We start from the raw sequence: 56875 nt of genomic DNA on the forward strand, positions 1-56875 counted from the left end.
AGGTGGCACTGCGGGTCGTCAGTGCCTCCAACTCGTCGATGGTCAATTCCGATGAGCAGGCCAATCGCACCAACAGCGTTGCGGCGGCCATCAATGAGCTGGGCGCTGCGGCCCAGGAAATCGCGCGCAATGCGGCGCAAGCCTCCCATCAGGCCAGCGATGCACGTCACCTGGCTGAGGATGGCCAACAAGTGGTGGAACGCAACATCAAGGCGATGAACCAGTTGTCTTCGATGATCAGCGCTTCCAGCAGCAACATCGAAGCGCTCAATAGCAAAACGGTGAACATCGGGCAGATCCTCGAAGTGATCACCAGCATTTCCCAGCAAACCAACCTGCTGGCATTGAACGCTGCCATCGAAGCAGCCCGTGCCGGGGAAGCCGGGCGTGGGTTTGCGGTGGTCGCAGATGAGGTGCGCAACCTGGCACATCGCACTCAGGAATCGGCGCAACAAGTGCAGAAGATGATTGAAGAACTGCAAGTCGGCGCGCGGGACTCGGTCAGCACCATGGGCGATAGCCAGCGCCATAGTCTTGAAAGCGTCGACATCGCCAACCTGGCCGGCGAACGCCTGAATAGCGTGACCCAGCGCATCGGCGAAATTGATGGCATGAACCAGTCAGTCGCCACCGCCACTGAAGAACAGACCTCGGTGGTGGAGTCGATCAACATGGACATTACCGAGATCAACACCCTCAATCAGGAAGGTGTGGAAAACCTGCAATCGACGCTGCGTGCTTGTGCCGATCTGGAACAACAGGCGGCACGGTTGAAACAATTGGTTGGCAGTTTCCGGATCTGATCAGGCGTCCTTGGGCTCGGACTTGGCCTGCTCCTGCTCCCACAGTTCGGCGGCACCGGGAAATTCGGTGCCGTCCTCGCTGCTCAGGTCATCCGGGTCGTATCGACTCAAACACCCCTCCCCTAATGTGGCGGGGGCTTTTGAGGTGGCTTTGTCCAGCGGATCACTCATGACTCAATCCTCGGCAGCATAAAGAAAAAGGGCCTGGGACGATTTAACGCCCAGGCCCTTCATTCTTCAATCACAACCGTTCGATCAGAACACGACGGTCTTGTTGCCGTGCACCAGCACGCGGTCTTCCAAGTGGTAACGCAGGCCACGGGCCAGCACCATCTTCTCGACGTCACGGCCGAAACGCACCATGTCTTCAATACTGTCGCTGTGGCTGACACGCACCACGTCTTGCTCGATGATCGGGCCGGCGTCCAGTTCTTCGGTGACGTAGTGGCAAGTAGCACCGATCAACTTCACGCCACGCAGGGACGCCTGGTGGTAAGGCTTGGCGCCGACGAACGACGGCAGGAAGCTGTGGTGAATGTTGATCACCTTGCCAGCATATTCGCGGCACAGTTCCGGCGGCAGGATCTGCATGTAGCGCGCCAGCACCACCACGTCGGCTTCGTGCTGCTTGACCAGGCGCGAGACCTCAGCGAACGCCGGCTCCTTGTCCTGCGGGTTGACCGGCACGTGGTAATACGGGATGCCATGCCACTCGACCATGCTGCGCAGGTCGTCATGGTTGGAGATCACACACGCAATCTCGCAGTCCAACTCATCGCTGTGCCAGCGATGCAGCAAGTCGGCCAGGCAATGGGACTCACGGCTGGCCATCAACACCACGCGCTTTTTCTGCTCGGTGTCGGTGATATGCCAGGTCATCGAAAACTCTTCGGCGATCGGCGCAAATGCGTCGCGGAAGGCATCAAGACCAAAAGGCAGCGAATCGGCACGAATCTCGTGACGCATGAAGAACCAACCGCTGAGATTGTCCGAGTGATGACTCGCCTCGGTGATCCAACCGTTGTGGGAGGCCAGAAAGTTACTGACCTTGGCAACGATGCCAACCCGGTCCGGGCAAGCAATCACCAGCCGAAAAGTGCGCATTAGGGGGAAACTCCAGAACTTCGCAAAGGCCGCCATTCTAGCGATTGCGCAGGAAAACTGCAGTATTCGTTGACGCTTATTCTGATCGCCGGCCGACGGTTTGCCCCTTAATAGCCTATGGTTTTACCACCTTTATATGAATTTAGTACGTCACCCTATGGCTGTTTCACGTATTTCAGGGGAATTATCTTAAGGCCTACGCCCTAGTAATTAACTCGAATGCATAGCAATGCTACAAACATTCAAAGTAATTCACATAAATGCGAGCTTAAATGTTTACTTGGGCAAACTGCCTGACTATTATTGGGCCACTGTCCCTGTCAATCAGCGCTCTACATAAGGTAGTCCACATGTCTCTGATCAACGAATACCGTGCCACCGAAGAAGCTATCAAAGAGCTGCAAGCCCGTTTGAAGAACCTGTCCCAAGACGACAAACTGCAAACCGAGCTGGAATTCGAAGGCAAACTGCGCACCCTGATGGGTGAATACTCCAAATCCCTGCGTGACATCATCGCGCTGCTGGATCCAGAGTCGAAAGTTAAAGCACCGCGTGGCGCCGTGAAAACTACCGGTACCAAACGTGCTCGCAAAGTCAAACAGTACAAAAACCCGCACAACGGCGAAGTGATTGAAACCAAAGGTGGCAACCACAAAACCTTGAAAGAGTGGAAAGCCAAGTGGGGCGGTGACGTGGTTGAAGGCTGGGCTACCCTGCTGGGCTAAGCCTCGCCAGGCTTACGCCTGATACGCGACACATTAAAAACGCCAGCCTGCTGGCGTTTTTTATTGCCGGTGCATTGTGTGACGATCGACTACAGATTTATCTTATGGGCCAGCAAGTCGGCATATTCCTGCCACCGCTCAAGCACCTCCGCCTGAAAAGGTGTCGCACTAACTGCAAATTCTTGTTTAGCCTGCTTAAATGCCGCAAGGGTATTCGGCGCGCCCCACTCCGGGTCCGTCAAACGTTGCTGACAGAAAAGCTGCCAACGTTGTTGCTCCTCACTGTTCAAGGTATCGGGGAAGTTACGCGCTCGGTAGCGAAAGAGTAATTCAGGCAACCGATGATCATCGAAAGGCCATTGCTGGCGAGCTAATTGTGCAGGCTCGGCCATCCTGACTTGTTCACATAAACGTCGATCACGATCTCCGATAAAGCCATCGTATAGCTGTTGCTCTGGGTCTGAACTCGGGGCGAAATCTTCCTCGGCATAAATAGCCGCCAACTTATCGCGCCAACACTCCTGTGCGTCAGTTAGCCGCAGGGCACGCTCCTGATAAAGATTCATATCCAAGTGCAGACGCTCACGATCTTCTGCCCGAAGCACATTCAAGGGCGCAACCACGGGGCAGCGATTGATGTGCACCAGCTTGAGCGGGACCGGTAACTCCCCCTCGGCAAGATCGTCACGACGGGTGTAGAGGCGCTGGCGCAAGGTATCTGCATCCAGGTCCAGCAACCCTTGAGGATCGAGTCCGAGGTCGCAGACGATCAGTGCATTTCGGTTGCGTGGGTGCCACGCCAGTGGCACTACGACGCCCAGATAATGACGCTCGGCGGAAAAACGCCCGGAGATGTGCACCATGGGTTGCAGTAAGCGCACCTGGTCCATCACCGACTGCTTGCTGCGCAGTTGAAACAGCCACTTGAACAGCTTGGGCTGTTTCTCACGAACCAATCGGGCCAGGGCAATAGTGGCTCGCACGTCGGACAGAGCATCGTGCGCCTGGCCATGGTCGATACCGTTGGCTTCGGTCAGGCGCTCCAGCTTGAGCGTGACGCGCCCATCCTGTTGCGGCCATTCAATGCCTTCCGGGCGTAGGGCGTAGGCCGTGCGAATCACGTCGATCAGATCCCAGCGGCTGTTACCGCCCTGCCACTCACGTGCGTAAGGATCGAAGAAATTGCGGTACAGGCTGTAGCGCGTCATTTCATCGTCAAATCGCAAGGTGTTGTACCCAGCGCCACACGTACCCGGGGCGGCCAGCTCAGCATGCACCCGAGTCATGAAATCGGCCTCGGCCAAGCCTTTTTCCTCGAGGGTTGCGGGAGTAATGCCAGTAATCGCGCAGGCGATGGGATGGGGCAGGATATCGTCGCTGGGCAGGCAATAAAGATTGACCGGCTCGCCGATCTCATTGAGTTCGTGGTCTGTCCGAATGCCGGCTACTTGAAGCGGGCGGTCATTGCGCGGATTGATGCCGGTGGTTTCATAGTCGTACCAGAAAATGGAGGTCACGGGCTTTTCCTGTACTGAAGATCGACAAAGTCTAGGCGCTGGACGACGTCCACGGCCAGTACCAAATCAACTGTACAAACATCCAGCAAAACCTTGAATGGTTGCTTCCACCGCCGACACTGCTAGCATCCGTGTCTCCTAGCCATTCTGCACTGCCAAGGATCGCGATGCCGTCAGCTCCATTGGATACCCGCTACCAGATCGAGACCCCGGAGGGCATCGAGCTGCCCCTACGCCCGGCCGGCCTGATGTCACGTGTGTTGGCCTTTGCCTTCGACCTGGGTGTGCGCGCAGTGGTCATGGGCGTTCTGCTGGTGCCATTGGCCATGCTTGGCAACGTCGGCATCGGCCTGGGTTCGCTGCTGCTGTTCCTGATCAGTTGGTGGTACATGGTGCTGTTCGAAGTACTCAACCAGGGATGCTCACCTGGGAAACAGGTCATGGGGTTGCGGGTGGTACACGATGACGGCACACCGATCGGCTGGTCCGCGTCACTGATCCGCAATTTGCTGCGGTTTGTCGACATGCTGCCATTCGGTTACTTCCTCGGCGCGATCAGTTGCCTGCAGCATCCTCACTTCAAGCGACTGGGCGACCTGGCCGCCGGCACACTGGTGATCTACCGGGAACAACCGCTTCTGCGCCCCCAGATTCCTCAAGCTGCCGCCCTACGCTTGCCCTTCGCTCTGGATCTGAGTGAACAACGGGCCATCCTTGGCCTTGCGGAACGCCAGGGTGAACTTTCCACGGAGCGCGTTCACGAGTTGGCTTCGATTCTCGCCGCCCCCTTGCAGGTATCCCCGGCCCGCGCCGTGGAGCAACTCAACGGCGTGGCCCGTGGCCTGTTGGGGCCGACATGAAGCAGAGTCTTTTCGAAAGCCGTCACCAGCCTCAATGGCAGGCCTTTGCCCAATACCTGCAACAATTGGAGCAAGGCAAGGTTAAAGCCAGTGACATGGCCGACTTCCCCCATCAGTACCGGCGTCTGTGCCAGCACCTGGCCCTGGCCCAGGAACGCGGCTACAGCAGCTACTTGGTAGACCCCTTGCAACAACTGGCCTTGCGCGGCCATCAACAGCTCTACCGTCATCGCAGCCAACTGACCGCAAATGTGCTGGGGTTCGTGCTTGCCGATTTTCCCCGGTTGGTGCGGGAACAGTGGCGTTTCGTACTGATAGCCAGCCTGCTGTTCTTTGGCAGCCTGATAGGTATCGCGTTGCTGGTCTACCTGTTTCCCGACCTGATCTACAGCATCGTCAGCCCTCAGCAGGTTGCAGAAATGCAGGGCATGTATGACCCCGATGCCAGCCGCCTGGGCCGCACCGCTGAACGCGCATCGAGCGAAGACTGGATGATGTTCGGCTACTACGTGATGCACAACATCGGTATCGCTTTCCAGACGTTTGCCGCCGGTTTGCTGTTCGGCCTGGGCAGTGTGTTCTTTCTGATTTTCAACGGCCTGGTCATCGGTGCGGTCTCCGGGCACCTGACCGAAATCGGCTCCGGCCAGACCTTCTGGTCATTCGTCATCGGGCATGGCGCGTTCGAGCTGACGGCCATCGCCCTCGCCGGTGCCGCTGGTTTGCAACTGGGCTGGGCGCTGATCGCTCCCGGGCAGTTGACCCGCGGCGAGTCATTACGGCTGGCGGCGCGCAAGAGCGTGCAAATGTTGTGCGGAGTAATGATCTTCCTGTTGATCGCTGCCTTCATCGAAGCGTATTGGTCATCCACCACCCTGATAGCGCCCTGGATCAAGTACCTGGTTGGCGCGGCACTATGGCTTCTGGTAGCCGCTTACCTGAGCCTTGCCGGAAGGACTCCCCATGCGCCTGAGTGATGCCAGCGTGGTCATCCGCCCGCGTACTGCCTGGGAGGCGATGGATCTTGGCGTGTTGATGGCCCGTGAGCACCGCCTGCTCTTGATGAGCAGTTGGGCGTTGGTGACTCTGCCAGTGTTCGCCGTGCTCACGGCACTGCTGTGGAAGTACCCGTCCACCGCGATTTTCCTGTTCTGGTGGCTCAAGCCAGCCTTTGATCGCTTGCCACTGTATATCCTGTCCAAGGCGTTGTTTGGCGAAACGCCCAGCATAAAGCAGGCCGTTCGCCAGTGGCCGCGACTGCTCAAGGGTCAACTCTTGACCAGCCTGACCTGGCGGCGACTCAGCCTGAGCCGCAGCTTTGTGATGCCGGTGAGCCAACTTGAAGGCCTGGATGGCCCCGCTCGCCAAAAACGCCTGGGCGTGCTGCAGCAACGTAACGCTGGCGCCGCACGCTGGTTGACCACCATCGGGGTGCATCTGGAGATCGGACTGTGGTTCGGTTGTATGACTCTGTTCTATCTGTTCATTCCCCAGAACCTCGAGTTGGACTGGGATTGGCAACGCCTGATACTGGCGACAAGCTCGGAAGGCTTGTGGCTGGAACATCTGAGCAATGCCTTCTACGCCGTGATACTGGTGTTTTGGGAACCTATCTATGTAGCCTGCGGTTTCAGCCTCTACCTGAATCGCCGCACGGTATTAGAGGCCTGGGACCTGGAGTTGGTCTTCCGCCGTCTTCGTCAGCGCCTGAGCAACGTGGTGCCGTTGTTATTACTGATGATGGGCCTGTCGCTGCTGCCATTCAGCCCGCCTGCCATGGCAGAGTCATCCCCCTCAAAAAAACCGCTAGCCACCCAGGACGCAAGCCAATCCATCAAGTCCTTGATGGAAAAGCCCCCCTTCAAAAATCCGGAAACCGTCACGCGCTATCGCTTTGGCGAAGACAAGCCGCCTGTTAAAAACAAGGCTCACCGCGACGGTAAGCTTCCGGACTGGCTGAAGGCATTGCTGGACAACCTCAACAGCAATACCTTCAAGCACATCGCCCAAGGTTTGGAGGTGCTGCTGTGGGGACTTATTGTCGGTGCATTGATCACGCTGGTGTGGCGCTATCGTGAGTGGTTGCGCACGTTTGTCGGCCGACGCAGGCTACGCAAGCCACAAGATGCCAAAGTGGCCCCCGCGCAATTGTTCGGCCTTGAGCTAGGCCTCGAGACGTTGCCCTACGATATTGCCAGTGCCGCCGAACACCTGTGGCCCACCCAGCCAAGGGAAGCCCTTGGCCTGTTATATCGCGGCCTGCTCAGCCGGCTGCTGCATGACTTCAACATGCCGCTGAAAAGCGCTGACACCGAAGGCCAGATCCTGGAACGGGTCAACCAGTTGCAACAACCACAACTGCTGGCGTTCAGCGATGACTTGACCCGGCATTGGCAAAACCTCGCCTACGGCCACCGCCTTCCTCCCCCTTCAGTCCAGCAACAGCTATGCAGTGATTGGCGCACCCTGTTCAGCCGGGGGAGCAACCCATGAACCGGCCTTTACTATGGGCGGGACTCTTGCTGGCGTGCCTGCTTGGAGCGGGGGGTTACTACGCATGGAGCAAGGCAATTCCCTACGATGAGGTGGTGGATCGCGGCCCTTCTCCAGAAGCCCTGGCCAACCCCTACCTGGCAGCCGAACACTTTCTACGCCAACAAGGCCTGACCGTTGAGCGCGCCAATAGCCTGGAGCGGCTGGCTACCCTGCCAGCCAAGGGCAACAGCCTGTTGCTGCTCGGCGAGCGCAGCAACATGTCACCCCGCCAGGTAGAGCAACTGCTGGGTTGGGCCAAATCCGGCGGCCATTTGTTGCTGGTGGCCGAGGCGTTGTGGGATGAAGAGACTGGCAAAAGCGGCGACCTGTTGCTCGATCGTTTGCATATCCACCAGACCTTGAGTGACGAGCCTGAGGAACCTGCACCGTCCAGCAACAAAGCGCTTAAAAAGAAAGCCCCGGACCTCACCAAACTTTACATCGACAATGAAAACCCATCGGCTTACTTCAGTTTCGACACAGACTTCAATCTCACCGACCCCAGCCACCTGGCCCAATTCTCTGCCAACAGCGCAAGATCGAGCCACCTGATGCAACTCGACCTCGGGGAAGGCAGCGTCACGGTAATCACCGACAGCGACCTGTGGAAAACCCCGAGCATCGCCAAGTACGACAATGCCTGGTTGCTGTGGTACCTGAACCAGGGCAAGGCCGTAACCTTGCTGTTCAACACCGACTTCGACGACCTGTTCACCTTGCTGATGCGGTACTTCCCCCAGGCTCTGGTAGCACTCGCTACCTTGATCATCCTGGGTCTTTGGCGGGCGGGCCAACGTCAAGGCCCGGTCCGTAAACCCGCAGACTATGCACGTCGTCAATTGCAGGAACACCTCAAAGCCAGCGCTGACTTCCTGTTACGCCGCAGCGGCCAGGGCACACTACTGCACGCCTTGCAGCGCGATATCCTGCGCGCGGCCCGGCACCGTCACCCCGGCTTTGAACACCTCGACAATGCAGAACAGTGCCGGGCGCTTGAACACCTGACGCGCCAACCCTTTCACATCATCAGCCAGGCCCTTGGCCCACTCCCGGAGAAACGGCTTTCCAGCGCCGATTTCAGCCGTCAGGTGGCGTGCCTGCAAACCCTCAGGAATGCCCTATGAGTGAATTTCCAAGCGCCACTGCCTTGACCCGCGAGACCGTGCAACGTGCCAGCGGGCAAGCACAAGCCCTGCGCAATGAGTTGCGCAAAGCGGTGATTGGCCAGGACCCGGTGATCGACGATGTCCTGACCGCGCTGATCGCCGGCGGGCATGTGCTGCTCGAAGGTGTACCGGGGCTGGGTAAAACCCTGCTGGTGCGTGCCCTGGCACGCTGCTTTGAGGGAGATTTCGCGCGCATCCAGTTCACCCCGGACCTGATGCCCAGCGATGTCACCGGCCACGCCGTGTATGACCTGCACACCGAACAATTCAAGCTGCGCAAAGGGCCGGTGTTCACCCATTTGTTGCTGGCCGACGAAATCAACCGTGCCCCGGCCAAGACCCAGGCCGCGTTGCTCGAAGCGATGCAGGAACGGCAAGTCACCCTCGAAGGCGAGGCGCTGCCCATCGGCCAACCGTTCATGGTGCTGGCGACCCAGAACCCTATTGAACAGGAAGGTACTTACCCCCTGCCGGAAGCGGAGCTGGATCGCTTCATGCTCAAGGTGCGCATGGATTACCCCGATGCGCAGCAAGAACTGGACATGGTGCGTGAAGTCACGCGCTCGTCTCGGGCCGACATGCTGGATGTACAACCCTTGCGCACGGTACTGCAGGCCGAAGATGTGCTGCAGCTTCAGCAGATAGCCAGTGAGCTGGCACTCGACGAACAAGTGCTCGACTATGCCGTACGGCTGGCGCGCGCCACCCGCAGTTGGCCGGGGCTGGCCATCGGTGCCGGTCCTCGGGCGTCCATCGATCTGGTGCGCGGCGCGCGCGCCCGTGCCTTGTTGCGCGGCGGCGAATTCGTCACGCCGGACGACATCAAGGATTGTGCCCTGGCAGTACTGCGCCATCGGGTACGTATCGCGCCAGAGCTGGATATCGATGGGTTGGAAGTCGACCAGGTGCTCAAGCAACTGCTCGATCAGATCCCGGCGCCTCGGCAATGACTCGCCCATGAAACCGACCCGTCTGCTGTTGAACTGGCTTGGCGTATTGCTGGGCTTGGGCATCGTGCTGGGCACTGCGGCAGCGTTGCAGTTCAAGTTGCCCGACACCTTGTACGCCATCGCATGGGGGCTGCTACTGGCACTGTTACTGCTCGCGCTGCTGGATGCGATGCGTCTGCGTAACCGCCCTTCGCCCCGCGTGCAACGGCAAATGCCCGGAAGCCTGGCACTGGGCCGCTGGGGAGAAATCCGCCTGGTTCTAGAGCATGACTTTGCGCAGGCACTGAGCGTGCAGGTGTTCGATCATGTCCCTGACGGGTTGTCCGTCGAGCACATGCCCCAATCTATAGACCTGCGCCCCGGTGAACGCAGTGAACTGGGTTATCGCCTTCGCCCCTTGCGACGCGGGCATTTCAATTTCGGCCGCTGTGAAATTCACCTGCCCAGCCCCATGGGCCTGTGGGCAGCACGACGACTGATCGAAGTGAGCGATACCACCCGCGTCTACCCGGACTTCGCCCGTCTGTACGGCGCCCAACTGCAGGGCGTGGACAACTGGCTGAGCCAACTGGGTGTACGCCAACGCCAGCGGCGCGGCTTGGGACTGGAATTTCACCAGTTGCGCGAGTTTCGCGAAGGGGACAGCCTACGGCAGATCGACTGGAAGGCCACCGCCCGGCAACGCACACCCATCGCTCGTGAATACCAGGATGAGCGCGACCAACAGATCGTGTTCATGCTCGATTGCGGCCGCCGCATGCGTAGCCAGGATGACGAACTGTCTCACTTTGACCATGCCCTGAATGCCTGCCTGCTGCTCAGCTACGTCGCGTTGCGCCAGGGGGATGCGGTAGGACTGTGCACCTTTGCCGGTGACCAGCCACGCTACCTGGCGCCGGTCAAAGGCAGTGGCCAATTGAACCTGTTGCTCAACGCGGTATACGACCTGGATACCACTCGACGGACTGCTGACTATCAGGCTGCAGCAAGCGAGTTACTGGCTCGGCAGAAACGGCGCGCATTGGTGATCGTGATAACCAACCTGCGGGATGAGGATGATGAAACACTGCTGGCCGCCGTCAAGCGTATCAGTCGTCAACACAGGGTGCTGGTGGTCAGCCTTCGCGAGGAAGCGCTCGATCGACTGCGCCAAGCCCCCGTACAAACCTTGCCCGAAGCCTTGGCCTACAGCGGCACCATCGACTACCTGAATACCCGCAACGAACTGCACGACCGACTCAGCGCCCAAGGCCTGTCACTATTGGACAGTTTGCCGTCTGAACTGGGACCGGCGTTGGTCACGCGATACCTGGGGTGGAAGAAAGCTGGCGTGCTCTGAAAAGTGCCCGCCAACTCTTTATCTAAGCCGAAGCCTGCAAAGGATCAAAGCTGAAGTAATGCAACAAGACGTTGATCAACTGCTCATATTCCTCAGGTGCCTGCAGCACCCTGAACCCGGAATCATAGTGCTGGGGGTTTACATCCTCATGACTCCATAGGCAGCTCGCCGTGAGATCAATGGGATGAAAGGTGCCGTCAGCCGCCGGAATTTTCAAACGCAGCTCAAAATCCACATCGACCATCATGGGCAGTTGGCTGATTAACATCAGTCCATCTTCAGAGACATTTCCCAAGAAGCCGATGGGCTTGTCGGTCAGACGATTAAACACTTGCAAAAAACAAGGAAGCTGATGCCGCTCGATCCGTCGGTCGGTAAACATGGTGAGATCGCCATCCAATGGCCATGACTGCGGCCGTGCCAGTGATTCGGAACGGGTAATACGCCCGCTCTCTCTGGATCTCGGTGCGACAACAGGCAATTGCCTGCCGCTAGACAGCCACCCAGTCCGGGCCCCACATCCATTTGCATAGAACTTATACAAATGAACATTCAAAGAATAGCCCAAGACTGGCAACGGGCCAGTTATTGAATGACAAATATCATCACAAAGAAGCTGGTCGCGGTTGCGCGACGCTTGCACCAGGGTAATGCCCCAGTTGTTGCAGGGTGTCGAGCCTCGCGCGGGCGCGGTAGGCGTACTCGCTCGATGGGTATTGATTGATAATGAATTGGTAGGTTTGCACCGCGTCGACAAACAGCTTTTGCCGTTCCAGGCACTGACCGCGCAACATCGAGACCTCCGGCTGCACATAACGTCGGGTGCGACTTTCACGGTCGACCTGGGACAATTCCAGGGTAACGCGCTCGCAGTCACCGACCTTGTAGGCGCGGTAGGCATTGTTCAGATGGTGATCCATCGACCAACGGGTGCAGCCGACAACACTGACGGCCAGGGCAGCAATGAGCAAAATTCGCATGAGGGTTCTCCTGTCTTGTGCAGTGTATCGACCCCTCGTCGAAAATCTTCAAGGATGTTCGTATTCAGCCGCAGCGAAAACAAGTCAATCATCGATAAGTAGTGCAAACGAACAATGACTACAACGAAAGAGCATAGTAGCCTTCTCCAGCGCTTGAACTCAGGAGTCTGTGCATGTCCGTCCGTCGTACCAAAATCGTCGCCACACTTGGCCCGGCCAGCAACTCGCCGGAAGTCCTCGAACAGCTGATTCTGGCTGGTTTGGACGTTGCCCGTCTGAACTTCTCCCACGGCACCCCGGACGAGCACAAGGCTCGCGCCAAGCTGGTGCGTGACCTGGCCGCCAAGCACGGCCGCTTCGTCGCTCTGCTGGGTGACCTGCAAGGCCCGAAAATCCGTATCGCCAAATTCACCAACAAGCGGATCGAGCTGAAGATCGGTGATCAATTCACCTTCTCCACCAGCCACCCGCTGACCGAAGGCAACCAGCAGGTCGTGGGTATCGACTATCCGGATCTGGTCAAGGACTGCGGCGTCGGCGACGAGCTTCTGCTGGATGATGGCCGCGTAGTAATGCGCGTTGAAACCGCGACCCCGACCGAACTGCACTGCGTCGTGCTGATCGGTGGTCCGCTGTCCGACCACAAAGGCATCAACCGTCGTGGGGGTGGCTTGACCGCACCGGCCCTGACGGAAAAAGACAAGGCCGACATCAAGCTCGCCGCCGAAATGGAAGTGGACTACCTCGCCGTGTCCTTCCCGCGCGACGCCGCCGACATGGAATACGCCCGTAAGCTGCGCGACGAAGCCGGTGGTACTGCCTGGCTGGTGGCTAAGATCGAACGCGCCGAAGCCGTGGCCGATGACGAAACCCTCGACGGCCTGATCAAGGCTTCCGACGCGGTGATGGTTGCCCGTGGCGACCTGGGCGTGGAAATCGGTGACGCCGAGCTGATCGGTATCCAGAAGAAGATCATCCTGCACGCTCGCCGCCACAACAAGGCAGTGATCGTGGCGACCCAGATGATGGAGTCGATGATCCAGAACCCGATGCCGACCCGCGCCGAAGTGTCCGACGTGGCCAACGCCGTGCTCGACTACACCGACGCCGTGATGCTCTCGGCCGAAAGCGCCGCCGGCCCTTACCCGCTGGAAGCCGTGCAAGCCATGGCGCGTATCTGCCTCGGCGCTGAAAAGCACCCGACCAGCAAGACCTCCAGCCACCGCATTGGCAAAGAGTTCGAAAGCTGCGACCAGAGCATCGCCCTGGCTGCCATGTACACCGCGAACCACTTCCCCGGTGTGAAGGCGATCATCGCGCTGACCGAAAGTGGCTACACGCCGTTGATCATGTCGCGCATCCGTTCCTCGGTGCCGATCTACGCGTTCACCCCGCACCGTGAAGCCCAGGCGCGCACCGCGCTGTTCCGTGGCGTGTACACCGTTCCGTTCGATCCGGCTTCGCTGGCACCAAACGAAGTCAGCCAGAAAGCTATCGACGAGCTGGTCAAGCGTGGCGTCGTAGAGAAAGGCGACTGGGTCATCCTGACCAAGGGCGACAGCTACCACACCACCGGTGGCACCAATGGCATGAAGATCCTGCACGTGGGCGACCCGCAGGTCTGAGTGACACGCTGAAAAACAAAAGCCCCGCCATGTGAATGGCGGGGCTTTTTGCTTTCTCAGGACCGGTTGATAAATCCCGACAACGCCGCAATCGCTTCTGGCGACTTCAACCGCTGGACAAACAACGCACCCTCTTCCTCAATCACCTGACGCAATTGCTCACGATCCACACTCTTCATGAGTTGCTTGGTCACCTGCACCGCCCCTGGTGCCAAGGTTTCGAAGCGCTCGGCCATTTCCCGCGCCTTGGCCAACGCCGCCTCGCCGCTGCCCAGCGCCTCGGTGGCAATCCCCCAGGCTGCCGCCTGTTCGCCGGTGAAGCCCTCGCCCAGCAACAATAATTCCGCAGCCTTTGCGTGCCCCAACAACCTCGGCAGGATCAGGCTCGACCCAAACTCCGGGCACAGCCCCAGGTTGACAAACGGCATGCGCAACCGCGCATCCCGGCTGATGTATACCAGATCGCAATGCAGCAACAGGGTTGTCCCGATACCCACCGCAACGCCCGCCACGGCGGCAATCACCGGTTTGCGGCAGTTGAGCAGGCTTTTCATGAAATAAAACGGTGGGCTGTCGAGGTCGCTGGGCGGCTGTTCGAGAAAATCGCCGATGTCGTTGCCGGCAGTGAAGCATTCACTGCTGCCCTGGATCAGTACGCAGCGGATGCCCTCATCCGCATCGGCCTGCTCCAGTGCCCCGGCCAGCTGCGTGTACATGGCGCGGGTCAGGGCGTTTTTCTTGTCGGGGCGATTGAGCTGCAAGGTCAGCAACCCGCGTTCGCGGTGTTGCAGGATGGCATCGGTCATGGCGAATCTCGCGGCTGTAGAGTTCAGCGCTCAACCACGGGGCAGGAACACATCGGCCAGCAGTTGATTACGCGGCAGTCCCGCCAGGAACAGACGCTTGGAAAACGCCTCGACACTGGCCGGGTGCCCGCAGAGTAAAGCCAGAGTTTGCCGCGAAACAAGCCGCAGTTGCGCCAACGCCTGGGTCGCCTGCGCCGCCGTCCACAGTTCCACCGTCACGTTGGGATGCTGTGCAGCCAGCTGCGCCAGGGGTTCGGCCAGGTAATGCCCCTCAGCATCATGGGCCAGGTGAATCACGCGGATGTCGCCCTGATGATCCTGGCGCAAGGCCTCACGCAACACGCCCCAAAGAGGGCCAAGGCCGGTGCCGGACGCCAGCAGCCACAGCGGTCGGCTTTGCCAGTCAGGATCGTATTGCAGCGCGCCGCCGCGCAGTTCGCCCAGCCGCAAACGGTCGCCCAGCTGCAACTGGCGGGCGAGATCACTGAATTCGCCAGGCAGACGGCAATCGAGGTGAAACTCCAGGAATGGGTCATCCTGAGGCAAGCTCGCCAGGGAATAGGGCCGCGCCACTTGTCCCGCCCACAACACCAGATGCTGCCCAGCCCGGTAGCGCAGGCCTCGCTCGGGTTGCAGGCGCAGGCGCAGCACACTCGGGCTCAACCAATCGATACCCACCACCTGGGCCGGCAACCCATCACGCGTAGGATCAAAGGTTTCGACGCGCAGGTCCCCGCTCACCTGGCACTGGCACGCCAAGCGCCAGCCGTCCTGACGTTGCGCCGGGCTCAAGGCCTCGGGCTGCTTGTCCTCGACCTCCCCCTGGCATCGCACCAGACACGCATGGCAACTGCCGGCGCGACAACTGTAAGGCACGGCCACACCTGCCTCGTTCAAGGCATCCAGCAGGTTGCTGCCGGTCGTTACCGACCAGTGGCGTTCGCCGACATACAGTTCAGGCATATAACTCTCACCTGTAGGAGCGAGCTTGCTCGCGAAGATCGCTAACGATAACGCGGGGTGCCTGACGAAACCCATCAAATTCAAGTTTTTCGCGAGCAAGCTCGCTCCTACAACCCAATCGAGCCAGGCATTCATGACCATAGTCGGGTGTATCGGCCACCGAGCCGGGTTATACTGCCGCGCCTTTTTAGCGTCGCGCCTGCACCACTTTGGCGTGCCTTGGAAAGGTGAGCTCAGCCGACCGATGCAACACTGAGCCCACCTTTATTGAATGTTCCCTTATAGAGGAGCGCGACTCATGACCGTGATCAAGCAAGACGACCTGATTCAGAGCGTTGCCGACGCCCTGCAATTCATTTCCTACTACCACCCCGTGGATTTCATCCAGGCCATGCACGAAGCCTACCTGCGCGAAGAATCGCCAGCGGCCCGTGACTCCATCGCCCAGATCCTGATCAACTCGCGCATGTGCGCCACCGGCCATCGCCCGATCTGCCAGGACACCGGTATCGTTACCGTGTTCGTGCGCGTGGGCATGGACGTGCGTTGGGATGGCGCCACCATGGGCCTGGACGACATGATCAACGAAGGCGTGCGTCGCGCCTACAACCTGCCGGAAAACGTCCTGCGTGCCTCGATCCTGGCCGACCCGGCAGGCGCGCGTAAGAACACCAAGGACAACACCCCGGCGGTGATCCACTACTCCATCGTCCCGGGTAACACCGTGGAAGTGGACGTGGCAGCCAAGGGCGGCGGTTCCGAGAACAAGTCGAAAATGGCCATGCTCAACCCGTCCGACTCGATCGTCGACTGGGTATTGAAGACCGTTCCGACCATGGGTGCCGGCTGGTGCCCACCGGGCATGCTCGGCATTGGCATCGGCGGCACCGCCGAGAAAGCCGCCGTCATGGCCAAGGAAGTGTTGATGGAATCCATCGACATCCACGAGCTGAAAAAGCGCGGCCCGCAGAACCGTATCGAAGAGATGCGCCTGGAGCTGTTCGAGAAGGTCAACCAACTGGGCATCGGCGCCCAGGGCCTGGGTGGCCTGACCACCGTGCTCGACGTGAAGATCATGGACTACCCGACCCACGCAGCGTCCTTGCCGGTGTGCATGATCCCCAACTGCGCCGCCACCCGCCACGCGCACTTCGTGCTCGACGGTTCGGGCCCGGCGTCGCTGGAAGCGCCACCGCTGGACGCCTACCCGGAAATCGTCTGGGAAGCTGGCCCATCGGCCCGTCGCGTCAACCTCGATACCCTGACTCCGGAAGAAGTGCAGAGCTGGCAGCCGGGCGAAACCGTGTTGCTCAACGGCAAGATGCTCACCGGTCGCGACGCCGCGCACAAGCGCATGGTCGAGATGCTTAACAAGGGCGAAACCCTGCCGGTGGACCTCAAGGGTCGCTTCATCTACTACGTCGGCCCGGTTGATCCAGTGCGCGAAGAAGTGGTTGGCCCAGCCGGCCCGACCACCGCGACGCGGATGGACAAGTTCACCCGTCAGATCCTCGAGCAAACCGGCCTGCTGGGCATGATCGGCAAATCCGAGCGCGGCCCGACTGCGATCGAAGCGATCAAGGACCACAAGGCCGTGTACCTGATGGCCGTGGGCGGCGCCGCTTACCTGGTGGCGCAAGCCATCAAGAAGTCGCGTGTTGTTGCCTTCGCCGAACTGGGCATGGAAGCGATCTACGAGTTCGACGTGAAGGACATGCCGGTCACCGTTGCTGTCGACAGCAAAGGCGAATCCGTGCACATCACCGGTCCTGCCATCTGGCAGAAAAAGATCAGTGAAAGCCTGGCGGTAGAAGTGCAGTAAGCGCTTCCCCTGCAAACATAAAGGCGACTGTGGCCATGGCCCAGTCGCCTTTTTTATGGCACATGGTATGGTGCACTCCCTTACCGTGCCTGCCCATCACCGTATGATCGTCATCCCTCGCCCACTGCGCCTGACCTTCTATTCCCTGCTGATCATCGCTGGCGCGCTACTGGCCGCGGCCTTGGCCACGCGCCACGCCGAACGCCAGGCCCTGGTGGACGACGCCGCCCGTGCCAATCAGCAGCTCGCGCTGTACGCCAACTCGCTGCACACCCTGATCGAACGCTACCGCGCCCTGCCCGCCGTGCTGGCGTTGGACTCGGAGATGATCAACGCCTTGAAGGCCCCGCTGGACGCCGCCACCCAGGATCTGCTCAACCGCAAGCTGGAGCGCATCAACGGCGCGGCGCAGTCATCCACCCTGGAATTGATGGACCGCACCGGCTTGGCCGTGGCCGCCAGCAACTGGAACCTGCCCAGCAGTTATGTGGGGCACAACTACGCGTTTCGCCCCTATTTCAGCCAAACCTTGAGCCACGGCACTGGGCGCTTTTACGCGGTGGGCGTGACCACCGGCATACCCGGTTACTTCCTCTCCAGCGCGGTGGTCGATGAACACGAACAGTTCCTCGGCGCGATGGTGGTCAAGCTTGAGTTCCCCGAACTTGAACGTGAGTGGGCCCAAGGCAATGACCTGCTGCTGGTCAGTGATGCGCGTGGCATTGTGTTCATCGCCAATCAACCCGGTTGGCGTTATCGCAACCTGCGGCCGCTGACGGCCAGCGACCTTGCCGAACTCAAGGCCACCCGCCAATACGACAAAAAACAGCTGCAAGCGCTGGAAACCAGCATCCTGCAACGCTTCGACGAAAACAGCCACCTGATGCGCGTCAACGGTCCGGATGGCAGTGCCAATTACATCTGGGAATCCCTGCCGCTGAAGGCCGAAGGCTGGACCTTGCACCTGCTGCGCAAACCGCAGTTCGCCTTTGAAGATCAACGTAACGCTGGCCTGGCTGCCGCCGGCTCCTGGCTGGCGCTGGTGTTCCTGGTGCTGTTCCTGACCCAACGCTGGCGTCTGGCCCGCTTGCGCCAGCGCAGTCGCGAAGAGCTTGAGCAACTGGTGGAAGAACGCACCCAGGCGCTGCGCACGGCCCAAGATGGCTTGGTGCAATCGGCCAAACTGGCGGCGCTGGGACAGATGTCCGCCGCCCTCGCCCACGAAATCAATCAGCCACTCACCGCCCAACGCATGCAACTGGCCACTTTGCGCCTGCTGTTGGATCACGGCCGTGTCGAAGACGCCTACCAGGCCCTCACGCCACTGGACGACATGCTCACGCGCATGGCCGCCCTCACCGGCCACCTCAAGACCTTCGCGCGCAAAAGCCCCAGTGGTTTGCGTGAACGCCTGGACCTGGCCACCGTGGTCGACCAGTCGCTGCACCTGCTCGATGCGCGCCTGCGCGATGAATCCATCGGCGTGGTGCTGGACCTGACCCGCCCCGCCTGGGTGCGCGGCGATGCAATCCGCCTGGAACAGGTTCTGATCAACCTGCTGCGCAACGCCCTCGACGCCATGGCCGACAAACCGCGCAAACGCCTGGAAATCCGCCTGCATGCCGACCAACAACTGTGGCGACTGACCGTCAGCGACAGCGGCGGCGGGATTGCCGACGAGCACCTGAACAGCGTGTTCGACCCGTTCTTCACCACCAAGCCTGTGGGTGATGGCCTCGGCTTGGGGCTGGCGGTGTCCTACGCTATCGTGCACGAATTGGGTGGGCGCCTGATCGCCAGCAATCGCGGCGACGGCGCGGTATTTACCCTGACCCTGCCTATCGCGCTGGAGACGCCCGACCTATGTTGAACGCGGTGATTGTGGTCGATGACGAAGCCAGCATCCGCACGGCCGTCGAGCAGTGGCTGAGCCTCTCGGGGTTCGAGGTGCAGTTGTTCAGCCGCGCCGAGGAATGCCTGGCGCAATTGCCCAAGGATTTCCCCGGCGTGATCCTTAGCGATGTACGCATGCCCGGACTCAGCGGGCTCGAACTGCTGGCCGAGGTACAACGCCGCGATGCCGATTTACCGGTCATCCTGCTCACCGGCCACGGCGATGTACCGATGGCGGTTGAGGCCATGCGCGACGGTGCCTACGACTTCCTGGAAAAACCCTTCAGCCCCGACGCCCTGCTCAACAGCCTGCGCCGTGCCCTGGACAAGCGCGGGCTGATCCTGGAGAACCGGCGCCTGCATCAACAGGCCGATCATCGCGCGCAGTTGGAGTCGACCTTGCTCGGCGTGTCCCGTGGTTTGCAGACCTTGCGCCGCCAGGTGCTGGACCTGGCGAGCCTGCCGGTCAACGTACTGATCCGTGGCGAGACCGGCAGCGGCAAGGAAATGGTCGCCCGTTGCCTGCATGATTTTGGCCCTCGGTCGAAGAAACCTTTTGTCGCGCTCAACTGCGCCGCCATCCCCGAGCAGTTGTTTGAAGCCGAGCTGTTCGGCCACGAAAGCGGCGCATTTACTGGCGCGCAGGGCAAGCGCATCGGCAAACTGGAATATGCCCACGGTGGCACGCTGTTCCTCGATGAAATCGAAAGCATGCCGCTGGCCCAACAGGTGAAACTGCTGCGGGTGTTGCAGGAACAGAAACTGGAGCGACTGGGCTCCAACCAGAGTATCCACGTGGACCTGCGCATCATCGCCGCCACCAAGCCGGACCTGCTGGAAGAGGCCCGCGCCGGGCGCTTTCGCGAAGACCTGGCCTATCGCTTGAACGTCGCGCAACTGCGCCTGCCGCCTTTGCGTGAGCGCCGCGAAGATATCCCGCTGCTGTTCGACCACTTTGCACAGAGTGCCGCCGAGCGCCTGGGCCGCAGCGTCGAACCCCTGAGCGGCGCTCAACTGGGGCGCCTGCTCAGCCATGATTGGCCAGGTAATGTGCGTGAACTGGCCAACGTCGCCGAACGCCAGGTATTGGGCCTTGGCGAACCGGAACCGGAAGGCATCGAGGCTGGGCAATCCCTGGCTGCGCAGCAGGAGGCCTTCGAAGCCCACTGCCTGAAAGCCGCGTTGACCCGGCACAAGGGCGATATCAAGGCCGTATTGGCCGAGCTGCAACTGCCACGCCGTACCTTCAATGAAAAGATGCAGCGCCATGGGTTGGTGCGGGACACCTTCCTGTAGGAGCTGGCAAGCCAGCTCCTACAATGGGCAGTGCGCGCCCGCGCCAATAAGCGGATTTCCGCTCACCCATTGAAAATCATCAGCGGCTTTCCGCTCAAAAAAATCCTCGAACCCCTCTATTCCGGGCCTTCATCCACCTGGCACAGCTCCTGCTATAGCTCGAGCCAGGCTGCGCACGCGCCGCTCCATAAAAACAACTAGATGAAGGATCCTTCAATGGATAACTCCAACGCCCTGCCTCTGGGGTCGGCGGCCGCGCCTACGCAGGCACGCACGACCTCCAGCCGCATCAAATCGATTTTCAGTGGTTCCGTCGGCAACATGGTCGAGTGGTACGACTGGTACGTCTACGCCGCCTTCTCGCTCTACTTCGCCAAAGCCTTTTTCCCGAAAGGCGACACTACCGCCCAACTGCTCAACACCGCCGCGATCTTCGCCGTGGGCTTCCTGATGCGCCCGATCGGTGGCTGGCTGATGGGCCTGTACGCCGACAAAGTAGGGCGTAAAAAAGCCTTGATGGCCTCGGTCTACCTGATGTGCTTCGGTTCGCTGCTGATCGCCCTGAGCCCGGGCTATGAAATGATTGGTATCGGTGCACCGATCCTGCTGGTGTTTGCCCGTTTGCTGCAGGGGTTGTCGGTCGGCGGCGAATACGGCACTTCCGCCACCTACCTCAGCGAGATGGCGACCAAGGAACGCCGTGGTTTCTACTCCAGCTTCCAGTACGTGACCTTGATCTCCGGCCAGCTCATCGCACTGGCCGTGCTGATCGTGCTGCAACAAGTCCTGACCACCGAGCAGCTTTATGCCTGGGGCTGGCGTATCCCGTTCGCCATCGGCGCGCTGTGCGCAGTCGTCGCGCTGTACCTGCGTCGTGGCATGGAAGAAACCGAGTCATTCACCAAGAAGGAAAAAGCCAAGGAAAGCGCGATGCGCACCTTGATGCGCCACCCCAAGGAACTGCTGACCGTGGTCGGCCTGACCATGGGCGGCACCTTGGCCTTCTACACCTACACCACCTACATGCAGAAATACCTGGTGAACACGGTCGGCATGAGCATTTCCGACTCCACCACCATCTCGGCGGCGACGCTGTTCCTGTTCATGTGCCTGCAACCCATCGTCGGTGGGCTGTCGGATAAAGTCGGCCGTCGCCCGATCCTGATCGCCTTCGGCATCCTCGGCACGCTGTTCACCGTGCCGATCCTCACCACCCTGCACACTATCCAGAGTTGGTGGGGCGCGTTCTTCCTGATCATGGCGGCGCTGATCATCGTCAGCGGCTACACCTCGATCAACGCCGTGGTGAAGGCCGAGCTGTTCCCCACCGAAATCCGCGCCCTGGGCGTGGGCCTGCCGTATGCGCTGACCGTATCGATCTTTGGCGGTACTGCTGAATACATCGCGCTGTGGTTCAAGAGCATCGGCATGGAAACCGGCTACTACTGGTATGTGACCGCGTGTATCGCGGTGTCGCTGGTGGTCTATGTGACCATGAAGGACACGCGTAAGCACTCGCGCATTACCACCGACTAACCGTTGAACGCAGTTCAAAATGTGGGAGCGGGCTTGCCCGCGAAAGCGGTGTGTCAGTCAACGATTGTAGAGACTGAACCACCGTATTCGCGGGCAAGCCCGCTCCCACATTGGGTATGATGCTGGTCCCGAAATCGAGAACAGAACAGGCCATGTCCGACGATATCCATTTCTACGAACCCGCCAACGGCCACGGCCTGCCCCATGACCCGTTCAATGCCATCGTCGGTCCACGGCCGATCGGCTGGATTTCGTCCCACGACAGCGAAGGCCGCCTGAACCTGGCGCCCTACAGCTTCTTCAACGCGTTCAACTACATTCCGCCGATCATCGGGTTTTCCAGTGTTGGGCGCAAAGACAGCCTGAACAACATCGAACAGACCGGCGAGTTTGTGTGGAACCTGGCGACCCGCCCGCTGGCCGAGCAGATGAACCAGAGTTGCGCCCCGGTTTCACCCGAGGTGAATGAGTTCGAATTGTCCGGCCTGACGCCGGTGGCTTCGAAGATCGTGGGCGTGCCACGGGTGGGCGAGAGCCCGGTGTCGTTCGAGTGCAAGGTGACGCAAATCATCCAGCTTCAGCGCGCCGACAAGGCATTGGTGCCTAGCTGGCTGGTGCTGGGCGAGGTGGTCGCGGTGCACATTGCCAAGTGGCTGCTCAAGGACGGTATCTACGACACCGCCGCCGCCGAGCCGATTCTGCGCGGTGGCGGCCCGGCGGATTACTTCCAGTTGGGCCCCGAAGCCCTGTTCAAGATGTATCGACCCAAGGCTTAGGACTCAGTCGCCCACGCCAACTGACCGTCTTCGTCGACATCGACCAAGCACTCAAGCTGCAGGGTGGCCGCATCGTCGGCGTCGGAGGCGGTGGTGAACGTTTGTCCATCAAGGATCTTGTGAAACTGCGGTGCGCCCATGCCATCCAGTGCCTTGACGGCGACGGCGGCGCTGTAGCCACCCTCGCCCGGTACTACGGCGGAAACGGCTTCGTGGTGGGCAAATTGTTTACGTGCCATGTTGCAGGTCCTGGCCAATGGAAAGTCGGCCATTCTAGACCTTCAGCCGGCGAGTTGCAGGTACTCGCCGTAGGCGTGTGCAGCGGATGCGTCTGTAAAGGTCTGGAAGTCCATGCTGCGGACCACCATGTCATTCAACAGCTCGGTCAGGATCATCAGGGCTGGTGAGTTGAAGTAGGCGCTCATCGCCTCCTCACTGCTCCAGAAACCGGAGATCAACCAGACATCGGGATCGACCTGGGAATGCTGCAACGAGAATTGCAGGCAACCCTGAGCCTGACGGCCCGGTTCGATCAAACTGCTCAAGCGTGCACCGAGTTCGGTGCTGCACCCGGTGCGGGCGCGGATAAAGGCCATATGGCTCGCGGGAATGGGGGTGGACATGTTCGACTCTCCCGTTGAGAAGTGATGCTCGGCAAGCACTGTGAGGGCGTGTTGCCACAGGATCAAAGATAACGGTGCGGGTGCGGGCGCGGTTAGTCAATTCCTGTCGGCTTATTGCACAATCCTGCGAGAAGCGTAGAGAGGACGTCTGGCGCAGACGTTTTATTCCATGGGTCAACGCCTTGTTTCAGGGAGATGACAGGCCCCGCGATTGCCTGATTCACGATGCGTCGCAGGATCAGGCAAGGATTGTGCAGAATCGACGTAACACTTTTTGAAAAGCCGCCGCTAAGCTGAGCCCATCGAAGTAGCCAGTAGAGGACGCTCCATGTCGTCGCCCGAACATAAAGCCATGCCCCTCGATGCAGAGATGGAAAAACAGCGCGCCGAACTGGCCAGCATCGTGCACCGGCATACCTGGGAGGACGGCTCCTACGGCACCGCCATCACCACCTTGTTCCTGAACCGCCACAACACGCCGCGCGACTTCATGCCGGTACTGGTGGAGCCTGCCCTGTGCATTCTGGCGAGCGGCAGCAAGGAAGTGCGCCTGGCCGACGAGATCTTTGCCTACGACCCACTCAATTACCTGGTGTTCTCGGTGGCGATGCCGGTGGCCGGGCGGATCATTGATGCCACCCCGGAAGACCCGAACCTGTCGGTGCGCATCAATATCGACCCGGCGCAGTTGACGGCCTTGATCGCGGAAGCAGGCCCGATGGGCGTGCCGTCGCGTCCGACCTCCCGTGGCATGTATGTCGACCGCATCGACGGCCAACTGCTCGACGCCGTGCTGCGCCTGGCGCGCCTGCTGGACTCGCCCAAAGACATCGCCATGCTTGCGCCGCTGATCAACCGGGAAATTCTTTATCGCCTGTTGCGGGGTCCACAGGGTTATCGCCTGTATGAGATCGCCGTGGCCAACAGCCAGAGCCATCGGGTCAGCCAGGCGATCAAGTGGTTGAACGGCAACTACGAGCAACCACTGCGCATCGATGACCTGGCCAAGGAAGTGAACCTCAGCGTCTCGACCTTGCACCACCGCTTCAAGGCAATCACTGCGATGAGCCCGTTGCAGTACCAGAAGCAATTGCGCTTGCAGGAAGCGCGACGGTTGATGATTGCCGAAGGGTTGGAAGCTTCGGCGGCCGGGTATCGCGTGGGGTATGAAAGCCCGTCGCAGTTCAGTCGGGAATACAGCCGGTTGTTCGGCGCGCCGCCGCTGAGAGACCTGGCCCGATTGCGCCAAAGCATCTGACCACCGCCCCAAGCCGGGCTCCTACAAGGGAGTCGTGTTTAATCCAGGGTTCGGGGTAGCTGCAGGGTGACTCGCAAACCACCCTCGCGCAAATTCTGCAAACTCACTTCACCGCCATGGCTATGGGCAATGTTGCGCGCAATCCCCAATCCCAGGCCGTAGCCCTGTTGCTGCCCGGCCAGGCGGAAGTGCGGTTCGAACACCTGCTCAAGACGCTGCTCCGGCACACCGGGACCTTCGTCATCCACGTGCAGGATGAACTCCGCGCCATCGTCTTCGATGTGCAGATGGGCGTTCTGACCGTACTTCAACGCGTTGTCGATCAGGTTGCCAATGCAACGCTTGAGCGCCAGCGGCTTGCCCGGATATGCCGTCAACGCCCGGCCATGCTGGGTCACGCGGCCATTCCCGTTCGGCGCCAGGTACGGCTCCACCAGGCAATCGAGCACATGGTTCAGGTCGACCGGCTCGATGTTTTCGTGGATATCTGTATCTTTCACGCATTGCAGCGCGCCCTTCACCAACAACTCCAGCTCATCCAGGTCGCGGCCGAACTTGGTTTGCAGGTTCTCGTCTTCCAGCAATTCCACGCGTAGGCGCAGGCGGGTGATCGGTGTGCGCAAGTCGTGGGAAATCGCGCTGAACAACTGGCTGCGCTCGGTCAGGTAACGGCTGATGCGCTCGCGCATGGCATTGAACGCACGGCCCACTTCGACCACTTCACTGCCACCGCCTTCGGCCACCGGCTCTACGTCGGCGCCCAGAGACATGTCCCGCGCCGCCCGCGCCAGACGCTTGAGCGGTCGGCTCTGCCAGTGCACCAGCAAACCGATGAACAGCAGCAGAAAACCGCTGGTCAGCACGATAAACCACACCTGCTGGGACGGCAGGCCTTGCTCTTCAAGGCTGGTGTAGGGCTCGGGCAATAGCGAGGCGATGTACAGCCATTCGCCAGGTGCGAGCTGAATCTGAGTGACCAGCACCGGCGGGTTTACCGGCTCCAGGGTCAGTGCGTAGTGGGCCCAGGAACGCGGCAGTTCATCAAGTTTGAGGCCGGCATTGAAGATGCGCAGGTCTTCGGCGCTGACAAACTCCACCGAGATATGCACATCGGCACCGAGGGTCTGTTTCAGCACTTCATCGACCGCTTCAAGCACGGCCTGCTTACGCGGGGTTTGCGGCAGGATGGCCATGTCCAACGGGCGATCATTGAGGGTCACGACGAAACGCGTGCCGCCCATGCTACGCAATTGGTCGAGGACCAATGGGCGATAGGCCACCGGCAATGAACGGAAATAACTCACGCTGGCGGTCATCGAATGCGCCAGGCTGCGGGCGCTGGTGACCAGGCCTTCGAGCTGGGTGGCACGCAACTGCGAGACCCAGATCACGCTGGACAGCGCCTGGGCAAACAACACCGCCAGCAACGTTAGCAGCAGCATGCGCCCCAGCAACGAACGTGGCACCGGGAAGCGGCGACGGCGTTCAGTCAGATGTTCAGTGGGCATTGCCGGCAACCACGCTGGCTGCCAGTTGATAACCGCTGCCGCGCACCGTGCGGATCAGCCTCGGGGGTTTTTCGGTATCGCGCAAGCGTTGGCGCAGGCGGCTGACGGCCATGTCGACGATACGGTCCAGCGGCATCAGGTCGCGGCCACGGGTAGCGTTGCCGATGGTGTCACGGTCGAGGATCTGTTGCGGGTGGTCGAGAAACAATTTGAGCAGGGCGAAATCGGCCCCGGAGAGGATCACTTCTTCGCCGTCTACATGAAACAGGCGGTGGCTGATCATATCCAGGCGCCATTCATCAAACACCAGCACGTCCCCACCTACGCTGCGCTCCTGGCCGAACTGGCAACGGCGCAACAGGGCCTTGATCCGCGCCTGCAACTCGCGGGGGCTGAACGGCTTGCCGATGTAGTCGTCGGCGCCCAGTTCCAAGCCAATCACGCGGTCGGCCTCGTCGGAACTGGCGGTGAGCATGATGATCGGCACCTGCGCCTGGCGCGGGTGCTGGCGGATCCAGCGGCAAAGGCTGAAACCGTCTTCGTCCGGCAACATCACATCGAGGATGACCAGGTCGCACGGCGCCTCGTTCATCGCTTGGCGGAACCCCGCGCCATCCGGCACGCCACGCACCTGGAAACCGGCGCGACTGAGGTAGGTCTGCAGCAATTCGCGGATTTCCTGGTCGTCGTCGACGAGGAGAATCGATTTACTGATTACGCTCACGGGGTCCTCCTTGTTGTTATGGAGTGATCTTGATGGCCTCATCGGGGGCAAGCCCCCTCCCACATTGGAATGCGTTCCAAATGTGGGAGGGGGCTTGCCCCCGATAGGGCCATCACTGCCTATGCAAATGCCTGCTCAAGCGCCACACCCGCCCCGGTCAACCCGGAATACGGCGCGGTCACCAACCACACCGGAATGCCTTTGAAGTAGTCGCTCATGCAGCCTTTGTCGGCGAAACTCTTGGCAAAGCCGCTGTTGATAAAGAAGTCGGCAAACCTCGGTATCACCCCGCCCACGATGTACACGCCACCGCGTCCACCGGTGGTCAGTACATTATTGCCGGCAACGCGGCCCAGCCAGATGCTGAACTGGTCCAATACTTCCATCGCCACTGGGTCGCCGGCCAGGCCTGCGGCCGTGATGGCCTCGGGGGTTTCCAGTACCGGCGTGTGGCCGTCGACCGCGCAAATGGCACGGTACAGACGCGGCAAGCCACCACCGCTCAAGGCGGTTTCGGCGCTGACATGGCCGATCTCAGTGTAGATGTGCTGCCACAGCTGGGTTTCACGCGGGCTGCTGAGGGGCAGATCGACATGCCCGCCCTCCCCCGGCAACGCCGCAAAACGGCCAGCGCCGAGGTCCAGCAGCGTCCCGACACCCAGGCCAGTGCCAGGGCCAATCACTACCGCCGGGCGCAATGGCTCTGGCGTACCCTCGCAGACCACGCGGAATTCGTCGGGCTTGAGGCGGGTCATGCCCAAGGCCATGGCCGAGAAGTCATTGACCAGCAGCAGTTCATCGACCTGCAACGTCTTGCAAAACGCAGTCTTGCTCAGGCGCCAGTGATTGTTGGTGAATTTAAATTCATCGCCACTCACCGGCCCGGCCACCGACAGGCACACCGCACCGATGTCGCCGATTTCCAGGCCTTCCTCCTTGAGGTAAACCTTGATCGCGTCTTCAGGGCTGGAGTGATCCGCCGTGGCATGCACGCGGATCGAATGCAGTTCCTGATCGCGCCACAACGCAAAACGGGCGTTGGTGCCCCCGATATCACCGACCAGCGCAAGCTTCACTTAAGCGTCTCCAAGGCAGAGGTAAAGGCGCTGGCGCCCTGCTCTGCGGAGCTTGCGGCCAAGCGCATAAATGCAAACAGCTCGCGACCGGCCCCCACGTTATTGCCCAACAGGCCCGTGGCAGGCGCGCGCGCTGCGAACTCGTCGGCGTCCACCTTAAGCTCCAAGGTGCCCTTCACGCCATCCACGCGAATGATATCGCCATCGCGCACCCGCGCCAGTGGCCCGCCGCTCTGGGCTTCTGGGTTGACGTGGATCGCGGCGGGGATCTTACCCGACGCGCCGGACATACGCCCGTCTGTTACCAGTGCGACTTTGAAGCCACGGTCCTGCAACACGCCGAGGAACGGCGTCATCTTGTGCAATTCGGGCATGCCATTGGAGCGCGGGCCCTGGAAGCGCATGACGGCCACGAAGTCTTTTTCCAACTGACCGGCCTTGAACGCGTCGGCCAGGTCTTGCTGGTCCTGGAACACCACCGCCGGCGCTTCAACAATTTGATGTTCCGGAGCCACGGCAGACACTTTCATCACGCCGCGACCGAGGTTGCCTTCCATCACACGCAAGCCACCTTCCGGCGAGAACGCACGGGCCACGGGACGCAGGATGCTTTCGTCGAGGCTTTCGATCGGGCCGTCGCGCCAGATCAGCTCGCCGTCGACCAGGAACGGTTCCTGGGTGTAGCGGCTCAGGCCTTTGCCAGCCACGGTGTTGACGTCCTCGTGAAGCAGGCCGGCTTCGAGCAGCTCGCGGATCAGGAACGACATGCCGCCCGCCGCCTGGAAGTGGTTGATGTCGGCCTTGCCGTTTGGATACACGTGGGACAGGGTCGGCACCACCTCGGAGAGGTCAGCCATGTCGTCCCAGGTGAGAATAATGCCCGCCGACATGGCGATCGCCGGCATGTGCAGGGTGTGGTTGGTCGAACCACCGGTGGCGTTGAGGGCGATGATGGAGTTGACGATGGATTTCTCGTCGACGATCTCGCCGATCGGCATGAAGCTGCCGTTGGCCTTGGTCAGGCGGGTGACCTGGTGCGCGGCTTCGCGGGTCAGCGCATCGCGCAGCGGCGTGTACGGGTTGACGAACGAGGCGCCCGGCAGGTGCAGGCCCATCACTTCCATCAGCAACTGATTGGTGTTGGCGGTGCCGTAGAAGGTGCAGGTGCCAGGGCTGTGGTAGGACTTCATCTCCGATTCCAGCAGCTCTTCGCGGGTGGCCTTGCCTTCGGCGTAGCGCTGGCGCACGTCGGCTTTCTGCTTGTTGGAGATGCCCGACGGCATCGGGCCGCCCGGTACGAATATCATCGGCAAGTGGCCGTAGCGCAGCGCGCCCATCATCAGGCCGGGGACGATCTTGTCGCAAATGCCCAACATCAGCGCGGCATCGAACATGTTGTGGGACAGCGCTACCGCCGTGGACATGGCAATGACTTCACGGCTGAGCAGGCTCAGCTCCATGCCAGGCTCGCCCTGGGTCACGCCGTCACACATGGCGGGGGTGCCGCCGGCGAACTGGCCGACCGAGCCGACTTCGCGCAGGGCTTTCTTGATCTGTTCAGGGAAATGTTCGTACGGCTGGTGCGCCGAGAGCATGTCGTTATATGACGAAACAATTGCCACGTTGGCGGCATTCATCATGCGCAGACTATTTTTATCTTCAGTGCCGCAACCCGCCACGCCGTGGGCGAAATTGGCGCATTGCAGCTTGCCACGCATCGGACCGTCGGTGGCTGCACCGCGAATGAGCGCAAGGTAGGCCTCGCGGGTGGCGCGGCTGCGGGCGATAAGCCGTTCGGTGACCTCAAGAACGCGGGGATGCATGTGTAGAACTCCAGGCTAACGGATGTGGCGACCTGAGTGTCTATGCTGATCAAACGCCCGCAGCGCATGGGATGGCAGGGAGTCGTTTGGATCATCGGACCAGTTGATTCAGGTCACTCGTTGTAGATTGAACAAAATATTGCCACTAAAAAGGCTTGTTTTCTATTTTTATGCGAATAATCTTGTAATTCTTACAACAAATCGACGACAGGCACTCTCCAATGACTCTTCGTATCGCAATCAATGGTTTTGGCCGTATCGGCCGTAATGTCCTGCGCGCACTGTATACCCAAGGCTACCGCCAGGATTTGCAGATCGTCGCCATCAACGATCTGGGCGACAGTTCGATCAACGCCCACCTGCTCAAATACGACACCGTGCATGGCACTTTCGAAGCAGAGGTCGCCCACGATCAGGAAAGCCTGACCGTCAACGGTGACCGGATTGCCGTCAGTGCCATTCGCAACCCAGCCGACCTGCCGTGGGCTGCACACAAGATCGACGTGGTGTTCGAATGCACCGGCCTGTTCACCGACCGTGATAAGGCTGCCGCCCATATTACCGCCGGCGCGCGCAAGGTGATCATTTCCGCACCGGCCAAGGGCGCGGACGCGACCGTGGTCTATGGCGTCAACCACGACATTCTGCGTCAATCCCACCAGATCATCTCCAACGCTTCGTGCACCACCAACTGCCTGGCGCCTGTGGCTCAAGTGCTGCACCGCGAGCTGGGCATCGAAAGTGGCCTGATGACCACGATTCACGCCTACACCAACGACCAGAACCTGACCGACGTCTACCACACCGACCCGTATCGTGCGCGTTCGGCCACCCAGAACATGATCCCGAGCAAAACAGGCGCCGCTGAAGCCGTCGGCCTGGTGCTACCGGAACTGGCGGGCAAGCTGACCGGCATGGCGGTGCGTGTACCGGTGATCAACGTGTCGCTGGTGGACCTCACCGTGCAGTTGAAGAAAGAAGCCACTGCCGAACAGGTCAACGCGCTGCTCAAGGATGCCAGCCAGCATTCGAAGATTCTGGGTTACAACACCCTGCCGCTGGTTTCCAGCGACTTCAACCACAACCCGTTGTCGTCGATCTTCGATGCCAATCACACCAAAGTCAGCGGCAAGTTGCTGAAAGTGCTGGCTTGGTATGACAACGAGTGGGGCTTCTCCAACCGTATGTTGGATAACTGCCTGGCGCTATGTAACGCCGAATAATCTTGTTTGCTCGGGACTTTGTGGGAGGGGGCTTGCCCCCGATGGCAGTGGATCAGTCACACTTAAGTTGACTGGCCCATCGCTATCGGGGGCAAGCCCCCTCCCACATTGGTTTGTGTAGAGCATGAGAAAAATAGCCACTTGCCATTTGCGTTGATGATAAGCATTATCATTAACTGCAAACCGGTCTGGTATCACTGTGAGCCAATCTCGCTTCAACCATGTCTTTCTCACCCAACGGGTGATTCTGCTTCGCACCTTGCAGCGGATGGTGAATAACCACAGCACCGCCGAGGACCTGTTGCAGGAAACCTACCTGCGCGTCACTCGGGCCCTGAGCGAGCGGCCGATCGATCACCTTGAACCCTTCGTCTTTCAGACGGCGCGCAACCTGGCGCTGGACCATCTGCGTGCGCGCAAGATCCAGGCCCGCACGCTGCAGGAAGATGTTCCGCTGGATGTCCTGCAAAGCGTCGCCGCCCCCATCAGTACCCCCGAAGATGCCACCCAGGCCGAGCAAATGCTCGAAGCCCTGAGCGTCAGCCTCGGCCAGTTGAGCGCCCGCCAACAACAGATCTTCATCCTCAGCCGCCTGCATGGTTGCAGTTACCAGGAGATCGCCGATCAGTTGGAAGTGTCCTTGAGCACCGTGCAAAAGGAACTCAAATTGATTATGGCTATCTGCGTAGGTGTGGCCGAACGGCTGGATCGGCCTTAAGCTTCACCCAACAGAAGCGTCGATCCCAGCTGCAAGAAAGTTGAATAGAACGTGGCGAAGACCCGAGGAACACCGTGACGGACCCGAATAAACTGCGCCCTCTAGAGCTGGCTCATGAGGTGTTGCAAGACACGGCCATGGACCAAGCCCTTGACTGGCTGATCGCCTTGCAGTGCCCGCAACCCGGGCAACAGACCGAATTCGAAGCCTGGCTGGCCAGCGATCCCGCCCACGTCCACGCCTTCGCCAAGGCCCAGGCCGCCTGGGGGGGCGCGCCGGTTCAGAGTGCCGCCGTCGCACTGGCCGTACCGCGCAAGCCCAGCGCCTGGCGCCGCATCAAACCGCATTGGAAACCGCTGGCCACCGCCGCTGTGCTGCTGATCGGCCTGTTCAGCTTCAGCAACCTGCCGGTGCGTCTGCAAGCCGACCACCTCACCGTGGTGGGCGAACGCCAGCGCCTGCAACTGGATGACGGCTCCAAAGTGTTGCTGAACACCAACTCGGCATTTTCCAGCAGTATCAAGGACCATCAGCGCCTCGCCCGCCTGTACCAGGGCGAGGCGTTTTTCGAAGTCGTGCCCAGCCACGGCCTGCCCCTGGAAATCGACGCCGGCCCCGTGCGCGCCAGCGTGCGCGACACCGCTTTTGCCGTGCGTTACCTGAATGGCGAAGCCCAGGTGCAAGTGCAACGCGGCGATGTCGACCTGAGCAACACTTTCGACGATGCCCGCGTGCGCCTGCGCGCTGGGGAAAGTATCCGCATCGGGCCCAAGGGTTTTGGCCAGCCGGCCAAGCTGGACGCCAACAAGGATCTGGCCTGGGTGCAAGGCCGGCTGATCTTCGAAAACTGCCCGATGAGCGAAGTGCTCGCCGAGCTGCGCCGTTATTATCCCGGCTGGATCGTCAACACCAATGATCAACTGGCCAGCGTCGCCGTCACCGGCAATTACCGCCTCGACCAGCCCCTGGACGTGGTGCGCTCCCTGGCCCACATCACCTCGGCCAAGTTGTCGGAATACCCGGCGTTGGTGATCTTGAACTAAATGAGAATTATTTTTACTCGATAGCTGAGGATGGTACGTCTCGTCTTAGCCAATGCAACTGATTCCTATTTGTCTCAGTTCGCAACTATAAGATTCGTACCCCGGAGCGCTCTCGATGTCCTCTCGTTTCAACCGCCGGTCCTCTTCGCCCGTCCTGTCCTTGCTGACCGCGGCCATCCTGCTGGCCGCTGCGCCGGTGATGACGGCCACCGCCGCCGAACCTGCTGCACGCAGCCACGGCAACTACAACTTCAGCATCGAGCAGCAATCGCTGGTCTCGGCCCTCAACGCCTTTACCGCTGTGACCGGTTGGCAAGTCGGCCTGCCCGCTGAGTTGGGCCAGGGTGTGTCGTCCCCAGGCGTACGCGGCCCGTTGTCGCCGGAAAAAGCTTTGGACCGGCTGTTGGTGGGGACCAACCTGAGCTATCGCAAACTGGGCAGCAACAACATCGTCTTGGAAAAGCGCGCAGCGGGGAGCACCCTCAACCTGCAACAGGTGACCATCAGCGCCACGCGCAATGAGCAGGGCGTGAGCAGCGTACCGAGCACCGTCAGCGTGCATGATCGCGAAGAGCTGGACCGCCAGAACGTGAATACCATCCGTGAACTGGTGCGTTATGAGCCCAACGTTTCGGTAGGCGGTGCCGGTGGCCGCTCGAGCAATTCGGGCTACAACATTCGTGGCATCGACGGCGACCGCATCCTCACCCAGGTGGATGGCGTGGAAGTGCCGGACAACTTCTTCAACGGCCCTTACGCCAAGACCCGTCGCAACTACGTCGACCCGGAAATCGTCAAGCGCGTCGAGATTCTGCGCGGCCCGGCCTCGGCCCTGTACGGCAGCAGCGCCATCGGCGGTGCGGTGAGTTACTTCACCCTCGACCCGGACGACATCATCAAACCCGGCAAGGACGTCGGCGCCCGCCTCAAGACCGGCTACAGCTCCGCCGATGAAAGCTGGCTGACCTCCGGCACCGTCGCCGGACGCGTGCAAGACTTCGACGGCTTGCTGCACCTGAGCCAGCGCAACGGCCATGAGATGGAATCCTATGATGGCAACAACGCCACGGGGCTGGCGCGTACCGGTGCCAACCCCGAGGATGCGCGCACAACCAATGTGCTGGCCAAACTGGGTTGGAATTATGGCGATGACAACCGACTTGGCCTGACTTACGAGAAGTTCAAGGACGATCGCGACGTCAACCTTAAAAATGCCGTGGGCGGCCCATTCACCGGCGGGCGCGGCTTCAACTTCTACCGTGCGCGGTCGGGCAACGACACCATCACCCGCGAGCGTTTTGGTATCGAAAACCGCTTTGCCCTGGACTCGCCGATTGCCGATCAGATCAAGACCAGCCTCAACTACCAGATCGCCAAGACCGACCAGACCACCGCCGAGATCTACCAGCCGTCGCGCCGTGTCTTGCGCACCCGCGAAACCCTTTACGAAGAAAAGCAGTGGGTGTTCGACGCCCAGTTGGACAAGGCCTTCAGCCTGGGTGAAACCGATCACCAACTGACCTATGGCACCACCCTCAAGCAACAGAAAGTCACCGGCTCCCGAGAAGGCGCAGCCAGTTGCCTGGCTGTTGGCGGCGGTTGCACGGCCATCGGCGCGCCCAGTCCGATTGCCAGCGACAGCGTAAAGAAGGCCAGTGACTTCCCGGACCCGACCATCAACACCTACTCGTTGTTCGCACAGGACCAGATCACTTGGGACAAATGGACCTTCCTGCCCGCCGTGCGTTACGACTACACCCAACTCAAACCCAAGTTGACTGAAGAGTTCCTCAACACTGTCGACCCGACGCGGATCTACGCCCACAGTGACAAGGAAAAAACCTGGCACCGTGTGACGCCCAAATTCGGTCTGACCTATGCACTGACGGATCACTACACCTGGTTTGGTCAATACGCTGAAGGCTTCCGCACCCCGTCTGCCAAAGCCTTGTACGGCCGCTTTGAAAACCTGCAGCAGGGCTACACCGTCGAACCCAACCCCGACCTCAAGCCCGAAAGCAGCAAGGGCGTGGAAACCGGGATTCGCGGCAATTTCGATTCCGGTTCGTTTGATATCGCCGTGTTCTACAACAAATACCGCGACTTCATCGACGAGGACGCCTCCGTCGCCGGTAGTACCTCACAGCAATTCGAAGCCAACAACATCAAGCACGCCACCATCAAGGGGATCGAAGCCAAAGGGCGCCTGAACCTCGATGCATTCGGCGCACCGCAAGGCCTGTACACCCAGGGTTCGGTTGGCTACACCTATGGCCGCAACGATGATAATGGCGAGGCGCTCAACAGCGTCAACCCGCTCAAGGGCGTATTCGGTTTGGGCTACGACCAGGACAACTACGGCGGCCTTTTGAGCTGGACCCTGGTGAAAAAGCAGAACCGCGTCGACAGCACCACTTTTCACGCGCCTGACGGCAGCACCACTGGCCCCTTCAAGACCCCAGGCTTTGGCATCGTCGACCTGACCGGTTTCTACAAAGTCACCAACGACGTGACCATCAATGGCGGCCTCTACAACCTCACCGACAAGAAATACTGGAACTGGGACGACGTACGCAGCTACGACGGCGTCGGCGAAGCCGGCGTGACCTCCCCGGCCAACCTCGACCGCCTGACCCAGCCAGGTCGCAACTTTGCGATCAACGTGATCTGGGACATTTAAACCGCCCCTCTCACCTCGTCGAAATTTCAGCGACGAGGTGAGGATTTTTTACTGTGCCGCGTCTTCTTGTTCGTCTAGTTGATAACAGCTCTCTTTAGGGCACCCAGGCGCTCCCCTTCTCAAGGACTTTTTCATGACCGCTTCTCCTACCGCAGAACGCCCAAGCCTGCGCTCCCAGCGCCTGAACCAGATCACCAACGAGCCGCATACCAAGCTCGACGCCCTGGTCAAAGCCCACGCGCCGTTCGAAACCCAGGCCAATTTCGCGCGTTTCGTGGTCGCGCAATACCTGTTCCAGTCGGAGCTGGTAGCGCTGTACAACGATGCCGAATTGATCAAGATCGTGCCGGACCTGGCCGCACGTTGCCGCGCCGAAGCCGCCAAGCTGGACCTGGGTGACCTCGACACCGAAGTGCCTGCACCGGTCGCCGGTGCCGTGAAGAATCCGAGCAAGGCCGAAGCCTTGGGCTGGCTGTTCGTGTCCGAAGGCTCCAAACTGGGCGCTGCGTTCCTGATCAAGCGCGCCGTGGGCCTGGGCCTGAGCGAAACCTTCGGTGCCCGTCACCTGGGTGAGCCGGCCGGTGGCCGTGCTGAAGGGTGGAAAAGCTTCACCCGTACGCTCGATGCCCTGGAATTCAGCGCCGAAGAAGAAGCCGCGGTGGAAAAAGGCGCGATCGACGCGTTTGTGCGCTTCACCGTGCTGCTGGAACAGGCGTACGCTAGCGCCCCTGAACTGGCGTAATGTTCCGGTAGAAACCGGATCAATGTGGGAGCTGGCTTGCCTGCGATAGCGGTGCGTCAGGTATAGATGCAGTGACTGACACACTGCTATCGCAGGCAAGCCAGCTCCCACACTTGATCGCATTTCAGCTCAGATAATCCGCATTTTCCCTACCAGATAAGCTTCACCATGACCGGCAAAACCCAATCCACCTCGAAAATCGCCCGGATCCTCTTCGGCCTGCTGGCCTACGTCAGCCTGGGCATAGGGTTGATAGCGATTGTCGTGCCGGGGTTGCCCACCACCGAATTCATCCTGCTCGCCGCCTGGGCCGCCACCAAAAGTTCACCGCGCCTCAGCGCCTGGCTGGAAAACCACCGGCTGTTCGGGCCGATCCTGTTCAATTGGCGCAACGGCAAGATCATCGCCCGTCGTGCCAAAGTCAGCGCCACAGTGAGCATGCTGCTGTGCGCCATGTTGATGCTGGTGATGCTCGACCACGGCTGGCCGATCTACCTGGCGATTGCCGGGATGAGCCTGGGCAATCTGTGGATCTGGTCACGTCCGGAGCGGCTTGTAGCGCCCGTATAACGTAGCGTGTAGGGTTTTTCCTACCGCTCATCGCCTCTCTCTCATGAATTGAATCATGACGCCGATGTTTCAGACATAGCGCTGAATGGACTTGGCCTGCACTGCGTGCCTTCCAACAAGTCCATTCGTGAGTGAACCTATGTTCGACACCCTCTCCATTCGCTTGAAAATCGTGCTGCTATCAGGCCTTTGCCTCTTGGGGGTCATCGCACTGATCATCAGCATCAACCTCTACGAAACCAATCAGAACGATCAGCTGATCAGCGATTCAAGCTCGCGAATGCTCACCAACAGTGTGCAAAACCTGCTGCAATCCAAAGCCGCCGAACAGGCCGTGCAATTGCAGAAAACCTTTGGCGAAAACCTGCTGGTGGTGACCGCCCTCGCCGACCAGGTCAAGGACTTGCGCGCCCTGGCGGCCAAGCGTTCGCTGGAGCCTGGCGCGTTGCGGGAAGAACTCAACCAGAGCCTCAAGACCACCTTCGAGCGCAACAGCAAAGTGCTGGGTATCTGGCTCTCATTCGAACCCAATGGACTGGATGGCAAGGACAGCGAATTCATCGGCGACAAGGCCCGCGTGTCCAACGAAAAAGGCCGTTTCTCCAGCTACTGGAGCCGCGCCGGCGGTGAAGGGCTGAACACCATCATGGTTGAAGAAGACCTGACCAAGACCACCCCCAACCTCAGCGGCACGCCCTACAACATCTGGTACACCTGCCCACGTGATACGCGCAGAGTGTGCCTGCTCGACCCCTACGCCGATGAAGTGGCCGGCAAGCAGATGCTGATGACCACCATTGCCTTGCCGCTGATCGTGGACGGCAAAGTCATCGGCGTGGTCGGTGTCGACATCGCCCTCAACACCCTGCAAGCAGTGACGGACGCGGCGCAAAGAGAACTCTTCGACGGCGCGGCGCATCTGGAGATCCTGTCCAGCACCGGCCTGATCGCGGCGTCTAGCGGCCAACCGGACAAGGTCGGCAAAAACCTGATCGACATTATCGGCGCCGAAGGCAAGGAGATCGTGCAGTTGCTGGCCAGTGACAGCCACGTCAACCGTGAACAAGGCGATACGATTCGTGCGGTTTACTCAGTCAGCCCCATCGCCGATGCAAAAGCTTGGGGCGTAGTGATCAAACTGCAAAAACAGGTGATGTTGGCCGACTCGGTGAAACTCCAAGACGTGCTTGATCAAGCCCAGGCCAGCGGTACCATCAAAGCCCTGCTGGTGGGTGCCGCCGCCGGCCTGCTGGGCTTACTGCTGATCTGGCTGACCGCCACCGGCGTAACCCGCCCAATCAACAGCGTGGCCGCCATGCTCAAGGACATCGCCAGCGGCGACGGCGACCTGACTCAACGCTTGGCTTACGCCAAGAAGGACGAGTTGGGTGAACTGGTCAACTGGTTCAACCGCTTCCTCGACAAGCTGCAACCGACCATTGCCCAGATCAAACAAAGCATCACCGAAGCCCGTGGCACCGCCGATCAGTCATCGGCCATCGCGCGCCAGACCAGCGAAGGCATGCAAGTGCAGTTCCGCGAAATCGACCAGGTGGCTACCGCGTCCAACGAGATGAGCGCCACCGCTCATGACGTCGCCAACAGCGCCTCCAATGCCGCCAGCGCGGCACGCGGGGCTGATCAGTCGGCGCGCGAAGGCATGTCGATCATCGAGCAGAGCACTCGCGACATCACCACCCTGGCTGAAGAAGTCAGCAAGGCCGTGGGCGAAGTCGAAGCCTTGGCGGTCAACAGCGAGCAGATCGGTTCGGTGCTGGAAGTGATCCGCAGCATCGCCGAGCAGACCAACCTGCTGGCGCTGAACGCCGCCATCGAAGCGGCACGCGCCGGGGAAAGCGGCCGTGGCTTTGCGGTGGTGGCCGACGAAGTGCGCAACCTGGCCAAGCGCACCCAGGACTCCGTGGAGGAAATCCGCCTGGTGATCGAACGCATCCAGAGCGGCACCCGTGGCGTGGTGGCCACTATGCATTCAAGCCAGAGCCAAGCCCAGAGCAATGCCGGGCAGATTCATCAGGCGGTGCAGGCCTTGGGCAAGATCAGCGATGCGGTGACCGTGATCAGCGACATGAACCTGCAAATCGCCAGCGCCGCCGAACAACAGAGCGCCGTGGCCGAAGAGGTCAACCGCAACGTCTCGGCGATCCGTACCGTGACCGAAACCCTCACCGGCCAGGCCACCGAGTCGGCGGCCATCAGCAGCCAACTCAATGCGTTGGCCAGCCAGCAGATGAAGTTGATGGATCAGTTCAGGGTTTAAACGCCATTCCAGGCACTGACAAACGCCGCTACATCTTCCTTGGGCGCTGTACGCGGCGGGTTTTGCGGCGTGCCCAGGTAGAGGAAGCCAATCACTTCCTCATCGGCCGTAAGGCCCAGGCCTTTGGCAACGTGGGCCGAGTAGGACAGTTCACCCGTGCGCCACACGGCGCCAATCCCCTGGGCATACGCCGCCAGCAGGATGCCGTGGGCCGCACAGGCGGCTGCCAGCAATTGTTCGGATTTCGGCACCTTGAAATGTTCCTGCAAACGGGCAATCACCACCACCACCAACGGCGCACGCAACGGGCCGTTCTGGGCCTTGTCGATGGCGGCTTGCGGCGCATCGGCGTCTTGCAGGCGTGCAGCTTCAGCCAGCAACGTGCCCATCTGTTCACGGGCGGCACCTTCTACGGTGAGGAAGCGCCACGGGCGCAGTTGGCCGTGGTCAGGCGCGCGCAGGGCGGCGGCGAACAGCACGTCGCGCTGCTCCTGGGTCGGCGCCGGTTCCAGCAGACGCGGCACGGAAACACGGTTGAGCAAAGCGTCGAGAGCCTGCATTGGCCACCTCCAGAGAAAAATGTGCGGCCATTCTAGCGGGAATGAATCGGGTTCGACCAAACGATAATTGCTCTTATTCATTGCGCCCCGCCCTGTTAGACTTTGCGACCTTATTTTTCGTCTTCGTCCGGGAAACTCGATGTTCCGTTCGCTTTTTCGCCTGTCCGCAGCCGTGCTGGCCTTGAGCCTGAGCGCCTGCGATGACGCGCCCAGGTTTACCAAGGCCGAGCCGGGTGAATCACGGGCGGGCGGCGCTGCGACGGTGAACAAGCGCGACCAGAATGCATTTTCCCTGCCCTCGGCCAACCTGTCGCCCACCCGCCGCCTGGATTTCAGCGTGGGCAACAGCTTCTTTCGCAGCCCCTGGGTGATCGCGCCGTCCACTACCACCGCGCGTGATGGCTTGGGCCCACTGTTCAATACCAATGCGTGCCAGAACTGCCATATAAAAGACGGACGTGGACATCCGCCATTGCCCGACGCTCCCAATGCGGTGTCGATGCTGGTACGCCTGTCGATTCCGGATGCATCGCCGTATGCCAAGCTCATCGAACAGGTCGGCGTGGTGCCCGAGCCGGTCTACGGCGGGCAACTGCAGGACATGGCCGTGCCGGGCGTGCTGCCTGAAGGCAAGGTGCGAGTCGACTACACACCGGTCAACGTGACGTTCAAGGACGGCACGGTGGTCGAGTTGCGCAAGCCGGACCTGCAAATCACCCAGCTCGGCTACGGCCCGATGCATCCGGATACGCGTTTTTCCGCACGCATCGCCCCGCCCATGATCGGCCTGGGCCTGCTCGAAGCCATCAGCGACGCCGATATCCTGCGCAACACCGACCCGAAGACCGCCGACAAAGAAGCCATCGTCGGCCGCGCCAATTGGGTCTGGGACGACGCCCAGCAAAAAACCGTGCTCGGGCGATTTGGCTGGAAAGCCGGGCAACCCAACCTCAATCAACAAAATGTTCACGCGTTTTCTGGTGATATGGGCCTCACCACCTCGTTGAGACCCTTCGATGACTGCACCGATGCCCAAGTCGCCTGCAAACAGGCCCCCAACGGCAATGGCCCCGATGGCGAGCCGGAAGTCAGCGATAACATCCTGCGCCTGGTGCTGTTCTATACCCGTAACCTCGCCGTGCCGGCGCGCCGTGGCGTCAACACGCCGCAGGTGCTGGCCGGCAAAAACCTGTTCTACCAGGCCGGTTGCCAGGGTTGCCACAAACCCGCGTTCACCACGGCGGCCAATGCCGCTGAACCTGAGCTGGCCAACCAAATGATTCGTCCGTACAGCGATCTGCTGTTGCACGACATGGGCGAAGGCCTGGCCGACAACCGTAGCGAATTCAAAGCCGGTGGCCGCGATTGGCGCACGCCGCCGTTGTGGGGCATCGGCCTGACACAAACCGTGAGTGGCCACACCCAGTTCTTGCATGACGGCCGCGCCCGCAACCCGCTGGAGGCCGTGCTGTGGCACGGCGGTGAAGCACAAGCGGCGCAGCAGCATGTGTTGTCCTTTAATGCCGAGCAGCGCGCTGCGTTGCTGGCGTTCCTGAATTCTTTATAAGCTTCGCCCCAATTACAGAAGGGAGCTCGACATGTTCCGTCCCAAGTTGTTGTTCACCAGCCTGGCCGCCCTCGCCCTCGGCGCCTGCTCGCCGCAAGACCCGCAAGCGGTGACCTCGGCGGCCATTGCCAAGCAAGTGATCCTGCCGACCTACAGCCGTTGGGTCGAAGCCGACCGCCAACTGGCCGTCAGCGCCCTGGCCTACTGCCAAGGCAAAGAGAGCCTGGACACTGCCCGTGCCGACTTCCTGCATGCGCAAAAGGCCTGGGCCGAGCTGCAACCGCTGTTGATCGGCCCGCTGGCCGAAGGCAACCGTTCGTGGCAGGTGCAGTTCTGGCCAGACAAGAAGAACCTGGTCGGCCGCCAGGTCGAGCAGTTGGTCGCCAGCCAGCCGCAGATCGATGGCGCCGCCCTGGCCAAGTCCAGCGTGGTGGTGCAAGGCCTGTCGGCCTACGAATACATCCTCTATGACGCCAAGACCGATATTGCCGACGATGCGCAAAAGGCCCGTTACTGCCCGCTGCTGGTGGCCATCGGCGACCGTCAGAAGGCCCTGGCCGAAGAAATCCTGGCCAGCTGGAACAGCACCGACGGCATGCTGGCGCAGATGACCAAGTTTCCGAACCAGCGTTACGCCGATTCCCACGAAGCCATTGCCGATCTGCTGCGCGTCCAAGTGACCGCACTGGACACCCTGAAGAAAAAACTTGGCACGCCGATGGGCCGCCAGACCAAGGGCATCCCGCAGCCATTCCAAGCCGATGCATGGCGCAGCCAGTCGTCCCTGCAAAGCCTCGAAGCCAGCCTCGCCGCCGCCCAGACCGTATGGGTCGGCGTCGACAACAAAGGCCTGCGTGGCCTGCTGCCGTCCGAACAGAAGCCGTTGGCCGACAAGATCGACGCCGCCTATGCCGCGTCCCTCAAACTGTTCGCCAGCAACCAGCGCACCCTCAATGAACTGCTGGCCGACGACGCCGGGCGCCAGCAGCTCAACGATATCTACGACAGCCTCAACGTCGTCCACCGTCTGCACGAAGGCGAATTGGCCAAGGCGCTGGGTATCCAACTGGGCTTTAACGCCAACGACGGTGACTGATGATGCTCAGGCGACAGGCTTTGGCGGTTGGCAGCGTGCTGCTCAGTGCACTCACTTTGGGCGGCTGGACGCTGTTCAAAGGGAAAGACAAGGGCCCGCTGCTGCTGTCGGCGCGGGATGATGCAGACGGCAAGCACTACGCCGTGGGCTATCGCCTGGACGGCAAGCAAGTGTTTGCCACCCAGGTCGGCCAACGCTGCCACGACATCATCGACCACCCGACGCTGCCGATTGCGCTGTTTGTCGCCCGTCGCCCGGGCACCGAGAGTTACCTGATCGACCTGCGCGATGGCACGCTGCTGCAAACCATCACCTCCAAGGCCAATCGCCACTTCTATGGCCACGCGGTCATTCACAAGAGCGGCGACTGGCTGTACGCCACCGAGAACGACACGACCGACCCCGGCCGTGGCCTGCTCGGCGTGTACAGGTTCGAAGGCGAGCGGCTGGTGCATACCGGCGAGATCTCCACCCACGGCATCGGCCCGCACCAAGTGTCGTGGATGCCCGACGGTGAGACGCTGGTGGTCGCCAACGGCGGCATTCGCACCGAAGCCGAAAGCCGCGTGGAAATGAACCTCAACGCCATGGAGCCAAGCCTGGTGCTGATGCACCGCGATGGCACGCTGATCAGCAAGGAAACCCTGGGCCAGCAGATGAACAGCGTGCGCCATATGGGGATCGCCAGCGACGGTACTATCCTTACCGGACAGCAGTTCATGGGGGCGTCACAGGAGCGTTCCGAGTTGTTGGCAATCAAACGGCCGGGCCAGCCATTCGTGGCGTTCCCGGTGGCCGATGAGCAGTTGCAGGCCATGGGGCACTACACCGCTAGCGTCGCGGTACACAGCGAGTTGCGCCTGGTCGCGTTGACGGCTCCTCGGGGCAACCGCTTCTTTATCTGGGACATGGACAGTGGCGAGTTGCGCCTGGATGGACCGCTACCCGACTGTGCTGGAGTCGGCGCAGTCGAGGATGGCTTTGTCGTGACCTCCGGCCAAGGCCGTTGCCGGTTCTACGATTGCCGCCAGAAACCGTTGGTAGCAAAACCGTTGGAATTGCCGGCAGGGCTCTGGGATAACCATCTGCATCTGATTTGACGGGTTTATGTCTATAGACCGCAGGCCAAAGCAGATAAAATTTGGTGAAAAAAAAGGGCCTCGCATCGCAAGGCCCTTTCCTGGGGGTTTGAATCGTTTCAACTCTGTGGCCTCATCCCTTGAGACATGCCGAACATGAACAGCAACAACTCATGATCAGGCTTGGCCGCAGTGCTCGCCTTGGCGACGCGCGGCAACAGGCATTGCGCGCCACCCTGCGTTGCACTGAGCACCTGTGTGCGAGGCTGTTCCCAGGCCGCCAGCGCCAAGGCTGCAACGCCCAGCGCCCCGACCAAAAACAAACCTCGTGCTATTTCTAGCTTCATCTGGTTAAACCCTTGATAGCGCTGCCAAACGCCGTCTCGTAAAAGTAGCTGAGTTTCTTCCAGTCCGCGTCATTCCACGACGAATGGCGGCGCAGTTGCAGCATGTCATGGGAAGCGGCCCGATAAGCGGTCAAGCGCTGGCGGCATTTCTCGAAATCCAGCAGCGCCACTTCGACGTTGGCCGAGTCGCCCTGGCCAGTCACCCTTACAAAAATGTGCTTGATATACAGGCAACCATGCTGCCAGCGCCCCCGGTGCATACGCGCCAGGGTACCGGCCAATTCCTTGAGCACGCGCTCATGCACCAACTCGCCGTACTGTTCACGACCACCGGCGGCGTACCAGTTTTCGATTTCGTCGAAGCCGTCGAGGGCTGCGGTCACCAGCAGTGCCTGCCAGCGGTGCTCAGGGTCGCGGCGCGCCTCGCAAAAAACCATTTCGGGCACGCGTACATCCAACAGGCGCAGGCCCTTGATCGCATCCCGCTCACGCAACACGGTGGGACGGCCAAACGGGTGTAACCAACTGCGGTAGATATGTCCGGTCTGACGCTTGCTGTAAAGCAAACGTCCATTGGCGCTCATCACGCGCTGCACGCCGCTTTCTCCACCTCGCCGACGGTTGGGTTCTTCAACCCATTCGCCCTGCTGGCGCCAGAAGTAATCAAATCGTTCTTCGGGAGCTACATGACTGCCTGCTATGCACTCAACTGCCATCCTGTTACCTCTTGCGCAATACATACACTCGCCACATGGCGTAGAGCGGTATGAAGTCCAGGGACTCCTGGACACGAAAACCGGCTTCCTCGAATTCTGCTTCAACAGTAGCAGCCGGTAACACAAACCGGTTTTGGTAACCTTCCTGCTCACCCTTCTTGCGACGTTTCAGTTCGGTGCGCTTGCGCTTCCAGGCCTTGAAATTGCCGTCCACCCACAGCGAAAGGATCACGCTGTCACGTGTAACACGCTGAAACTCCCGCAGTATCGCCAACCGATGCGCTGGATCACCAATGTGGTGCATCAGGCGCATACAGAAAATACTGTCGACAGCGTTATCCGGTAGATCGATATCAAAGGCAGAAGTCTGCAAAGGTCGTACCCGTTTCACGACGTCAGCGGGCTGGGCGACCGTCGCGACCTTCAACATGGAGGCCGAGTTGTCCGCGCCGATAATCACGCGATTGGGTTTTTCCGCCAACAATGGCCAGAAGCGCCCCGCACCGCACGGCAGATCCAACACCAGCCCCGGCTCGCCGGCCATCGCCAAAGCGCCACGGGCCAGTTGCTCATCGCGTTTGTGAGACAGTCGACGGGCCAGATTGTCCTGATGTTTGAGCAAATAATTCTGCGCGTGCTCGTCGTCGTACTTTTCGGAAAATTCGAGTTTGATCGGGGTAGACATCAACGGATCTCCAGTTGCTGATGCCTACAAAAGTAACCAGCGCACTGTGATCAACAGGTCAACCCGTTGTGAAAAACTTGTCCTGTCCAATCTCATACATTTCAAGACTTTACAGACACAAGCAATAGCATGGGGCCATCTTCGCCGATTTACCGGGATCTCTGGCAGGATAACGGCAGAGGGTGAAGTCAGGCCTAGACCTGACTCAGTTGCACATGAAAGCGGCAGCCGTTGGGCTCCATGGTGCTGAGACTCACAGTCCAGCCCTGGTTCTCGCAGATACGCTGGACCAGTGACAGCCCCAGGCCCAGGCCTTCTCCACGCTTCTCGCTGCCGCGTACAAACGGCTCGAACATCGCCTCACGTTTGTCTTCGGGAATACCGACGCCGCTGTCTTCCACCACAAAGCCCGTGGGTTCCAGGGTCAGGCGGATAAACCCTTGCTCGGTGTAATGCAGGGCGTTGCGCAGAAGGTTGCCCATGACGGCGTGCAGGAAGGTGGTGTTATAGCGCGTATCCAAAGGGTTACCGGGGTTGTAGATCAGCTCCAGGCCTTTTTGCTCGATGGGCTCGCGCCAGATGCCGAGCAGATCATCGGCCACCTGCGCGAGGCTGACCTGCTGCGACATGGCCGATTCATCGTGCTGGGCACGGGCCAGCATCAGAAAGGTCTGCACCAGTTCGCGCATCTCTTCGCAAGCCCGGGCGATACGCAGCACCTGGTTACGCCCCCGCTGGTCAATGGCCGGGTTTTCCAGCAGCAGTTCGCAAGAGCTGGCCAATACCATTAACGGCGTGCGCAATTCGTGGCTCACATCGCTGGTAAACAACTGCTCACGGGACAGCGCCTGACGCAGGCGCCCCAGCGTGGCATCGAAGGCCACGGCCAACTCACCCACTTCATCCGCTGCGTAGTCCGGCGCCAGCGGCGGTGCCAGGCCCAGCAGTTGGTCACGGTGGCGCACCTGGCGGGCCAGCCGCACAACCGGCGCCATGACTTTGCGCGCCAGCACCCAACCCAGGAACACCGCCAGCGCCAGGCTGAGTACGAAACCCACCAGCACCACGGCAAACAGCACGCGCTCGCGCTCTTCAAAATCGCTTTGATCCTGCAGCAGCACGTAGCGCCGGCCATCGACCACTTCGACCATGGCGTGGTACGACAGCGCTTCGCGGAACACTTCATGGAAACCGGGTTCAAGGTGGCGCAAATCCTTGGGCAACTCAAAATCGCCAGGGCCACCACTGAAGTAAAACAGCTGATCCGGCTCGGGCCGGTGCCGCCAGTCTTCGACCGTGTCCATCAGCAGCAAGCGTTGCAGGTCACCGCCCAGGCCCGCCGAAATCAGCTTCTCTTCCACCAGGTGCACTGTCGCGACAATGCCCATGGCGAAGGCTCCCGCCACCAACGCACTCATCAAGGCAAAGGCAATGATGATCCGTTGGGCAAGGCTTTGCTTAAACTCCATCTCGACCCTCAGCCAGGCGATAACCTACGCCGTGCACCGTTTGCAGCAGTGGCTTGGCGAACGGCTTGTCGATCACTTGGCGCAATTGATGGACATGGCTGCGCAGGCTGTCGCTGTCCGGGCAGTCGTCGCCCCACAGCGCTTCTTCAAGGATTTCGCGGCGCAGCACGTGCGGGCTCTTCTGCATCAACACCGCCAGCAGCTTCAGGCCGACCGGATTGAGCTTGAGCAGGCGGCCTTCACGGGTCACCTCCAGGGTATCGAGGTCGTAATGCAGGTCGGCGACTTGCAGGGCGCGACGACCGCCACCCTGGGCGCGGCGCAATACGGCTTCGATGCGCGCGGCCAGTTCGGACAGGGCAAACGGCTTGAGCAGGTAGTCATCGGCGCCGGACTTGAAGCCCTGCAGCCGGTCATCCAATTGGTCGCGGGCGGTGAGCATGATCACCGGCGTATCGCGGCGCGCATCTTCGCGCAGGCGTTTGCACAGGGTGTAGCCATCGATGCCGGGCAACATGATGTCGAGCACGATCAGGTCGTAATGCTCGGTAGCGGCCAGGTGCAGGCCCGACAAACCGTCCTGCGCACAGTCCACGGTATAGCCTTTTAGCCCCAGGTAATCGGCCAGGTTGGCCAGAATATCGCGGTTGTCTTCAACCAATAGAATTCGCATGGGCAGTGTCTCCGTACGCGGTAACGGCCGTGTTGGCTCGCGCAGCTTAAGGCCAAGTGTGGCTCAGGGATAGGCCTGTGAGGCCCGTCGATTAAGCTTTTCAACCGATATTTTAGTTGAACGAGATTTTCACTATAGCTTCACAAACCGATGACAGGGCCAGCGCTAAAATGGCCGCCAAACAAACGGCCCTTGCCTCCCCTATTCAAGGGCGTAACACTTGCGCCCATTCTCCGGCGACGACGCCCTTTCATGTCCGACACGCTGCTGCTGATCGAAGATGACCGCCCTCTGGCCGCCCTGACCGCCGAGTTTCTGCGCGCCGAAGGTTTTAGCGTCGCGGTGGAACATCGCGGCGACCGCGCGGCCCAGCGTATACGCGACGAACAGCCGGCGTTGCTGATCCTGGATGTAATGTTGCCGGGCATCGACGGCTTTACCCTGTGCCGACAGATCCGCGACCACTACCCCGGCTTGATCCTGATGATGACGGCGCTGGACGAGAACGCCGAGCAATTGACCGGGTTCAACGTCGGCGCGGACGACTATGTGGTCAAGCCGGTCGACCCGTTGCTATTGCTGGCCCGGATCCGCTCGTTGCTGCGTCGCCATCCGCAAGCCCCGCGTGCGTATTACCAGTGGGGCACGTTTCGATTGGACCTCAGCAACCATTTCGCCTGGCTCGATGAGGTGCCCTTGCAGTTTTCGGTGGCCGAGTTCGACTTACTCACGATCTTCGCCCGCCATTGCGGGGTGTTGCTGACCCGGGAACAACTCCTGCAAAGCCTGCGTGGCCTGGAATACGACGGCCTCAATCGTTCGGTGGACATGCGCGTCTCGCGTCTGCGCAAGAAGCTGATGAGCCTGGGCTGCCCGGTGACCATCCAGACCATCACGGCCCAGGGCTACCTGTTTGTCGAAATCCCACAAGGCGCCCGACATGCTCTCTAAGGTGCGGCCCTGGATGGCAATCGTGGCGGGCACCAGTTGGGGCGCGTTGACCTTTTATTTGTTGTGGTTGTGCGCGAATGCCTCGGTGTTTGTCGGCGAGTACAGCTTTTTGCGCTTGATGGCCGGGCCCGGCTACCTGGTGGCGGAGCAGCTCAAGCCCTTGCCGGCCGAGCAGCGTGAAGCGCGCATGGACGCGTTGCGTGCGCGCTTCCAGTACCCGATCAGCCTGGTCAAACTGGACGCGATCGAACTGCCGCCCGAAGCCCTGATCATGCTCAAACACCAACAACCGGCGCAGAGCAGCGATGAAGACATCACTTACTTTCCGCTCGACGACACTACCCTGATCCAGTTCGGCCCGATGTGGGGAACGGCTGAGGTCAAGGACCTCCTGCAATTCCCGGTCTATGGCATCACCGCGTGCGTGGCCGGCCTGCCGCTGGTGCTGTGGATGTGGCTGGGTCTGCGCGCACGCCGCCAGCGCAGCGCCGATGTAGAAGCACTCAATGCCTGCCTGGGCACCCTGGCTCGCACGCCCAACGCCATGCTGCCGGCCATGGGCAAGGAATGGACGCCGTTGCTGCAAACCGTGCAACAACATGCGCAGGACATTACCGCCATGAGCGAGCGTCACCGGGAGGTGTCCCAAGCCGTTTCCCACGAACTGCGCACGCCTCTGGCACGAATGCGTTTCGCCTTGACCCTGCTGAGCAAAAGCGACGATCCCCTCACGCGCACGCGCCTGCAGGAACGCTTGCAAACCGATGTGGAAGAACTCGAAGCCCTGGTCCGCGCCAGCCTGGCCTTTGCCCGGATGGGCGGTGCGCCCACCGACCTGCAGCATGAACCCATTCCAATCCGTGATTGGCTGCATCAGGAGTTCGCCTTGCTCGACGGGCACCATCGCCGCCTTAGCCTGGAGACGGAACCGGCGGATCTGCAACTGATCGGCGACCGCGCCTTGCTGCATTTGATCGTGCGCAACCTGTTAAGCAACGCGATTACCTATGCCCGCGACCAAGTGTGCGTCAGCGCTGCCTGCGAAGATGAGCACCATCTTGTGCTACATGTGGACGACGACGGCCCTGGCATCCTCGCCGAAAACCGCGAAAAGGTATTCGAACCGTTTGTGCGCCTGGCCATGGGCGGCGATGAGCCCGGCGGCTTCGGCCTCGGCCTGGCACTGGCCAAGCGCGCGACCCAATGGCATCGCGGTGAATTATCCGTTGCGCGCAGCCCGCTGGGCGGTGCACGTCTGACCCTGATCCTGCCCCTACGCCCCCAGTAACCAACGTGTTACAGCCTGTGACAGTGCACCGCTGGCATTCTCCGTAATCTCGCCACCTGATCCAGGAAAGCCCCTGCACCCTGGGTCCCGTCCTTTGGATCCGGTTGGAGAGCCCGTTCATGCGTCCCCCCAAGAAACATTTGCCCACGTTGATGCTGTCGCTGTGTATCGCCGCCAGTTCACTGCTGGCCTACCACTGGGGGCGGCCCATACCCAGCACAACCGCACATGTGCCTACCGAAGAGCCTTTCGACAGTGCGACTGCACCGTGGTCCGCTGCACGTGTGCTCTTTATCGGCCAACCCACCCTGGCCCGCGGGATGACGTTCAAGAAGCTATTGCGACGACGCGGGATCGGCTGAGCGAACAGTCGCCCATAAAAAAACCCGCCTGCATCACTGCAGGCGGGTTTTTTATTAGCCGGGTAAGGCTGGCTTACATCATGCCGCCCATGCCACCCATGCCGCCCATGTCTGGCATACCGCCGCCAGCCGAGCCTTCTTTCTTCGGTGCATCAGCGATCGCAGCTTCGGTGGTCAGGATCAGGCCGCCGATGGAGGATGCTGCTTGCAGCGCGGAACGAGTCACCTTGGTAGGGTCCAGGATGCCCATTTCGATCATGTCGCCGTAGACGCCAGTCGCAGCGTTGTAACCGTAGTTACCTTTGCCGTTCTTGACTTCGTTGACCACAACGCTTGGCTCGTCGCCGGAGTTGGCAGCGATCTGGCGCAGTGGTGCTTCAACAGCGCGACGCAGTACGGCAATACCGACGTTCTGGTCAGCGTTGTCGCCGGTCAGGTTGGCCAGGGCTTCCAGAGCACGGATCAGCGCAACGCCACCGCCAGGTACCACGCCTTCTTCAACGGCTGCGCGGGTTGCGTGCAGGGCGTCTTCAACGCGGGCTTTCTTCTCTTTCATTTCAACTTCGGAACCGGCGCCAACCTTGATCACTGCAACGCCGCCGGACAGCTTGGCCAGACGCTCTTGCAGTTTTTCACGGTCGTAGTCGGACGAAGTCTCAGCAACCTGGGCACGGATCTGGGTGATGCGAGCCTGGATATCCTGCTCAACGCCAGCACCGTCAACGATGATGGTGTTTTCTTTGGAGATGGTCACGCGCTTGGCACTGCCCAGGTTTTCCAGGGTAGCGCTTTCCAGGCTCAGGCCGATCTCTTCGGAGATAACGGTACCGCCGGTCAGAACGGCGATGTCCTGCAGCATGGCCTTGCGACGGTCGCCGAAGCCTGGAGCCTTGACGGCTGCGACTTTAACGATGCCACGCATGTTGTTCACAACCAGAGTCGCCAGGGCTTCGCCTTCAACGTCTTCGGAAACGATCAGCAGTGGGCGGCCGGCTTTGGCAACGGCTTCCAGCACTGGCAGCATTTCGCGGATGTTGGAGATCTTTTTGTCGACCAGCAGGATCAGCGGGCTGTCCAGCTCGGCAACCATGGTTTCTGGCTTGTTGACGAAGTACGGGGACAGGTAGCCACGGTCGAACTGCATGCCTTCAACAACCGACAGTTCGTTTTCCAGGCCAGTGCCTTCTTCAACGGTGATCACGCCTTCTTTGCCGACTTTTTCCATGGCTTCGGCAATGATGTCGCCGATGGAGCTGTCGGAGTTGGCGGAGATGGTGCCTACCTGAGCGATAGCCTTGGTGTCAGCGCATGGCTTGGACAGGTTTTTCAGCTCGGCAACGATAGCGATGGTCGCCTTGTCGATACCGCGCTTCAGGTCCATTGGGTTCATACCGGCAGCGACGGCTTTGTAGCCTTCGTTGACGATGGCCTGAGCCAGGACGGTAGCGGTGGTGGTGCCGTCGCCTGCGTCATCGTTGGCACGGGAGGCAACGTCTTTGACCAGCTGCGCGCCCATGTTTTCGAAACGGTCTTCCAGTTCGATTTCTTTGGCTACAGAAACGCCGTCCTTGGTGATGGTCGGAGCGCCGAAGCTCTTCTCGATGATCACGTTACGGCCTTTCGGGCCCAGGGTCGCTTTTACTGCGTCAGCCAGGATGTTGACACCGGTGAGCATTTTCTTGCGGGCGGAATCGCCGAATTTAACTTCTTTAGCAGCCATGATCGATAATCCTTAAATACTTTGGAGTAACGGGAAAATGAGCGGGGGAATCAGCCTTCCAGTACGGCGAGAATCTCGTTCTCAGCCATGACCAGCAGGTCTTCGCCGTCAACTTTCACAGTGTTGCTGCCGGAGTAAGGGCCGAATACAACCTTGTCACCGACTTTAACGGCCAGAGCACGCACTTCACCGTTTTCCAGGGTTTTGCCTGGGCCCGCAGCGACGATCACACCGTGGTTGGCTTTTTCAGCAGCCGAACCTGGCAGAACGATACCGCCAGCGGTTTTCTTTTCTTCTTCGCTACGACGGATTACGACGCGGTCGTGCAGAGGACGAAGCTTCATTGTCGATCTCTCCTAATTGTGTTTTTCATCGGCCGGTATCAATTCCGGCGGGTTAAATTCCGGCGGTGCCGGTCGCGGCTCGCAAAGCGAGACGCGGAAGTCTGTCTAGTGTCACCACCAGAAACCTTGCGGTGACCGTTACATAAGGGCGCATAAGCTTATTACAAGGGGCCGTGGCGTAAATTTTTTGCGTGTGCCGACGACTGAAAGCAGCACGGCACCCAGAGGTGCCGTGCCAGCTAAGCGGTTATTTGCTGTCGCGGTGCTCGAACTCACCTTCGATCACATCACCTTCACGCCCCAGCGGCTGGCGCGGGGCCGGACCGCCACGGGGTTGCAGGTCATCGGCGAACGCACGCTGGCGAATCGCTGCCTCTTCGGCGCGCTGGCGCATCTTGCCTGCCAGCAATTTGCGGGTGAACGGCAGCAACATCACCAGGCCGACCACGTCGCTGATGAAACCCGGCAGGATCAGCAGGCCACCGGCCAGAGCCATCATCAGGCCTTCAAGCATGGTTTGCGCGGGCAGTTCGCCCCGGTTCAGGCTTTCACGGGCACGCAGCGCCGTGGCCAGGCCGGCGACGCGCAGCACCAGAACGCCGAGCATCGAGCCGAGAATGATCAGCAACAGGGCCGGGAAAAAGCCGATCGCACTGCTGACTTGAACGAATACGAACAGCTCCAACACCGGGAACAGCAGAAAGAGCAACAAAAAAGGGCGCATCAAATGGTTCCTCAACGCAAGAATGCCTTGCCAGTCCACCTTAGATGACGTCGCCGTTTCGTGAATTCAAGCGTCAGCGGCTTCTTTTTTCGGCCAGACCTCGGCGTGAGCCAATGAAACCAAGGCCTCGCGTACTTGTGTCGGCGTGTTGCAAGACTCCGCAAACGGCAACCAATATAAGGATTGGCCTATACGCAAGTGCATGCCTTCGCTGTCGATACCGGCCAACTGGGCAGGCTCGGAAGTCGGCAAACCGGTGAGGTCGACGTAATGGGCAATGGCCTTGGTGTGATCGCTGTTCATGTGTTCGATCATGCTGCGCTCGGCCCTGCCCGCAAACGGGTTGGCCAACGTCAACTGATCGACCCAGTGAATCGCGCCAAAACCACCGATATACCGGTGACGCACCGGCTTGAGCACCCAGAAGTCGAAATCGTGAGCCTTGTGGTAGTTGGCTGAATCGGGGAAGTAGCGGTAATAACGCTCGGCCGCCGCCTCGATGGCAGCGCCCTCCTCCAGTTTTTCGGCTTCAGCCAGGTAGGTCAGGCGCCCGACGGCCTGCACGTCATCCGCCTCGCGCTCACCCACCAGCAGCGAACACTTGGGGTCTTTCTGCAGGTTGTGAGTATGTTGGGCAATGCGACTGATCAGGATCAGCGGGTGGCCCTGCTCGTCCAGGCAATACGGCACTACCGAACCGAAAGGGAAGCCGGGCATGGCTTTGGACTGTGTGGCGAGAGCCCCACGGTATTCCTTGAGCAACAGCTCTCGGGCGTTCTTGGCAACCTGTGCGCTCAACGTATGACTCCTCGGGTATTCAGCCGCCCCATGACCTATGGGCCTATGGGAATGAATCTCAACGCAAGGTAATCATTATCGGCAAAGGTTGCCAAGCAGGTTTTGTACGCCCGTGTTACCAGGCCACGCCAAAGCCTGCGGTATAGCGGGTTTTGCTCAGGCTGCTGTCGGAGTCTCCACTGATAACGTCGCGTTCGGCCTTGAGGTTGAGCGACGCCCACTCGGTGACCTTGTAGCGCAGGCCCATTTCTGCGTCCAACGAGTATTCCGCCGGACCGCCGATGGGCTTGCCCACTTCGCCGTTGGTGAAGAACTCGACGGTCTTGCCCACCAGGTAGCGGTTGTAATTCCACTTCATGGCCAGGGAATAGAAGTTGTCCTTGCCGCCGTCGGCGTATTCATAGTCGGTGCGGTTGACCAGCGAGCCCAGGGAGAACGCGCCCAACTCATCGTCCCAGAACTGATAGCCCGGGCCCGTGCCGACGGTGCGCTGACGGGACAGGTCTTCAACCTTGTCGCGCTTGTAGGTCAAGCGCCCCTGCCAGAACCAGTGCTCGGTCAGGAAACGGTCGAGGTCGTATTCCAGGGCCCAGTTGTCGGTGGTGGTGACGTCGTCCTGGAACTCGCGGTTGTACTCGCCCTGCCCGGTATGGCGCCATTGACCATGGCGGGCGGTGGTCTTGAAGTCGATGTCGTAGTCGTTGGTGTCTTTATCGGCGCGTTTATAGTCCAGCGCCATGTCTACATTGCCCTTCCACACTAGGTCTTCGACCACCGGCTTGGGCTTGATGATCTGCTGGATGCTGGCCAGTTCGACGGTCTTGGGCGCTTCGCCGTTGGCCAGGACCACTTTGCCATCGTCCGCCGCTTTCAGGGACTTGGCCTTCTCGCCGGTATAAGCGTCCTGCTTGACCAGCAGCTCCTGGTCGCTCTCCAGGGTTTTCACCTGTTTCCAGTCTACCGGGATGGCGCCTGCGTAATCGGTTTGGATCAGCAGCTTGCCACCGTCGAAGACCTTGATCTTGCCCGTCAGGCGGTCACCGTTTTTCAACCAGACGGTATCGGCCAGCAAAGGCGTGGAGGCGCTGAAAACAGCGAGGCACAGCAGGGTTCTGGACAGCATAAGCGGATAAGGAGCTCAAGGTTGGCGAAAAAGGGCGAACATCGTGTTAGATAGCTAGGACTGACTCAAGGATTTATGTTGAGTTCAATTCTCATCAGCACACTTACAGACTTTTCCTACAATTGTACCGTCGGTATCAATGGATATGCCTAGCGTGAATCAGCCCGCCGAAACACCACAAAGCCCCGCCGAAATGCGCCGCACCGCGCTCTACCTGACCCTGGCCCAAGTGCCCGCAGGCTGCGTGGTGAGCTACGGCGAGCTGGCCCACCTGGCAGGTCTTGGGCGTGCGGCGCGCTGGGTTGGCCGTACGCTAAGCCAGCTTCCCGAAGACACCAAGCTACCTTGGCACCGCGTGCTGGGTGCCGGCGGTCGGATAAGTCTGCCGGTGGGCAGTGCCTCGGGTGACGAGCAACGCGCGCGTTTGCGCGATGAAGGCGTCACTGTCCGCAACAATCGCGTTGATATTCAGCGCCATGGCTGGCGCCCGGTAGAGCACAGCGGTTAGAGTGCGCGCTTTGTTTCCGCAAATCTGAGGCAGACTCCAGCCCATGCCCCGTAAAACCTGGCGCGCCGCGCTCGCCGCCTATGCCAGCCCCTCGACGTTAGTCCTGTTGTTGCTCGGCTTTGCCGCCGGCCTGCCTTACATGTTGGTGTTCTCGACGCTTTCAGTGTGGTTGCGCGAAGCCGGTGTGGCGCGCGAAACCATCGGCTATGCGAGCTTGATCGGTTTGGCGTATGCCTTTAAGTGGGTGTGGTCGCCGCTGCTCGACCAATGGCGCCTACCACTGCTCGGCAAACTCGGCCGCCGCCGTTCCTGGCTGGTGCTGGCCCAGTCGCTGGTGATCCTCGGATTGATCGGCATGGGTTTTTGCGACCCGCAGAAACACTTGTCCTGGCTGATCGCTATTGCCGTGATCGTCGCCTTTGCGTCCGCCACCCAAGACATCGCCGTCGACGCCTATCGCCTGGAAATCGCCGACGACAGCCGCCAGGCTGCTCTGGCCGCCAGCTACATGTCCGGCTATCGCATTGCAGCCCTGCTCGCCACAGCGGGCGCACTATTTTTTGCCGAAGGTTTCGGCTCCACCGGCTTCAACTATAAACACTCGGCCTGGACCGGCACCTATGTGCTGTTCGGGGTACTGATGATCCCGGCGCTGCTGACCACCTTCTTCATGCGCGAACCGAATGTGCCACTGCGCACTCAATTGCAGGCCGGGCGCTACAGCTTTGTGCATCAGTTGGTCTCGGTGTTTGTACTGATCGTGTTGCTGGTGTCGGTGCCGGCCATGTTCACCCAACTGTTCAACACTGACTTCGAAAGCGTGCTGTTCCATGGCATGAGCCTGTGGGACTTGCTGATGGAAGACCGCGCATTCCTGCGGGCCATCCTCTATATAACGCTCACCGCCCTATGCCTCTCGGCCATGGGCCGCCGTGGCCTGGCGCCGGTGCTGACGCCGGTCAATGACTTTATCCTGCGCTACCGCTGGCAGGCGTTGCTGCTGCTGGGGCTGATCGCTACCTATCGCATGTCCGACACCGTGATGGGCGTGATGGCCAACGTGTTCTACATCGACCAGGGCTTCACCAAGGACCAGATCGCCGGGGTCAGCAAGATCTTCGGCCTGATCATGACCCTGCTTGGCGCCGGCATGGGCGGCCTGCTGATTGTGCGTTTCGGCATCCTGCCGATCCTGTTCATCGGCGGTGTGGCCTCGGCTGGCACCAACCTGCTGTTCGTGATGCTCGCCGACATGGGCCCGGACCTGCAAATGCTGATCTTCACCATTTCCCTGGATAACTTCAGCTCAGGGCTGGCGACCTCCGCATTCGTGGCCTACCTTTCCAGCCTGACCAACCTGAAGTTCTCAGCCACCCAATATGCGTTGCTCAGCTCGATCATGCTGTTGCTGCCGCGGCTGATCGGTGGGTATTCGGGGGTGATGGTGGAGAAGTTCGGCTATCACAATTTCTTCCTGATCACCTGCATGCTGGGTGTGCCGACGTTGCTGCTGATTGCGCTGCATTGGTTTCAGGAGAATCGGCGAATTCGGTTGAATCCACCGCAGGAAGACTGACACACATGCTTTTGTGGTGAGGGAGCTTGCTCCCGCTGGGGTGCGAAGCAGCCCCAAAAGCCGGCTCCAGCTGCGCTGTCGAACGGGAGCAGGCTCCCTCACTACAGACATCCCTACATTCTGATGCCTGTACGGCGGCAGTTTGCGCCCGTACAATCCAGAGTCATTTCAAGTCCAAGCAACCGACAACGGCCTACCATGCGTACCAGTCAATATTTGCTCGCCACACAGAAAGAAACGCCTTCCGACGCGGTCGTGATCAGCCATCAGCTGATGCTGCGCGCCGGTATGATCCGCAAACTGGCCTCCGGCCTGTACACCTGGCTG

Annotated in this window: 55 protein-coding genes and 1 pseudogene (1 of these 56 running past the window's edge); 32 read left to right on the plus strand and 24 right to left on the minus strand. The window is 60.3% G+C overall.

The window, feature by feature from the left end:
• The first annotated feature begins 38 nt into the window (after positions 1–38).
• Entirely contained in the window at positions 39–803 is a 765-nt protein-coding gene (locus EJ576_RS30270) for a methyl-accepting chemotaxis protein (protein WP_370468594.1), read from the plus strand.
• Here EJ576_RS30270 and EJ576_RS29795 read toward each other — a convergent pair whose 3' ends face one another.
• Together EJ576_RS29795 and purU are read right to left on the minus strand one after the other, a co-directional pair.
• Positions 804–974 carry a hypothetical protein gene (locus tag EJ576_RS29795; protein WP_162834925.1) on the minus strand — a complete coding sequence of 57 codons (171 nt, stop codon included), beginning with the start codon at positions 972–974 and terminating at the stop codon, positions 804–806.
• Between the two features lie 84 nt (positions 975–1058).
• Positions 1059–1907 (minus strand): formyltetrahydrofolate deformylase, encoded by an 849-nt coding sequence (purU, locus tag EJ576_RS15995; protein WP_010208067.1) that lies wholly within the window; start codon positions 1905–1907, stop codon positions 1059–1061.
• A gap of 350 nt (positions 1908–2257) precedes the next feature.
• On the opposite strand from purU, the gene mvaT reads away from it, so the two are divergent.
• Positions 2258–2632: a histone-like nucleoid-structuring protein MvaT gene (gene mvaT / locus EJ576_RS16000; RefSeq protein ID WP_005790963.1), complete on the plus strand. Its 375-nt coding sequence runs from the start codon at positions 2258–2260 to the stop codon at positions 2630–2632.
• Between the two features lie 89 nt (positions 2633–2721).
• Here the strand turns inward: mvaT and sbcB are convergent, their stop codons facing one another.
• Positions 2722–4149, minus strand: a complete 1428-nt coding sequence (gene sbcB, locus EJ576_RS16005) for an exodeoxyribonuclease I (protein ID WP_126570687.1) — start codon at positions 4147–4149, stop codon at positions 2722–2724.
• Positions 4150–4316: 167 nt separating this feature from the next.
• On the opposite strand from sbcB, the gene EJ576_RS16010 reads away from it, so the two are divergent.
• From EJ576_RS16010 to EJ576_RS16035, 6 genes are read left to right on the plus strand one after another with little or no spacing between them, the layout of a single operon-like run.
• Positions 4317–5009 (plus strand): RDD family protein, encoded by a 693-nt coding sequence (locus EJ576_RS16010; RefSeq protein WP_122728592.1) that lies wholly within the window; start codon positions 4317–4319, stop codon positions 5007–5009.
• The gene (locus EJ576_RS16015) at positions 5006–5986 is read left to right on the plus strand and encodes a stage II sporulation protein M (RefSeq protein ID WP_122728737.1); all 981 of its coding nucleotides are present in this window, start codon (positions 5006–5008) and stop codon (positions 5984–5986) included. The genes EJ576_RS16010 and EJ576_RS16015 overlap by 4 nt, the downstream gene beginning before the upstream one ends.
• Positions 5973–7502, plus strand: a complete 1530-nt coding sequence (locus EJ576_RS16020) for a DUF4129 domain-containing protein (RefSeq protein ID WP_126570688.1) — start codon at positions 5973–5975, stop codon at positions 7500–7502. Before EJ576_RS16015 ends, EJ576_RS16020 begins: the two co-directional genes overlap by 14 nt.
• A complete protein-coding gene (locus tag EJ576_RS16025) occupies positions 7499–8668 on the plus strand; it encodes a DUF4350 domain-containing protein (RefSeq protein WP_126570689.1) in 1170 nt (389 codons plus the stop codon). Before EJ576_RS16020 ends, EJ576_RS16025 begins: the two co-directional genes overlap by 4 nt.
• The gene (locus EJ576_RS16030) at positions 8665–9660 is read left to right on the plus strand and encodes a MoxR family ATPase (protein ID WP_126570690.1); all 996 of its coding nucleotides are present in this window, start codon (positions 8665–8667) and stop codon (positions 9658–9660) included. Before EJ576_RS16025 ends, EJ576_RS16030 begins: the two co-directional genes overlap by 4 nt.
• Positions 9661–9667: 7 nt before the next feature.
• Positions 9668–10999, plus strand: a complete 1332-nt coding sequence (locus EJ576_RS16035; protein ID WP_122728600.1) for a DUF58 domain-containing protein — start codon at positions 9668–9670, stop codon at positions 10997–10999.
• A gap of 22 nt (positions 11000–11021) precedes the next feature.
• Here the strand turns inward: EJ576_RS16035 and EJ576_RS16040 are convergent, their stop codons facing one another.
• Positions 11022–11381, minus strand: coding sequence for a PilZ domain-containing protein (locus EJ576_RS16040; RefSeq protein ID WP_028617764.1), 360 nt, complete (start codon positions 11379–11381; stop codon positions 11022–11024).
• Positions 11382–11604: 223 nt separating this feature from the next.
• The gene (locus tag EJ576_RS16045) at positions 11605–11979 is read right to left on the minus strand and encodes a hypothetical protein (RefSeq protein ID WP_025854787.1); all 375 of its coding nucleotides are present in this window, start codon (positions 11977–11979) and stop codon (positions 11605–11607) included.
• A gap of 173 nt (positions 11980–12152) precedes the next feature.
• Between EJ576_RS16045 and pyk the strand changes: the two genes are divergently transcribed.
• The gene (gene pyk / locus EJ576_RS16050; protein ID WP_016975479.1) at positions 12153–13604 is read left to right on the plus strand and encodes a pyruvate kinase; all 1452 of its coding nucleotides are present in this window, start codon (positions 12153–12155) and stop codon (positions 13602–13604) included.
• A 56-nt stretch (positions 13605–13660) separates the two neighbouring features.
• Here pyk and EJ576_RS16055 read toward each other — a convergent pair whose 3' ends face one another.
• Both EJ576_RS16055 and EJ576_RS16060 read right to left on the minus strand, forming a co-directional pair.
• Positions 13661–14410: an enoyl-CoA hydratase-related protein gene (locus EJ576_RS16055; protein ID WP_122728602.1), complete on the minus strand. Its 750-nt coding sequence runs from the start codon at positions 14408–14410 to the stop codon at positions 13661–13663.
• A gap of 30 nt (positions 14411–14440) precedes the next feature.
• Positions 14441–15373 carry an iron-sulfur-binding ferredoxin reductase gene (locus tag EJ576_RS16060; RefSeq protein ID WP_126570691.1) on the minus strand — a complete coding sequence of 311 codons (933 nt, stop codon included), beginning with the start codon at positions 15371–15373 and terminating at the stop codon, positions 14441–14443.
• Positions 15374–15671: 298 nt separating this feature from the next.
• On the opposite strand from EJ576_RS16060, the gene EJ576_RS16070 reads away from it, so the two are divergent.
• From EJ576_RS16070 to EJ576_RS16095, 5 genes are all read left to right on the plus strand, one after another.
• Positions 15672–17195: a fumarate hydratase gene (locus EJ576_RS16070; protein WP_016971118.1), complete on the plus strand. Its 1524-nt coding sequence runs from the start codon at positions 15672–15674 to the stop codon at positions 17193–17195.
• Between the two features lie 103 nt (positions 17196–17298).
• The gene (locus tag EJ576_RS16075; protein ID WP_126570722.1) at positions 17299–19065 is read left to right on the plus strand and encodes an ATP-binding protein; all 1767 of its coding nucleotides are present in this window, start codon (positions 17299–17301) and stop codon (positions 19063–19065) included.
• On the plus strand, positions 19059–20384 hold the full coding sequence (locus EJ576_RS16080; RefSeq protein ID WP_028617770.1) for a sigma-54 dependent transcriptional regulator: 1326 nt from the start codon (positions 19059–19061) through the stop codon (positions 20382–20384). Before EJ576_RS16075 ends, EJ576_RS16080 begins: the two co-directional genes overlap by 7 nt.
• Positions 20385–20600: 216 nt before the next feature.
• On the plus strand, positions 20601–21920 hold the full coding sequence (locus EJ576_RS16085; RefSeq protein ID WP_122728608.1) for an MFS transporter: 1320 nt from the start codon (positions 20601–20603) through the stop codon (positions 21918–21920).
• A gap of 152 nt (positions 21921–22072) precedes the next feature.
• Positions 22073–22696, plus strand: coding sequence for a flavin reductase family protein (locus EJ576_RS16095; RefSeq protein ID WP_122728610.1), 624 nt, complete (start codon positions 22073–22075; stop codon positions 22694–22696).
• On the opposite strand, the gene EJ576_RS16100 is transcribed toward EJ576_RS16095, so the two are convergent.
• Positions 22693–22935: a hypothetical protein gene (locus EJ576_RS16100; protein ID WP_122728612.1), complete on the minus strand. Its 243-nt coding sequence runs from the start codon at positions 22933–22935 to the stop codon at positions 22693–22695. The two genes, EJ576_RS16095 and EJ576_RS16100, sit on opposite strands and share 4 nt — an antisense overlap.
• A 42-nt stretch (positions 22936–22977) precedes the next feature.
• Positions 22978–23319 carry an antibiotic biosynthesis monooxygenase family protein gene (locus EJ576_RS16105; protein WP_028617774.1) on the minus strand — a complete coding sequence of 114 codons (342 nt, stop codon included), beginning with the start codon at positions 23317–23319 and terminating at the stop codon, positions 22978–22980.
• A gap of 328 nt (positions 23320–23647) precedes the next feature.
• Between EJ576_RS16105 and EJ576_RS16110 the strand changes: the two genes are divergently transcribed.
• The gene (locus EJ576_RS16110; protein WP_028617775.1) at positions 23648–24577 is read left to right on the plus strand and encodes an AraC family transcriptional regulator; all 930 of its coding nucleotides are present in this window, start codon (positions 23648–23650) and stop codon (positions 24575–24577) included.
• 38 nt (positions 24578–24615) lie between these two features.
• Here EJ576_RS16110 and EJ576_RS16115 read toward each other — a convergent pair whose 3' ends face one another.
• The 4 genes from EJ576_RS16115 to edd form a co-directional block, all read right to left on the minus strand.
• Positions 24616–26043, minus strand: coding sequence for an ATP-binding protein (locus EJ576_RS16115; RefSeq protein ID WP_164393822.1), 1428 nt, complete (start codon positions 26041–26043; stop codon positions 24616–24618).
• Between the two features lie 31 nt (positions 26044–26074).
• A complete protein-coding gene (locus EJ576_RS16120; RefSeq protein WP_025854798.1) occupies positions 26075–26809 on the minus strand; it encodes a response regulator in 735 nt (244 codons plus the stop codon).
• A 119-nt stretch (positions 26810–26928) separates the two neighbouring features.
• Positions 26929–27885, minus strand: a complete 957-nt coding sequence (locus EJ576_RS16125) for a glucokinase (protein WP_010208037.1) — start codon at positions 27883–27885, stop codon at positions 26929–26931.
• Entirely contained in the window at positions 27882–29708 is a 1827-nt protein-coding gene (gene edd / locus EJ576_RS16130; protein WP_028617778.1) for a phosphogluconate dehydratase, read from the minus strand. Before edd ends, EJ576_RS16125 begins: the two co-directional genes overlap by 4 nt.
• Positions 29709–29929: 221 nt before the next feature.
• On the opposite strand from edd, the gene gap reads away from it, so the two are divergent.
• The 8 genes and pseudogenes from gap to EJ576_RS30280 all read left to right on the plus strand — a co-directional run bounded on the left by gap (position 29930) and on the right by EJ576_RS30280 (position 38962).
• On the plus strand, positions 29930–30931 hold the full coding sequence (gene gap / locus EJ576_RS16135; RefSeq protein ID WP_016975496.1) for a type I glyceraldehyde-3-phosphate dehydrogenase: 1002 nt from the start codon (positions 29930–29932) through the stop codon (positions 30929–30931).
• A 199-nt stretch (positions 30932–31130) separates the two neighbouring features.
• Positions 31131–31649 carry an RNA polymerase sigma factor gene (locus tag EJ576_RS16140; RefSeq protein WP_122728616.1) on the plus strand — a complete coding sequence of 173 codons (519 nt, stop codon included), beginning with the start codon at positions 31131–31133 and terminating at the stop codon, positions 31647–31649.
• 74 nt (positions 31650–31723) lie between these two features.
• On the plus strand, positions 31724–32692 hold the full coding sequence (locus EJ576_RS16145) for a FecR domain-containing protein (RefSeq protein WP_123478495.1): 969 nt from the start codon (positions 31724–31726) through the stop codon (positions 32690–32692).
• Between the two features lie 115 nt (positions 32693–32807).
• Complete coding sequence (locus EJ576_RS16150) at positions 32808–35372, plus strand: TonB-dependent receptor (protein WP_126570692.1); 2565 nt, start codon at positions 32808–32810, stop codon at positions 35370–35372.
• Between the two features lie 133 nt (positions 35373–35505).
• The gene (locus EJ576_RS16155) at positions 35506–36114 is read left to right on the plus strand and encodes a biliverdin-producing heme oxygenase (protein ID WP_123478493.1); all 609 of its coding nucleotides are present in this window, start codon (positions 35506–35508) and stop codon (positions 36112–36114) included.
• Positions 36115–36282: 168 nt separating this feature from the next.
• Entirely contained in the window at positions 36283–36684 is a 402-nt protein-coding gene (locus EJ576_RS16160; protein ID WP_122728624.1) for a YbaN family protein, read from the plus strand.
• Positions 36685–36964: 280 nt separating this feature from the next.
• Positions 36965–38104: pseudogene (locus tag EJ576_RS30275) on the plus strand (HAMP domain-containing protein); the annotation flags it as partial.
• Positions 38105–38206: 102 nt separating this feature from the next.
• Positions 38207–38962, plus strand: coding sequence for a methyl-accepting chemotaxis protein (locus EJ576_RS30280; protein ID WP_370468593.1), 756 nt, complete (start codon positions 38207–38209; stop codon positions 38960–38962).
• On the opposite strand, the gene EJ576_RS16170 is transcribed toward EJ576_RS30280, so the two are convergent.
• Positions 38959–39522, minus strand: a complete 564-nt coding sequence (locus EJ576_RS16170) for an NAD(P)H nitroreductase (protein WP_126570693.1) — start codon at positions 39520–39522, stop codon at positions 38959–38961. The two genes, EJ576_RS30280 and EJ576_RS16170, sit on opposite strands and share 4 nt — an antisense overlap.
• A 139-nt stretch (positions 39523–39661) precedes the next feature.
• Here EJ576_RS16170 and EJ576_RS16175 point away from each other — a divergent pair, with 139 nt between their 5' ends.
• The 3 genes from EJ576_RS16175 to EJ576_RS16185 are packed head-to-tail and all read left to right on the plus strand — an operon-like array spanning position 39662 to position 43285.
• Positions 39662–41089 (plus strand): di-heme oxidoredictase family protein, encoded by a 1428-nt coding sequence (locus tag EJ576_RS16175; protein WP_126570694.1) that lies wholly within the window; start codon positions 39662–39664, stop codon positions 41087–41089.
• A 31-nt stretch (positions 41090–41120) separates the two neighbouring features.
• A complete protein-coding gene (locus EJ576_RS16180; protein WP_016975505.1) occupies positions 41121–42185 on the plus strand; it encodes an imelysin family protein in 1065 nt (354 codons plus the stop codon).
• 2 nt (positions 42186–42187) lie between these two features.
• Positions 42188–43285, plus strand: coding sequence for a DUF1513 domain-containing protein (locus EJ576_RS16185; RefSeq protein WP_126570723.1), 1098 nt, complete (start codon positions 42188–42190; stop codon positions 43283–43285).
• A gap of 98 nt (positions 43286–43383) precedes the next feature.
• Here EJ576_RS16185 and EJ576_RS16190 read toward each other — a convergent pair whose 3' ends face one another.
• The 5 genes from EJ576_RS16190 to colR all read right to left on the minus strand — a co-directional run bounded on the left by EJ576_RS16190 (position 43384) and on the right by colR (position 47154).
• Positions 43384–43611 carry a hypothetical protein gene (locus tag EJ576_RS16190; protein WP_028617789.1) on the minus strand — a complete coding sequence of 76 codons (228 nt, stop codon included), beginning with the start codon at positions 43609–43611 and terminating at the stop codon, positions 43384–43386.
• A complete protein-coding gene (locus tag EJ576_RS16195) occupies positions 43608–44327 on the minus strand; it encodes a lipopolysaccharide kinase InaA family protein (RefSeq protein WP_028617790.1) in 720 nt (239 codons plus the stop codon). Before EJ576_RS16195 ends, EJ576_RS16190 begins: the two co-directional genes overlap by 4 nt.
• Before the next feature lie 4 nt (positions 44328–44331).
• A complete protein-coding gene (locus EJ576_RS16200) occupies positions 44332–45012 on the minus strand; it encodes a class I SAM-dependent methyltransferase (RefSeq protein WP_028617791.1) in 681 nt (226 codons plus the stop codon).
• A 194-nt stretch (positions 45013–45206) separates the two neighbouring features.
• Positions 45207–46481, minus strand: a complete 1275-nt coding sequence (locus EJ576_RS16205; protein WP_122728634.1) for a HAMP domain-containing sensor histidine kinase — start codon at positions 46479–46481, stop codon at positions 45207–45209.
• A complete protein-coding gene (gene colR / locus EJ576_RS16210) occupies positions 46471–47154 on the minus strand; it encodes a two-component system response regulator ColR (RefSeq protein WP_016975511.1) in 684 nt (227 codons plus the stop codon). Before colR ends, EJ576_RS16205 begins: the two co-directional genes overlap by 11 nt.
• A gap of 252 nt (positions 47155–47406) precedes the next feature.
• On the opposite strand from colR, the gene EJ576_RS16215 reads away from it, so the two are divergent.
• The 3 genes from EJ576_RS16215 (at position 47407) to EJ576_RS16225 (ending at position 49755) form a co-directional block, all read left to right on the plus strand.
• Positions 47407–48105 carry a response regulator transcription factor gene (locus EJ576_RS16215; RefSeq protein ID WP_123478488.1) on the plus strand — a complete coding sequence of 233 codons (699 nt, stop codon included), beginning with the start codon at positions 47407–47409 and terminating at the stop codon, positions 48103–48105.
• Positions 48095–49393, plus strand: a complete 1299-nt coding sequence (locus EJ576_RS16220) for a sensor histidine kinase KdpD (RefSeq protein ID WP_126570695.1) — start codon at positions 48095–48097, stop codon at positions 49391–49393. Before EJ576_RS16215 ends, EJ576_RS16220 begins: the two co-directional genes overlap by 11 nt.
• Before the next feature lie 119 nt (positions 49394–49512).
• Entirely contained in the window at positions 49513–49755 is a 243-nt protein-coding gene (locus tag EJ576_RS16225) for a hypothetical protein (protein WP_126570696.1), read from the plus strand.
• Between the two features lie 73 nt (positions 49756–49828).
• Here the strand turns inward: EJ576_RS16225 and groL are convergent, their stop codons facing one another.
• From groL to EJ576_RS16250, 5 genes are all read right to left on the minus strand, one after another.
• Positions 49829–51475, minus strand: a complete 1647-nt coding sequence (gene groL, locus EJ576_RS16230) for a chaperonin GroEL (RefSeq protein WP_122728640.1) — start codon at positions 51473–51475, stop codon at positions 49829–49831.
• 50 nt (positions 51476–51525) lie between these two features.
• Positions 51526–51819 (minus strand): co-chaperone GroES, encoded by a 294-nt coding sequence (locus tag EJ576_RS16235; RefSeq protein WP_003227685.1) that lies wholly within the window; start codon positions 51817–51819, stop codon positions 51526–51528.
• A gap of 247 nt (positions 51820–52066) precedes the next feature.
• The gene (locus EJ576_RS16240) at positions 52067–52543 is read right to left on the minus strand and encodes an FxsA family protein (RefSeq protein WP_016975517.1); all 477 of its coding nucleotides are present in this window, start codon (positions 52541–52543) and stop codon (positions 52067–52069) included.
• A 66-nt stretch (positions 52544–52609) separates the two neighbouring features.
• Complete coding sequence (locus tag EJ576_RS16245; RefSeq protein ID WP_126570697.1) at positions 52610–53341, minus strand: HugZ family protein; 732 nt, start codon at positions 53339–53341, stop codon at positions 52610–52612.
• Positions 53342–53456: 115 nt separating this feature from the next.
• On the minus strand, positions 53457–54464 hold the full coding sequence (locus tag EJ576_RS16250) for a DUF481 domain-containing protein (protein WP_025854818.1): 1008 nt from the start codon (positions 54462–54464) through the stop codon (positions 53457–53459).
• A 139-nt stretch (positions 54465–54603) separates the two neighbouring features.
• On the opposite strand from EJ576_RS16250, the gene EJ576_RS16255 reads away from it, so the two are divergent.
• The 3 genes from EJ576_RS16255 to EJ576_RS16265 form a co-directional block, all read left to right on the plus strand.
• Positions 54604–54972 (plus strand): MGMT family protein, encoded by a 369-nt coding sequence (locus EJ576_RS16255; protein ID WP_370468590.1) that lies wholly within the window; start codon positions 54604–54606, stop codon positions 54970–54972.
• A gap of 43 nt (positions 54973–55015) precedes the next feature.
• Entirely contained in the window at positions 55016–56548 is a 1533-nt protein-coding gene (locus EJ576_RS16260) for an AmpG family muropeptide MFS transporter (protein WP_122728646.1), read from the plus strand.
• A 198-nt stretch (positions 56549–56746) separates the two neighbouring features.
• Positions 56747–56875, plus strand: partial view of a proline--tRNA ligase gene (locus EJ576_RS16265; RefSeq protein WP_033898568.1) — the start only. The gene runs 1587 nt beyond the window's last position; 129 of the gene's 1716 nt are visible here — the first part of the coding sequence; its start codon is at positions 56747–56749; the stop codon falls past the right edge of the window.

It is taken from the genome of Pseudomonas sp. C 49-2 (assembly GCF_003970195.1).
Taxonomy (GTDB): Bacteria; Pseudomonadota; Gammaproteobacteria; order Pseudomonadales; family Pseudomonadaceae; genus Aquipseudomonas; species Aquipseudomonas canadensis.

Excerpts from the sequence above, each read along its gene's own strand:
- EJ576_RS16025 (WP_126570689.1), top strand. The coding sequence starts at position 7,499 with ATGAACCGGCCTTTACTATGGGCGGGACTCTTGCTGGCGTGCCTGCTT.
- EJ576_RS16195 (WP_028617790.1), bottom strand. The coding sequence starts at position 44,327 with ATGGCAGTTGAGTGCATAGCAGGCAGTCATGTAGCTCCCGAAGAACGA.
- EJ576_RS16160 (WP_122728624.1), top strand. The coding sequence starts at position 36,283 with ATGACCGGCAAAACCCAATCCACCTCGAAAATCGCCCGGATCCTCTTC.
- EJ576_RS29795 (WP_162834925.1), bottom strand. The coding sequence starts at position 974 with ATGAGTGATCCGCTGGACAAAGCCACCTCAAAAGCCCCCGCCACATTA.
- EJ576_RS16055 (WP_122728602.1), bottom strand. The coding sequence starts at position 14,410 with ATGACCGATGCCATCCTGCAACACCGCGAACGCGGGTTGCTGACCTTG.
- EJ576_RS16220 (WP_126570695.1), top strand. The coding sequence starts at position 48,095 with ATGCTCTCTAAGGTGCGGCCCTGGATGGCAATCGTGGCGGGCACCAGT.
- EJ576_RS16075 (WP_126570722.1), top strand. The coding sequence starts at position 17,299 with ATGATCGTCATCCCTCGCCCACTGCGCCTGACCTTCTATTCCCTGCTG.
- EJ576_RS16155 (WP_123478493.1), top strand. The coding sequence starts at position 35,506 with ATGACCGCTTCTCCTACCGCAGAACGCCCAAGCCTGCGCTCCCAGCGC.
- EJ576_RS16010 (WP_122728592.1), top strand. The coding sequence starts at position 4,317 with ATGCCGTCAGCTCCATTGGATACCCGCTACCAGATCGAGACCCCGGAG.
- mvaT (WP_005790963.1), top strand. The coding sequence starts at position 2,258 with ATGTCTCTGATCAACGAATACCGTGCCACCGAAGAAGCTATCAAAGAG.
- EJ576_RS16060 (WP_126570691.1), bottom strand. The coding sequence starts at position 15,373 with ATGCCTGAACTGTATGTCGGCGAACGCCACTGGTCGGTAACGACCGGC.
- EJ576_RS16110 (WP_028617775.1), top strand. The coding sequence starts at position 23,648 with ATGTCGTCGCCCGAACATAAAGCCATGCCCCTCGATGCAGAGATGGAA.
- EJ576_RS16030 (WP_126570690.1), top strand. The coding sequence starts at position 8,665 with ATGAGTGAATTTCCAAGCGCCACTGCCTTGACCCGCGAGACCGTGCAA.
- EJ576_RS16190 (WP_028617789.1), bottom strand. The coding sequence starts at position 43,611 with ATGAAGCTAGAAATAGCACGAGGTTTGTTTTTGGTCGGGGCGCTGGGC.
- EJ576_RS16225 (WP_126570696.1), top strand. The coding sequence starts at position 49,513 with ATGCGTCCCCCCAAGAAACATTTGCCCACGTTGATGCTGTCGCTGTGT.
- colR (WP_016975511.1), bottom strand. The coding sequence starts at position 47,154 with ATGCGAATTCTATTGGTTGAAGACAACCGCGATATTCTGGCCAACCTG.
- EJ576_RS16020 (WP_126570688.1), top strand. The coding sequence starts at position 5,973 with ATGCGCCTGAGTGATGCCAGCGTGGTCATCCGCCCGCGTACTGCCTGG.
- EJ576_RS16260 (WP_122728646.1), top strand. The coding sequence starts at position 55,016 with ATGCCCCGTAAAACCTGGCGCGCCGCGCTCGCCGCCTATGCCAGCCCC.
- EJ576_RS16175 (WP_126570694.1), top strand. The coding sequence starts at position 39,662 with ATGTTCCGTTCGCTTTTTCGCCTGTCCGCAGCCGTGCTGGCCTTGAGC.
- EJ576_RS16080 (WP_028617770.1), top strand. The coding sequence starts at position 19,059 with ATGTTGAACGCGGTGATTGTGGTCGATGACGAAGCCAGCATCCGCACG.
- EJ576_RS16070 (WP_016971118.1), top strand. The coding sequence starts at position 15,672 with ATGACCGTGATCAAGCAAGACGACCTGATTCAGAGCGTTGCCGACGCC.
- EJ576_RS16240 (WP_016975517.1), bottom strand. The coding sequence starts at position 52,543 with ATGCGCCCTTTTTTGTTGCTCTTTCTGCTGTTCCCGGTGTTGGAGCTG.
- EJ576_RS16105 (WP_028617774.1), bottom strand. The coding sequence starts at position 23,319 with ATGTCCACCCCCATTCCCGCGAGCCATATGGCCTTTATCCGCGCCCGC.
- EJ576_RS30270 (WP_370468594.1), top strand. The coding sequence starts at position 39 with ATGGTCAATTCCGATGAGCAGGCCAATCGCACCAACAGCGTTGCGGCG.
- purU (WP_010208067.1), bottom strand. The coding sequence starts at position 1,907 with ATGCGCACTTTTCGGCTGGTGATTGCTTGCCCGGACCGGGTTGGCATC.
- EJ576_RS16095 (WP_122728610.1), top strand. The coding sequence starts at position 22,073 with ATGTCCGACGATATCCATTTCTACGAACCCGCCAACGGCCACGGCCTG.
- EJ576_RS16255 (WP_370468590.1), top strand. The coding sequence starts at position 54,604 with ATGGATATGCCTAGCGTGAATCAGCCCGCCGAAACACCACAAAGCCCC.
- EJ576_RS16180 (WP_016975505.1), top strand. The coding sequence starts at position 41,121 with ATGTTCCGTCCCAAGTTGTTGTTCACCAGCCTGGCCGCCCTCGCCCTC.
- EJ576_RS30280 (WP_370468593.1), top strand. The coding sequence starts at position 38,207 with ATGCAAGTGCAGTTCCGCGAAATCGACCAGGTGGCTACCGCGTCCAAC.
- EJ576_RS16185 (WP_126570723.1), top strand. The coding sequence starts at position 42,188 with ATGCTCAGGCGACAGGCTTTGGCGGTTGGCAGCGTGCTGCTCAGTGCA.
- EJ576_RS16250 (WP_025854818.1), bottom strand. The coding sequence starts at position 54,464 with ATGCTGTCCAGAACCCTGCTGTGCCTCGCTGTTTTCAGCGCCTCCACG.
- EJ576_RS16085 (WP_122728608.1), top strand. The coding sequence starts at position 20,601 with ATGGATAACTCCAACGCCCTGCCTCTGGGGTCGGCGGCCGCGCCTACG.
- EJ576_RS16045 (WP_025854787.1), bottom strand. The coding sequence starts at position 11,979 with ATGCGAATTTTGCTCATTGCTGCCCTGGCCGTCAGTGTTGTCGGCTGC.
- EJ576_RS16215 (WP_123478488.1), top strand. The coding sequence starts at position 47,407 with ATGTCCGACACGCTGCTGCTGATCGAAGATGACCGCCCTCTGGCCGCC.
- edd (WP_028617778.1), bottom strand. The coding sequence starts at position 29,708 with ATGCATCCCCGCGTTCTTGAGGTCACCGAACGGCTTATCGCCCGCAGC.
- EJ576_RS16200 (WP_028617791.1), bottom strand. The coding sequence starts at position 45,012 with ATGTCTACCCCGATCAAACTCGAATTTTCCGAAAAGTACGACGACGAG.
- EJ576_RS16035 (WP_122728600.1), top strand. The coding sequence starts at position 9,668 with ATGAAACCGACCCGTCTGCTGTTGAACTGGCTTGGCGTATTGCTGGGC.
- EJ576_RS16235 (WP_003227685.1), bottom strand. The coding sequence starts at position 51,819 with ATGAAGCTTCGTCCTCTGCACGACCGCGTCGTAATCCGTCGTAGCGAA.
- EJ576_RS16170 (WP_126570693.1), bottom strand. The coding sequence starts at position 39,522 with ATGCAGGCTCTCGACGCTTTGCTCAACCGTGTTTCCGTGCCGCGTCTG.
- pyk (WP_016975479.1), top strand. The coding sequence starts at position 12,153 with ATGTCCGTCCGTCGTACCAAAATCGTCGCCACACTTGGCCCGGCCAGC.
- EJ576_RS16015 (WP_122728737.1), top strand. The coding sequence starts at position 5,006 with ATGAAGCAGAGTCTTTTCGAAAGCCGTCACCAGCCTCAATGGCAGGCC.
- EJ576_RS16100 (WP_122728612.1), bottom strand. The coding sequence starts at position 22,935 with ATGGCACGTAAACAATTTGCCCACCACGAAGCCGTTTCCGCCGTAGTA.
- gap (WP_016975496.1), top strand. The coding sequence starts at position 29,930 with ATGACTCTTCGTATCGCAATCAATGGTTTTGGCCGTATCGGCCGTAAT.
- EJ576_RS16150 (WP_126570692.1), top strand. The coding sequence starts at position 32,808 with ATGTCCTCTCGTTTCAACCGCCGGTCCTCTTCGCCCGTCCTGTCCTTG.
- EJ576_RS16205 (WP_122728634.1), bottom strand. The coding sequence starts at position 46,481 with ATGGAGTTTAAGCAAAGCCTTGCCCAACGGATCATCATTGCCTTTGCC.
- EJ576_RS16040 (WP_028617764.1), bottom strand. The coding sequence starts at position 11,381 with ATGTTTACCGACCGACGGATCGAGCGGCATCAGCTTCCTTGTTTTTTG.
- groL (WP_122728640.1), bottom strand. The coding sequence starts at position 51,475 with ATGGCTGCTAAAGAAGTTAAATTCGGCGATTCCGCCCGCAAGAAAATG.